General features: G+C 60.6%; 52 protein-coding genes, 2 tRNA genes and 1 riboswitch (1 of these 55 running past the window's edge). Of the genes, 30 read left to right on the forward strand and 24 right to left on the reverse strand.

The window, feature by feature from the left end; translation table 11 throughout:
- Nucleotides 1-86, reverse strand: partial view of a helix-turn-helix transcriptional regulator gene (locus tag CQ012_RS14860; RefSeq protein WP_105656939.1) — the start only. The gene continues 772 nt to the left of window position 1, outside the view; only the first 86 of its 858 coding nucleotides appear in the window; the start codon lies at nt 84-86; its stop codon lies beyond the left edge, outside the window.
- Nucleotides 87-208: 122 nt separating this feature from the next.
- Here CQ012_RS14860 and CQ012_RS14865 point away from each other — a divergent pair, with 122 nt between their 5' ends.
- Nucleotides 209-823, forward strand: a complete 615-nt coding sequence (locus CQ012_RS14865) for an acetate uptake transporter (RefSeq protein ID WP_105656938.1) — start codon at nt 209-211, stop codon at nt 821-823.
- 80 nt (nt 824-903) lie between these two features.
- Here the strand turns inward: CQ012_RS14865 and CQ012_RS14870 are convergent, their stop codons facing one another.
- Nucleotides 904-1,806, reverse strand: a complete 903-nt coding sequence (locus tag CQ012_RS14870; protein ID WP_105656937.1) for a serine protein kinase RIO — start codon at nt 1,804-1,806, stop codon at nt 904-906.
- Nucleotides 1,807-1,946: 140 nt separating this feature from the next.
- Between CQ012_RS14870 and CQ012_RS14875 the strand changes: the two genes are divergently transcribed.
- Nucleotides 1,947-2,663: a tyrosine-protein phosphatase gene (locus CQ012_RS14875; RefSeq protein ID WP_181148808.1), complete on the forward strand. Its 717-nt coding sequence runs from the start codon at nt 1,947-1,949 to the stop codon at nt 2,661-2,663.
- Nucleotides 2,664-2,773: 110 nt separating this feature from the next.
- Nucleotides 2,774-4,897, forward strand: a complete 2,124-nt coding sequence (gene paaZ, locus CQ012_RS14880) for a phenylacetic acid degradation bifunctional protein PaaZ (protein ID WP_105662536.1) — start codon at nt 2,774-2,776, stop codon at nt 4,895-4,897.
- An 84-nt stretch (nt 4,898-4,981) separates the two neighbouring features.
- On the opposite strand, the gene CQ012_RS14885 is transcribed toward paaZ, so the two are convergent.
- The 6 genes from CQ012_RS14885 to CQ012_RS14910 form a co-directional block, all read right to left on the reverse strand.
- Entirely contained in the window at nt 4,982-5,710 is a 729-nt protein-coding gene (locus CQ012_RS14885) for a nicotinamide mononucleotide transporter (protein WP_133833591.1), read from the reverse strand.
- Nucleotides 5,711-5,926: 216 nt separating this feature from the next.
- Nucleotides 5,927-6,544, reverse strand: a complete 618-nt coding sequence (locus tag CQ012_RS14890) for a TetR/AcrR family transcriptional regulator (protein WP_105656933.1) — start codon at nt 6,542-6,544, stop codon at nt 5,927-5,929.
- A 32-nt stretch (nt 6,545-6,576) separates the two neighbouring features.
- Nucleotides 6,577-7,896, reverse strand: coding sequence for a phenylacetate--CoA ligase family protein (locus CQ012_RS14895; RefSeq protein ID WP_105656932.1), 1,320 nt, complete (start codon nt 7,894-7,896; stop codon nt 6,577-6,579).
- A gap of 32 nt (nt 7,897-7,928) precedes the next feature.
- Nucleotides 7,929-8,375, reverse strand: coding sequence for a hotdog fold thioesterase (locus CQ012_RS14900; RefSeq protein WP_105656931.1), 447 nt, complete (start codon nt 8,373-8,375; stop codon nt 7,929-7,931).
- Nucleotides 8,376-8,491: 116 nt separating this feature from the next.
- On the reverse strand, nt 8,492-9,505 hold the full coding sequence (locus CQ012_RS14905) for a GNAT family N-acetyltransferase (RefSeq protein WP_166650715.1): 1,014 nt from the start codon (nt 9,503-9,505) through the stop codon (nt 8,492-8,494).
- Between the two features lie 20 nt (nt 9,506-9,525).
- On the reverse strand, nt 9,526-11,679 hold the full coding sequence (locus CQ012_RS14910) for a S9 family peptidase (RefSeq protein ID WP_105662537.1): 2,154 nt from the start codon (nt 11,677-11,679) through the stop codon (nt 9,526-9,528).
- A 202-nt stretch (nt 11,680-11,881) separates the two neighbouring features.
- Between CQ012_RS14910 and CQ012_RS14915 the strand changes: the two genes are divergently transcribed.
- The 9 genes from CQ012_RS14915 to CQ012_RS14955 all read left to right on the forward strand — a co-directional run bounded on the left by CQ012_RS14915 (nt 11,882) and on the right by CQ012_RS14955 (nt 19,518).
- A complete protein-coding gene (locus CQ012_RS14915) occupies nt 11,882-13,348 on the forward strand; it encodes an amino acid ABC transporter substrate-binding protein/permease (RefSeq protein WP_105656928.1) in 1,467 nt (488 codons plus the stop codon).
- A complete protein-coding gene (locus CQ012_RS14920) occupies nt 13,345-14,100 on the forward strand; it encodes an amino acid ABC transporter ATP-binding protein (RefSeq protein ID WP_105656927.1) in 756 nt (251 codons plus the stop codon). The genes CQ012_RS14915 and CQ012_RS14920 overlap by 4 nt, the downstream gene beginning before the upstream one ends.
- Nucleotides 14,101-14,295: 195 nt before the next feature.
- Complete coding sequence (locus CQ012_RS14925; RefSeq protein WP_105656926.1) at nt 14,296-14,745, forward strand: DoxX family protein; 450 nt, start codon at nt 14,296-14,298, stop codon at nt 14,743-14,745.
- Nucleotides 14,746-14,886: 141 nt separating this feature from the next.
- Nucleotides 14,887-15,873, forward strand: coding sequence for a 1,2-phenylacetyl-CoA epoxidase subunit PaaA (gene paaA / locus CQ012_RS14930; RefSeq protein ID WP_105656925.1), 987 nt, complete (start codon nt 14,887-14,889; stop codon nt 15,871-15,873).
- A gap of 1 nt (nt 15,874) precedes the next feature.
- On the forward strand, nt 15,875-16,165 hold the full coding sequence (gene paaB, locus CQ012_RS14935; protein ID WP_105656924.1) for a 1,2-phenylacetyl-CoA epoxidase subunit PaaB: 291 nt from the start codon (nt 15,875-15,877) through the stop codon (nt 16,163-16,165).
- Entirely contained in the window at nt 16,162-17,022 is an 861-nt protein-coding gene (gene paaC, locus CQ012_RS14940) for a 1,2-phenylacetyl-CoA epoxidase subunit PaaC (protein WP_105656923.1), read from the forward strand. Before paaB ends, paaC begins: the two co-directional genes overlap by 4 nt.
- 37 nt (nt 17,023-17,059) lie before the next feature.
- Nucleotides 17,060-17,557 (forward strand): 1,2-phenylacetyl-CoA epoxidase subunit PaaD, encoded by a 498-nt coding sequence (gene paaD / locus CQ012_RS14945; RefSeq protein WP_105657077.1) that lies wholly within the window; start codon nt 17,060-17,062, stop codon nt 17,555-17,557.
- Nucleotides 17,554-18,714, forward strand: coding sequence for a 1,2-phenylacetyl-CoA epoxidase subunit PaaE (gene paaE / locus CQ012_RS14950; protein ID WP_105656922.1), 1,161 nt, complete (start codon nt 17,554-17,556; stop codon nt 18,712-18,714). The genes paaD and paaE overlap by 4 nt, the downstream gene beginning before the upstream one ends.
- Nucleotides 18,715-18,732: 18 nt before the next feature.
- A complete protein-coding gene (locus CQ012_RS14955) occupies nt 18,733-19,518 on the forward strand; it encodes an enoyl-CoA hydratase/isomerase family protein (protein WP_105656921.1) in 786 nt (261 codons plus the stop codon).
- 76 nt (nt 19,519-19,594) lie between these two features.
- Here CQ012_RS14955 and CQ012_RS14960 read toward each other — a convergent pair whose 3' ends face one another.
- Nucleotides 19,595-20,047 carry an Lrp/AsnC family transcriptional regulator gene (locus CQ012_RS14960; RefSeq protein ID WP_105656920.1) on the reverse strand — a complete coding sequence of 151 codons (453 nt, stop codon included), beginning with the start codon at nt 20,045-20,047 and terminating at the stop codon, nt 19,595-19,597.
- A 226-nt stretch (nt 20,048-20,273) separates the two neighbouring features.
- Here CQ012_RS14960 and pdhA point away from each other — a divergent pair, with 226 nt between their 5' ends.
- The 4 genes from pdhA to CQ012_RS14980 all read left to right on the forward strand — a co-directional run bounded on the left by pdhA (nt 20,274) and on the right by CQ012_RS14980 (nt 25,173).
- The gene (gene pdhA / locus CQ012_RS14965) at nt 20,274-21,437 is read left to right on the forward strand and encodes a pyruvate dehydrogenase (acetyl-transferring) E1 component subunit alpha (RefSeq protein WP_105656919.1); all 1,164 of its coding nucleotides are present in this window, start codon (nt 20,274-20,276) and stop codon (nt 21,435-21,437) included.
- 1 nt (nt 21,438) lies between these two features.
- A complete protein-coding gene (locus tag CQ012_RS14970) occupies nt 21,439-22,521 on the forward strand; it encodes an alpha-ketoacid dehydrogenase subunit beta (protein WP_105656918.1) in 1,083 nt (360 codons plus the stop codon).
- On the forward strand, nt 22,522-23,913 hold the full coding sequence (locus CQ012_RS14975; RefSeq protein ID WP_105656917.1) for a dihydrolipoamide acetyltransferase family protein: 1,392 nt from the start codon (nt 22,522-22,524) through the stop codon (nt 23,911-23,913).
- Between the two features lie 234 nt (nt 23,914-24,147).
- Nucleotides 24,148-25,173 (forward strand): PH domain-containing protein, encoded by a 1,026-nt coding sequence (locus CQ012_RS14980; RefSeq protein ID WP_105656916.1) that lies wholly within the window; start codon nt 24,148-24,150, stop codon nt 25,171-25,173.
- Nucleotides 25,174-25,198: 25 nt separating this feature from the next.
- Here CQ012_RS14980 and CQ012_RS14985 read toward each other — a convergent pair whose 3' ends face one another.
- Nucleotides 25,199-26,062, reverse strand: coding sequence for a phosphatase PAP2 family protein (locus CQ012_RS14985; protein WP_105656915.1), 864 nt, complete (start codon nt 26,060-26,062; stop codon nt 25,199-25,201).
- Nucleotides 26,063-26,142: 80 nt separating this feature from the next.
- On the opposite strand from CQ012_RS14985, the gene CQ012_RS14990 reads away from it, so the two are divergent.
- The 3 genes from CQ012_RS14990 to menD all read left to right on the forward strand — a co-directional run bounded on the left by CQ012_RS14990 (nt 26,143) and on the right by menD (nt 31,234).
- Nucleotides 26,143-27,138, forward strand: coding sequence for an o-succinylbenzoate synthase (locus tag CQ012_RS14990; protein ID WP_105656914.1), 996 nt, complete (start codon nt 26,143-26,145; stop codon nt 27,136-27,138).
- 125 nt (nt 27,139-27,263) lie between these two features.
- Entirely contained in the window at nt 27,264-29,387 is a 2,124-nt protein-coding gene (locus tag CQ012_RS14995; protein WP_105656913.1) for a PhoX family protein, read from the forward strand.
- A gap of 155 nt (nt 29,388-29,542) precedes the next feature.
- Entirely contained in the window at nt 29,543-31,234 is a 1,692-nt protein-coding gene (gene menD / locus CQ012_RS15000; protein ID WP_105662538.1) for a 2-succinyl-5-enolpyruvyl-6-hydroxy-3-cyclohexene-1-carboxylic-acid synthase, read from the forward strand.
- Nucleotides 31,235-31,304: 70 nt separating this feature from the next.
- Here menD and CQ012_RS15005 read toward each other — a convergent pair whose 3' ends face one another.
- The 4 genes from CQ012_RS15005 to CQ012_RS15020 form a co-directional block, all read right to left on the reverse strand.
- A complete protein-coding gene (locus tag CQ012_RS15005; protein WP_105656911.1) occupies nt 31,305-32,087 on the reverse strand; it encodes an amino acid ABC transporter ATP-binding protein in 783 nt (260 codons plus the stop codon).
- 13 nt (nt 32,088-32,100) lie between these two features.
- Nucleotides 32,101-32,892 carry an amino acid ABC transporter permease gene (locus CQ012_RS15010; protein ID WP_105656910.1) on the reverse strand — a complete coding sequence of 264 codons (792 nt, stop codon included), beginning with the start codon at nt 32,890-32,892 and terminating at the stop codon, nt 32,101-32,103.
- A gap of 98 nt (nt 32,893-32,990) precedes the next feature.
- On the reverse strand, nt 32,991-33,779 hold the full coding sequence (locus CQ012_RS15015; RefSeq protein ID WP_105656909.1) for an ABC transporter substrate-binding protein: 789 nt from the start codon (nt 33,777-33,779) through the stop codon (nt 32,991-32,993).
- A 166-nt stretch (nt 33,780-33,945) separates the two neighbouring features.
- On the reverse strand, nt 33,946-35,283 hold the full coding sequence (locus CQ012_RS15020) for an isochorismate synthase (protein WP_105656908.1): 1,338 nt from the start codon (nt 35,281-35,283) through the stop codon (nt 33,946-33,948).
- Nucleotides 35,284-35,573: 290 nt separating this feature from the next.
- Here CQ012_RS15020 and CQ012_RS15025 point away from each other — a divergent pair, with 290 nt between their 5' ends.
- Nucleotides 35,574-36,671, forward strand: coding sequence for a polyprenyl synthetase family protein (locus tag CQ012_RS15025; RefSeq protein WP_105656907.1), 1,098 nt, complete (start codon nt 35,574-35,576; stop codon nt 36,669-36,671).
- Nucleotides 36,672-36,754: 83 nt separating this feature from the next.
- On the opposite strand, the gene CQ012_RS17675 is transcribed toward CQ012_RS15025, so the two are convergent.
- From CQ012_RS17675 to CQ012_RS15040, 4 genes are all read right to left on the reverse strand, one after another.
- Nucleotides 36,755-36,925 (reverse strand): hypothetical protein, encoded by a 171-nt coding sequence (locus CQ012_RS17675; RefSeq protein WP_166650716.1) that lies wholly within the window; start codon nt 36,923-36,925, stop codon nt 36,755-36,757.
- Between the two features lie 183 nt (nt 36,926-37,108).
- Nucleotides 37,109-37,621: an HIT family protein gene (locus tag CQ012_RS15030; protein WP_105656906.1), complete on the reverse strand. Its 513-nt coding sequence runs from the start codon at nt 37,619-37,621 to the stop codon at nt 37,109-37,111.
- Nucleotides 37,621-38,055: a hypothetical protein gene (locus CQ012_RS15035; protein WP_105656905.1), complete on the reverse strand. Its 435-nt coding sequence runs from the start codon at nt 38,053-38,055 to the stop codon at nt 37,621-37,623. The genes CQ012_RS15030 and CQ012_RS15035 overlap by 1 nt, the downstream gene beginning before the upstream one ends.
- A gap of 18 nt (nt 38,056-38,073) precedes the next feature.
- A complete protein-coding gene (locus CQ012_RS15040; RefSeq protein ID WP_105656904.1) occupies nt 38,074-39,477 on the reverse strand; it encodes a PucR family transcriptional regulator in 1,404 nt (467 codons plus the stop codon).
- Between the two features lie 114 nt (nt 39,478-39,591).
- Here CQ012_RS15040 and CQ012_RS15045 point away from each other — a divergent pair, with 114 nt between their 5' ends.
- From CQ012_RS15045 to gabT, 3 genes are all read left to right on the forward strand, one after another.
- Nucleotides 39,592-41,199 carry a sodium-dependent transporter gene (locus CQ012_RS15045; protein ID WP_105656903.1) on the forward strand — a complete coding sequence of 536 codons (1,608 nt, stop codon included), beginning with the start codon at nt 39,592-39,594 and terminating at the stop codon, nt 41,197-41,199.
- 2 nt (nt 41,200-41,201) lie between these two features.
- Nucleotides 41,202-41,345 carry a methionine/alanine import family NSS transporter small subunit gene (locus CQ012_RS15050; protein ID WP_105656902.1) on the forward strand — a complete coding sequence of 48 codons (144 nt, stop codon included), beginning with the start codon at nt 41,202-41,204 and terminating at the stop codon, nt 41,343-41,345.
- A gap of 206 nt (nt 41,346-41,551) precedes the next feature.
- A complete protein-coding gene (gene gabT / locus CQ012_RS15055) occupies nt 41,552-42,895 on the forward strand; it encodes a 4-aminobutyrate--2-oxoglutarate transaminase (RefSeq protein WP_105662539.1) in 1,344 nt (447 codons plus the stop codon).
- Nucleotides 42,896-42,989: 94 nt separating this feature from the next.
- Here gabT and rarD read toward each other — a convergent pair whose 3' ends face one another.
- Nucleotides 42,990-43,928 (reverse strand): EamA family transporter RarD, encoded by a 939-nt coding sequence (gene rarD, locus CQ012_RS15060; protein ID WP_105656900.1) that lies wholly within the window; start codon nt 43,926-43,928, stop codon nt 42,990-42,992.
- 238 nt (nt 43,929-44,166) lie between these two features.
- Here rarD and htpX point away from each other — a divergent pair, with 238 nt between their 5' ends.
- Together htpX and CQ012_RS15070 are read left to right on the forward strand one after the other, a co-directional pair.
- Nucleotides 44,167-45,045, forward strand: coding sequence for a zinc metalloprotease HtpX (htpX, locus tag CQ012_RS15065; RefSeq protein ID WP_105656899.1), 879 nt, complete (start codon nt 44,167-44,169; stop codon nt 45,043-45,045).
- 222 nt (nt 45,046-45,267) lie between these two features.
- Entirely contained in the window at nt 45,268-45,819 is a 552-nt protein-coding gene (locus CQ012_RS15070; protein WP_105656898.1) for a hypothetical protein, read from the forward strand.
- A 147-nt stretch (nt 45,820-45,966) separates the two neighbouring features.
- On the opposite strand, the gene CQ012_RS15075 is transcribed toward CQ012_RS15070, so the two are convergent.
- Nucleotides 45,967-46,455 carry a YajQ family cyclic di-GMP-binding protein gene (locus tag CQ012_RS15075; protein ID WP_105656897.1) on the reverse strand — a complete coding sequence of 163 codons (489 nt, stop codon included), beginning with the start codon at nt 46,453-46,455 and terminating at the stop codon, nt 45,967-45,969.
- A 182-nt stretch (nt 46,456-46,637) separates the two neighbouring features.
- Here CQ012_RS15075 and CQ012_RS15080 point away from each other — a divergent pair.
- A tRNA-Tyr gene (locus CQ012_RS15080) sits at nt 46,638-46,719 on the forward strand.
- Nucleotides 46,720-46,860: 141 nt separating this feature from the next.
- Nucleotides 46,861-47,235, forward strand: a complete 375-nt coding sequence (gene trxA, locus CQ012_RS15085; RefSeq protein ID WP_105656896.1) for a thioredoxin — start codon at nt 46,861-46,863, stop codon at nt 47,233-47,235.
- 24 nt (nt 47,236-47,259) lie between these two features.
- Here trxA and CQ012_RS15090 read toward each other — a convergent pair whose 3' ends face one another.
- On the reverse strand, nt 47,260-48,222 hold the full coding sequence (locus tag CQ012_RS15090) for a DNA-3-methyladenine glycosylase family protein (RefSeq protein WP_105656895.1): 963 nt from the start codon (nt 48,220-48,222) through the stop codon (nt 47,260-47,262).
- 139 nt (nt 48,223-48,361) lie between these two features.
- Here CQ012_RS15090 and CQ012_RS15095 point away from each other — a divergent pair, with 139 nt between their 5' ends.
- Nucleotides 48,362-49,726 carry a pyridoxal-phosphate dependent enzyme gene (locus tag CQ012_RS15095; RefSeq protein WP_105657076.1) on the forward strand — a complete coding sequence of 455 codons (1,365 nt, stop codon included), beginning with the start codon at nt 48,362-48,364 and terminating at the stop codon, nt 49,724-49,726.
- Nucleotides 49,727-49,753: 27 nt separating this feature from the next.
- Complete coding sequence (locus CQ012_RS15100; protein WP_105656894.1) at nt 49,754-50,911, forward strand: cystathionine gamma-synthase; 1,158 nt, start codon at nt 49,754-49,756, stop codon at nt 50,909-50,911.
- Between the two features lie 88 nt (nt 50,912-50,999).
- Here the strand turns inward: CQ012_RS15100 and CQ012_RS15105 are convergent, their stop codons facing one another.
- Complete coding sequence (locus tag CQ012_RS15105; RefSeq protein ID WP_146112241.1) at nt 51,000-51,416, reverse strand: hypothetical protein; 417 nt, start codon at nt 51,414-51,416, stop codon at nt 51,000-51,002.
- A 308-nt stretch (nt 51,417-51,724) separates the two neighbouring features.
- Between CQ012_RS15105 and CQ012_RS15110 the strand changes: the two genes are divergently transcribed.
- Nucleotides 51,725-53,644 carry a DEAD/DEAH box helicase gene (locus tag CQ012_RS15110; RefSeq protein WP_105662540.1) on the forward strand — a complete coding sequence of 640 codons (1,920 nt, stop codon included), beginning with the start codon at nt 51,725-51,727 and terminating at the stop codon, nt 53,642-53,644.
- Nucleotides 53,645-53,736: 92 nt separating this feature from the next.
- Here CQ012_RS15110 and thiC read toward each other — a convergent pair whose 3' ends face one another.
- Together thiC and CQ012_RS15120 are read right to left on the reverse strand one after the other, a co-directional pair.
- Complete coding sequence (gene thiC, locus CQ012_RS15115) at nt 53,737-55,479, reverse strand: phosphomethylpyrimidine synthase ThiC (RefSeq protein WP_105656891.1); 1,743 nt, start codon at nt 55,477-55,479, stop codon at nt 53,737-53,739.
- A riboswitch (TPP riboswitch) is annotated at nt 55,476-55,583 on the reverse strand. (Overlaps the previous gene by 4 nt.)
- 273 nt (nt 55,584-55,856) lie before the next feature.
- Nucleotides 55,857-55,928 (reverse strand) — tRNA-Thr (locus CQ012_RS15120).
- Nucleotides 55,929-55,932: the final 4 nt, after the last annotated feature.

Raw genomic sequence — 55,932 nt, forward strand, 5'->3', positions numbered from 1 at the left:
AAGGCAACTGGCAGGCCGGTGCGTGCCGCCAAAGTATTGAGCGTGCGGTCCAAAAGGGCTATTTCGTGCGAAGAATCAGTGGTCACCGGCTACCTCCTTTAGATGGTAGTGATCCGACTCACCATCAATTTAGGATACCTGCTAAAGGCAAGTGATCGGCATCACTTGCCTGGATTGAACTGACCGCTGACACGATGGAGTATCCGCCATGACCGCACTGCTGACCCGAGAAGACCCCGTTGGAATCGCCTCACCAGCCGCACCGGCCAAGCCGGGCCTGGCTGACCCCGCGGCACTGGGATTGGGCGCCTTTGCGCTGACAACCTTTGCGCTGAGCCTGTCCAACGCCGGGATCATTCCAGAAGCTGGCGCCGCCGTCCTGGCGATTGCCCTATTCTACGGTGGCTTGGTCCAGCTGATTGCTGGCGTCATCGAATTCGCGAAGGGCAATGTCTTCGGCGCCACCGCGTTCACTTCCTATGGCGCATTCTGGATGGCCTTCTGGTGGCTGGAAACCAACCCGGAGGTAGCGCAGGCGGCGGGCCCGGCGGGCCTCGGTGCATTCCTTCTGGGGTGGACCATTTTCACCGCCTACATGGCGGTCGCCGCCCTGCGTACCAATGGCGTGCTGGTTGCCGTGTTCACCATGCTGACCGCGGCCTTCATCTGCCTGACTATCGGCGCCTTCACCGGCAGCACGCTGATACACGAACTCGGAGGCTGGTTGGGCCTGGTTACCGCATTCCTGGCCTGGTGCGGCTCCTTTGCCATTGTCGCGAACGCCACCTGGGGACGCCAGGTCCTGCCTACCTGGGCGAAGTAGGCGGCGGAAAGCTGGTCGCAGGCGCGCGCCCGCGGCGAATCATCGGGATTCGTCGCGGGCGCGCCCAGTTCTGGCTGTCCTCAGAAGAGGTAGCTCATCAGCGAGGAGAACAATTCATCGGGGTCATTGGGCAAGCCCTTGGAAGTGAACCAATCGCAAAGATTCACGCAATCACGGTGCAGGAAGTCCAAGCCGTTCGGGTTGCCGGCCAGATCTACGCACTGCGGAACATCGATTACTACCAGCCTTTCGCCGGAGACAAGAATGTTGTACGCGGAGAGGTCTCCGTGGGCGATGCCGAGCCCGGCAAATTTCTCCAATGCTCCGGTGAGCTGGTCCCATAGCGATGGAAGGCGCGGGTCAAAGCGCGAGAGCTGCTGCAGGCGAGGCGCTGCCGCATGCTGATCGTCTGGATCGGCAATGAACTCCATGAGGATTTCGGTGCCATCTATTTGCACAGGGTAGGGAACAGGTATGCCCGCCTCGTAGCAACGGAGCAAATAGCTCCATTCGGCATTGGCCCACTGTAGAGCGGCGATCTGCTTGCCGTACGTGGAGTTGTTGCGGATAGCGCGGTTATCACGCGAACGCCGTGCGGAGCGCCCGTCGCTATAGGACTGCGAGCGGCTGAACTGCATTTGCTCGCGCGAACGATAGCGCTTTGCTGCCAGAAGGCTGCTGCGATCTTCGGTGGCACGTTCCAGCAGGAAGACATCGCCTTCCTTGCCCGTTTTCAAGATGCCCAGCTCGGTGTCGATGGCTGCGGCCTCTTCGATGAGCCAGTGCGGATACGGTTTGGGTCCGCGCAAGCCCTTCTCGATAAATGGCCATGTCGAATAACGTTGGCCGTTTGCCGGATCACCGGTCTCGGAGTCGTTCCAGACCGGCTTGTGCTTGCTGAATTTCAGTTGTTGATCGGCATCCGTGGAGGCAGCGGCGATCAGTGGCGAATTTGCGGCCTCGAGGCCAGCGGGAAAATGCATCGGAAGTAGTCCTTGGGAGAAGGGGGAAATGGCTTGTTCAGGCGGTAAGCAATCATTGTTACCCCTCCTTCAATAGACTGATTGACATTTGCCAATGACTAGAACAATACAACAGCCGGGCAATGTGTTGCAATAGGCTTATGAGCCACAGCCTTACCTACCGCAAGCAAGCCGGGGACCTGGACTGGAGCGGAGCCGTTAATGCGCGCCACATCTGCGGAGCCTTCTACCGTATGGGCAGGCATGAGTGGCTGACGGCTGAGGGTTGGCAGCAAATGCACGCTGCTGGCGTCAATAGAGTCATCGACCTGCGCAACCCGGATGAAATCCGCCGTCGCGAGCATGACCCAGCGGTGCCCGCGGCAAGCCTCGCAGGGATCGAGCTGGTGAACCTGCCGCTGGAATCGCCAGGCAATGAACGTTTCGAGTCGGTGGCGGTGCCGTACATGAATCACACCGGGATGTACCAGCTGGTCTGCGAGGAATTCGGCGACCACCTGCGGGCGGTGTTCGAGAGACTCGCGACCGCGGATCAGGGCACGGTGGTCCACTGCTCGGCTGGACGCGACCGATCGGGATTGATAGCCACAATGCTGCTTCAGCTGGCTGGCTTGGATGGCCAGATCCTGCTCCATGATGAACTCGCGGTCAGGGGGATCAATGAGTGGCATCGCATTTCCCCTCGCAAGCACCCGTACGAGAGCTACCGCAGTGAAGGGCAACTGCGGGAAATTATTCATGGCCGAGCTGGCGAACTGGAGAATTTCCTCAGGTGGCTCGGGTCCACGCGGAGGCATTTGCTGGACCAGGGAATGAGCGAGAACGCCGTGGAGCGCCTGCGCCAGCTGGCACGCTAGGAGCCAGGAGAGCGCTGGCGAAGCAGCGAGGCGCGCAAGTGTCCTCGATCACCCCTTCCTGCTATGGTTAACGGTAATACTGACCGACCGTTCAGGAAGGAATTGCGTCAATGACGACAGAACAGATCACCGTAGTACCCAGCTACATCGCGGGGAACTGGCATAGCCCAGCGGCACAAGGCGGAACCGAGGTCCGCGACGCCAATACCGGCGAAGTGCTGGTCACCGTCACCAAGGACAACTTGGATGTTGCTGGCGCCGTGGCATACGGCCGACAGACCGGCCAGCGCGAACTAGCCAAGCTCTCCTTGCATGAGCGGGCGCTCAAGCTCAAGGAACTAGCGCTGTACCTCAATGAGCGGCGCAAGGACCTGTACGAGGTTTCCTTCAAGACCGGTGCCACCAAAATCGACTCGATGGTGGACATCGACGGTGGCATTGGCGTGCTGTTCACCTTCTCTTCCAAGGGCCGGCGCGAACTGCCTAATTCCAACGTGATCCTCGATGGCCCCACCGAGCCGCTGAGCAAGGACGGTTCCTTCATTGGCACCCACATCTACACCGCGATGGCCGGCGTAGTCGTCCAGGTCAATGCCTTCAACTTCCCTGTCTGGGGGATGCTTGAGAAGTTCGCACCGGCCTTCATCGCCGGTGTGCCGACAATCGTCAAGCCGGCAACCCCCACCGGGTACCTCACCGAAGCGGCTGTGCGCATGATGCTGGACTCGGGCATCCTTCCAGAGGGTTCCCTGCAGCTGCTTTCCGGTTCTGCTCGCGACATCATGGACCACCTGGACTACCGCGATATGTTCGCCTTCACCGGATCGGCATCCACCGCAAGCAAGCTCAAGTCGCACCGCAACGTTATCGACGGAGGCGTGCGCTTCGCGGCTGAAACCGATTCCCTGAATGCAGCCATCCTCGGCCCCGACGCTGTGGAAGGCACCCCGGAATTCGACGCTTTCGTCAAGGTTGTCGTCAATGAAATGACGTCGAAGGCCGGCCAGAAATGCACCGCCATCCGTCGCAACATCGTGCCTGCAGCACAGGTGGATGCGGTCATTTCGGCCGTTGGCAAGCGCATCGATGAACGGGTGGTCATCGGCGATCCTCGAGTTGAGGGCGTCACCATGGGTGCCCTGGCTTCGCTGGAACAGCTGGCCGATGTGCGCGGGGCCGTCGAGGACATGATCGCTGCCGGCGGCGAGCTGGCCTACGGCCGCCTGGATGCCCCTGCGGTACGTGTCGCTCCCGAAAAGGACGCCGTGGCAGAAGGCGGAGCCTTCATGTCCCCAGTGGTCCTTCGCTGGAACGACGCGCGCAACCCGATGGTGCACTCGCGCGAAGCCTTCGGCCCTGTCAGTTCCGTCATCGGCTACAGCAGCGTTGACGAGGCCGTGGAACTGGCTGCCATGGGCGCCGGCTCGCTGGTCGCAACCGTGTGCACCAATGACGCCGAAGCCATGCGCGCCCTGTCGTTGGGCATTGCCGCGCACCACGGGCGCGTGCACATCCTGAACCGCGAAACCGCACGATCCACCACCGGCCACGGCTCTCCGGTTCCGCATCTGGTCCATGGCGGTCCAGGCCGGGCCGGAGGCGGCGAAGAACTGGGCGGCATCCGTTCGGTCAAGCACCACATGCAGCGCACCGCGGTGCAGGGCTCACCCAACATGATCACCGCGCTGAGCGGCGTCTGGCACACCGGTGCCCAGCAGTCCCTCGCTGGCAGCCAGCAGTTTGGCGGTAAGCCGCAGAACGTCCACCCGTTCCGCAAGTCGCTGGCTGAGCTGAAGATCGGTGACGGTTTCGTCTCGGATCTGCGTGAAGTCAGCTTGGAGAAGATCACCGAATTCGCTCACGAAACCGGCGATACCTTCTATGCGCACACCGATCAGGCCGCCGCCGAAGCCAACCCGTTCTTCCCGGGAATCGTGGCCCACGGCTACTTGCTGGTTTCCTGGGCCGCGGGACTGTTCGTGGAGCCCGCTCCGGGACCCGTCTTGGCTAACTACGGCCTTGAATCACTGCGATTCATCACCCCTGTAGCTGCCGGCGACTCGATTCGCGTCACCCTGACGGCCAAGAAAATCACCCCGCGCGTCACCGACGAATACGGCGAGGTTGCTTGGGATGCGGTGCTGCACAACCAGAACGATGAACTGGTCGCCACCTACGACGTGCTGACCTTGGTTGAAAAGACCGACTCGACCTATGCCAACTGGAACGGCTAAGTCCGGCTGACCCCTTCGCGGGAAACAAGAAATGGCGTTGGGCCACGATGAGGAAATCGTGGTCCAACGCCATTTTCGCGAAGCCTAGGAAGCGCCGTTGCTTCCGTGCTGCTTGTTCAGCTTCGCCAAGGTAGCTTCCTTGGCGGCATCCAGTGCCAGCTCGGCCTCGGAGAGCTCTGCAATGCCTTGACCGGCCTGGCCGGCGGCTGGCAGGTTGCGCCAGAGGAAGAAGCCGTACAGTGCCGCCAAGGCGATGAAGACGAACAGGCCCAGCATGCCCAGCATTGGGGAGATCAGGAAGTAGACGACCAGATCGGCAACGGCGGCCACGGCCAGCACCAGCCAGCCAGCTCGCACACCGCGGGCAACCATGACGAACGATGCGAAGATGGCCGCATCAGCGAAGTACAGCACCCAGATTTCCGGGGTTGCACTCATGAAGCCGCCATTGAAGAGGAACGGGCCGAAGCGCAAGGCGACCAGCAGGATCAGGCCCACGAGCAGGCCGAGCGCGGACCACACTGTCACCGCGGTGCTCGTGACCATGCGGGTGAACTTTCCCTTGAGCTCGTAGCGGGAGAAGCGCCAGAGGCCGAAGATTGCAATCAGCAGCAGCGGAACGGCGTCGATCAGGCCCAGCAGGTCGAACTGCATCGAAGAAATGACCGGGCCTACGAAGACACCCAGGATCAGGGTCCACCAACCCAGGTCGTTGCGGTGCGCCAGCAGTGCGGCGGAGACGAAGACGAGCAGCATGCTCGCAGCCGAGAGCAAAATCTGGACAAAGGAACTACTGCTGTCGGCGGTAGCCATGAAAAGGGTTTCTAAGATGGAATCCACAGCGCTCTTCACTTGGTTGATCGAGAATGACAGGTGCTAAAGCACCCCTTCGATGCTAACGGTGATTTCTGTGAGGACGGCAAGATTACAAGGTTGGCTGCGCCACATTGCAGCGGACGCCCAGCCCGGTTAGCGACATCGGCTCCCGACTGGAAGGCGGGAGCCGATATGGGGAGCCCGGACTTGGAATCAGGCGCCGCCGGTATGCAGGCCGTTGAAGAGCAGCGAAACAGCCTGGTCCTCCAACTCGGGTCCGTCGATCGGCCCGTCAGCGCGGTACCAGTCCACCACTGAGTTGATCAAGCCGAAAAGCAGCCTGGCGGTGGCCCGAGGTTCCAAGTCGGCACGCAACTTGCCATCCGACTGCGCGGCAGTCACCAATTCTGCCAGCTGGCGGTCCATTGCGCGGCGGCGTTCCAGCGCCTGGCGTTCCAGATCAGTGTTGCCACGCAGACGCAACAACAAGGTCACGTAGGAACGCTTGGCCAGCAGGATCCTGAAGGTTGCGCGCAGGAAGAATTCCAGACGCTCATCCGCGGTGCCCTCATGCGAGCGGACCTCGGCGATCACCGCCTCCAGGGGAATCAGCGCCTCATCCAACGCTAGGCGCAGCAGGTCCTCTTTCGACGGGACATGGTGGTAAATCGCGGATTTGCTGATACCCAGTCGGTCGGCGAGCTTGCCCATGGAGGTCGCGTCGTAGCCGTATTCGTTGAATGCCTCGACAGCAATGCGCAAAACGGTTTCTTGATCGTAACCAGGGCGGCCACGCTTGGCCGGACGGTTGGCAGTATCGGTAGTTTCCATGATTAGTTGATTATCCCATGTCCCGGCGGAGGCTAGTTAGCGCGCATGTCGTAGATGCGCTTGAGCTTGCCCATGGAGCGTTCCAGGGATTCCGGTTCGACAACGTCGATGGCGCAGGAAGAACCGACATGGATCTTGATCAGCTTGGCCAGTTCCTTGGCGCCGTTGGTGGCATCTTCGATGGACGCCTCGCCGCGGCGCTCCACCTTCACCGCCAGCTGGTCCATGCGATCCGGACGGGTCAGGATCAGCTGGAAGTGCGGCGACAGGGTCGGCACCTTCAGGATCAATTCCTCGATCTGGCTTGGGAACAGGTTCACGCCGCGCAGGATGATCATGTCATCGCTGCGTCCGGTGATGCGGCCCATGCGGCGGTGGCCCGGTCGGCTGGTGCCAGGCATCAGGCGGGTCAAATCGTGGGTGCGATAGCGGATGATCGGCAGGGCCTGCTTGGTCAGCGAGGTGAAGACCAATTCACCGTGCTCGCCATCGGGCAGCACCTTGGTTTCGTCGAAGGCATCAATGATTTCCGGGCGGAAGTGGTCTTCCCAGATGTGGCTGCCATCCTTGCGTTCTCCGGATTCGCCGGCCACCCCGGGGCCCATGACCTCGGAGAGGCCGTAGATGTCGCAGGCGGTGATGTTGAACATCTCTTCCAGCTCGTGGCGCATCTCTTCGGTCCATGGTTCGGCACCGAGGACGGCCACCTTCAGCGAGGTGGACCGCGGATCAAGGCCCTTGCGCTGCATGGCATCGCCAATGGTCAACAGGTAGGTCGGCGTGCACAGGATCGCATCAGGCTCGAAGTCCTGGATCAGCGAGATCTGCTTGTCGGTCTGGCCTCCGGACATGGGGATGACCGTCGCTCCGAGGTGCTCGGCGGCGGCATGCGCACCCAGGCCGCCGGTGAACAGGCCGTAGCCGTAGGCGTTGTGGACCTTCCAGCCTGGCTTGACTCCGGCCAGGCGCAGGCAGCGGGCGCCGAGCTTGGCCCAGTCCTCCAGGTCCTTCTTGGTGTAGCCAACCACGGTGGGCTGGCCAGTGGTACCCGAGGAGGCATGGATGCGGGCGACTGCATGCTGCGGGACGGCGAACATGCCGAAAGGGTAGTTCTTGCGCAGATCTTCCTTGTCGGTGAAGGGGAACTTGGCGAGGTCGCTCAGTTCCTTCAGGTCATCAGGGTGCACGCCAGCGGCATCGTACTTTGCCTTGTAGTACGGCACGTTGTTGTAGGCATGGTGCAGAGTTTCCTTCAAGCGGGTCAGCTGGATCGCTTCGATCTGCTCACGGCTCATGGTTTCTTCTGGATCAAGCGGATTCGGAAGGCTGTCGCGGTCGGTGTTCTGGGACATGCTGAAACTTTCGTGTCGAGTGGGCAGGGTGCTTAGCGGTTCTTCGGTTTCGGGACGGTGCGCGATCGTCCGCGGAACTCTGCGACGGTTTCAATTGAGCCGTCGGCCGCTGGCTGGGTCACCTTGATGTCGTAGATCCCGCTGCGGCCTTGCTGCGAGACACGGTTGCCGGTGGCAGTCAGCACTCGTCCGGGAATGGCTGGCTTGAGGAAGTTGACGTCGGCGCCGGAGGCTACCGTGATGGTCTCGTCGGAGCCTGCCTGCGGATTGCAGCTCAGTGCGAACGCAGTGTCGGCCAGAGCGAAGATCATTCCGCCGTGGCCAATGCCGAAGCCGTTGAGCATTTCCTGCCGGAGCGCCATGGTGATGACTGCGTGGCCGTCGGAGACCTCGACGACTTCGATTCCCATCCACTGGGTGGCGTAGTCATTGCGGAGAATGGCGTGCGGGACCGAATTCTCTAGCTGTGTTTCGCTCATCATCTTCCTTCGCCGAATTATTTACCGAACGATCATTAGGTAATAACATTATGTGAGCTAAGTCAAGTTATGCGGCCCTATCGGCGGTACTGTTTCAGCGATGAAGCGCAGCGGATTCAGGCGGTGAAAATTCGTTGATGGACGTCAAGGATGAAAGGTTCCTTGATCCGGTTGTAGTCCATGACCAGGCCGTTCTCGCCGTCGCTTGCAGCCAGTGCGCGGGCGGCTTCCCGCTTTACCGCGGCGTATGCCAAACGGTCGGCTTCATGGTGTTTCAGATGCTCGCGGAAAAGCACGAGCCGCAGATACTCGGGGCTTCCTGCACTGAAGACATGGATATTGGCCTCGGGGAGCCGCGAACCGGCAGCGGGCTTGAGCATGCGGTGGCCATACCAGCCAGGTTCACGGTGCCAAAGAAGCATGCCGCTGGATTCCAGCGCCGGAACGTAGGACGCTTCCTGATCCGCGTCGGGGACCAGCAAGACGATGTCGATGATCGGCTTGGCGGGCAGGTCCGGAACGGATGTCGAGCCGGTGTGTTCAATGGCCAACGCGGTGGCCCCCAGGACACTGGCGATTCGATGGTGCAGGCGGTGGAAGTCCCTGGCCCATTGCTTCGATGGCTCGGCAATCTCTATGAGGCCGCGCATCAGCTCTCCACCCACGGCCTCGTATTCCGGATCTTCATCTGGCTGGCCGGTGAGCAGCGGGTAGAAGGGCAAGGTGCACAGGTACCGCCGGGCATCCGGCCAGCGCGGGTCGGCAGAAGACTGCGAAACAACGCAACCCAGCGAGCGGTAAAAACCCACCGCATCCTCTGCAGTGGTGGCCCAAACGTTCTTCTCATGGCAGTCGCGCAGCTCAGCGAGCAGCCTCGAGCCCAGCCCCCGGCCCTGGTGGGATGTTTCCACGGCCAGGTATTCAACGCACACCGCGTATTTGCCGCTGTGCCGGTAGGCGGCCAGTGCCGCAATATCGCCCGCGGCAGTGGCGATGGCAAGCACCTCAAGGCCTTCGCATTCATCGAGCAGCGCTTCGAGCGCCTGCTCGTTGGCAGGTTCGGCGGCCAGCACCAGCAAGCGGCGAATCGCAGGGTCGTTGCGGTAGTCGCTGATCTTGATGTGGTGCATGGCCGCCGTTCCTTTGCTACTTAGATTTCGTCGGTGCATCCCAGGGCGTCCAAGGCGAAGGCGTAGTCCCACGCGCGGGCCTTCCAGGACTCGTAACGTCCCGAAGCGCCGCCGTGACCGCCATCCATTTCGGTCTTCAGCACAATCGGGGCCTGTCCGGTACCGACTTCCCGCAGCTTGGCCACCCATTTGGCTGGCTCCACATACAGTACACGGGTGTCATTGAGCGAGGTGACCGCAGCGATCTTCGGGTAATCCTGTGCTGTGACGTTTTCGTAGGGAGTGTAGGACTTCATGTAGTCGTAGACCTCCTTGCTCTCGATCGGGTTGCCCCATTCTTCCCATTCCAGTGCCGAGAGCGGAAGCTCTGGATCCAGGATGGAGGTCAAGGCATCGACGAACGGCACCTGGGCGATGATCGCGGTATACAGCTGCGGAGCCATATTCGCGACAGCGCCCATCAGCAGTCCGCCGGCCGAACCGCCCAGGGCGGCGATGCGCTGCGGATCGGCCCACCCGGAATCGAGCAGGTACTGTGTGGAATCAATGAAGTCGGTGAAGGTGTTCTTCTTGTGCAGCTTCTTGCCTTGCAGGTACCAGTTGCGGCCCAGCTCGCCGCCGCCGCGCACGTGGGCAATGACAAAGACCACTCCGCGATCCAGCACGCTCAAGCGAGGGATGCCGAAACCAGGATCCATGGAGGCCTCGTAGGAACCGTAGCCGTAGATCAGCACCGGCTGGGGAACCGAGGTATCCAGGTCGGCACGGCGCATGATGGTCAAGGGGATCTTGGCGCCATCGGCCGCGGTGGCCCACTCGCGGGTGGACAGGTACTTGGCAGGATCGAAGTTGTTCACCGGGGTCTGCTTGCGCAGCACCAGCGACTGGTTCTGGAGCCACAGGTCGTATACGCGGGCCGGGGTGAAGTCTGCGGTGTAGCCGATGCGGATCAACGGAGCATCCAGCTCGGCAAAGGTCGCCGAGGCAGTGAACAGCTCATCATCGAAATCCGGTTCAATGGCCGGCTGCTGGGCTTTGGTGCCCAATCCGTCCAAGGCGATCAGCTGCATGCGCTCGCAGGTATCTCGGCGCACCGAGAGCACCACGTGCGAACCGGTCAGCGCGGTGCCTTCGATCTTGACCGTGTCCTCGTGGGCCACCACGGTCTGCCAGTGCGCCGGGTCGGCGTTTTCGCCCAGCTGGTCCAGGGATGCCAGCGACACCATGTTGTTCGGTGCCTGGTGATCGTGGGTGATCAAGGCCTGGCCGGCGCCCGGCATCAGGTCGATTCCGTGCAGCAGGCGCAAGGAGCGCGGCACCAGCAAGGTCACGGCAGCCGAAGGCTCGGCCAGATCCAGCATGCTGGTTTCAGCGTATTCGGAGTTGCCGCTGGAGATCATCAGGGTGTTGCGGTCCGGGCTCAGATCGAAGCCGAGCCACATGCCAGGATCATTTTCCTCGAAAATGATCTTGTCCTGCGTTGGGAGGGTCCCCAGCAGGTGAGCGCGAATCTGGTGTGGCCGCCAGGTTTCGTCAACCACCGTGTAGAAGACAGTTGAAGAATCGGGGGAGAAGGCCAGGCCGTAGAACACTCCTTCAATGGTGTCGCTCAGCAGCAGGCCGGTGTCCAGGTCCTTGATGAAAAGGGTGAATCGCTCATCGCCCGCATTATCGACACAGTAGGCAAGCAAGTTGCCTGCTTCATTCAACGCCATGCCGCCGAGCGAGAAGAACGGCTGCCCTTCGGCTAAGGCGTTGCCATCAAGCAGCACCTCTTCGGCAGGCAATGCAGTTTCCGCGTCGATGACCGGGGGAGTCCAGTCGGCAACAAGGTCCCCGGTGTCCGATGCCTTGACGCGGCACTGGATGGTGTAGGGCTTGCCTTCGGCCGAACGGGTGAAGTACCACCAGCCGCGGCGTCGCACTGGAACCGACAAGTCGGTTTCAACGGTGCGTGCCTTGATCTCGCTGAACAAGGCATCGCGCAGCGGCTGCTGGCTAGCGGTAATGGTGTCGGTGTACTCGTTTTCTGCGGTCAGATGCGCGATGACATCCGGGTTGGCTTTCTCCCGCAGCCACTCGTAGTTGTCGATGAAGTCATCGCCGTGGAAGCTGCGGGTGGTGGGCAGCTTTGCGGCACGCGGTGCATTGGCGGTCAACGATTCTGGAGTCATACCCCTATTCAATCCCACTGCCGTGCTATGCGGGTGCAGCTATGCTCAGCGCGGACAGAACAGCGGTTTCAAACCGATAACGATGCAAGTGCAGGCGAGTCGCGGGGTACCGGCTAGGCTTTATAAGTCCTAGGCTTGCAGGCAGAACGTATCATCTGCACCTTGGGCCATTCGCCCTTCAGTACGAGAAAGCGATACATCAGTGGAAAAGAAAAGAACAGCTGCCCCCACAGGGCGCCTGGCCCGATGGATAGCCGCGGCTGCCATCGGTTTGATGGCCCTGGTCGTCGGGGCACCCTCGGCCGTGGCCCAAGGCAGTGAAAGCGTCGAGGGCCAGACCTACGTCATCGGCACGGATACGACTTTCGCGCCCTTCGAGTTCCGCCAGAACGGCGAACTGACCGGTATCGACATGGATCTTCTGCGCGCCATTGCCGAAGACCAGGGTTTTGAAGTCGAGATCAGGTCCCTGGGCTTCAATGCGGCTTTGGCCGCCCTTTCCTCCAACCAGGTGGATGGCGTGATCGCCGGCATGTCGATTACCGACGAGCGCAAGGAGATCTACGACTTCTCCGAGCCGTACTTCGAGTCCGGCGTGCAGATGGCTGTCGCTGCCGGCAATGACGAGATCACCGGTTACGAGGACTTGGAAGGCAAGACCGTTGTCGCCAAGACCGGCGCCGAGGGCGAAAGCTATGCAAAGTCCATCGCCGAGGAATACGGCTTCGAGGTCAAGTCCTTGGACCAATCGGCCACCATGTACGAATCGGTCAAGGCCGGTTCTGCAGTTGCCGTCTTCGACGACTACCCGGTGCTAGCCTACGGCATTGCCCAGGGCAATGGCCTGAAGACCGTCACCGACAAGGTCCCGGGCGGTTCCTATGGCTTCGCCGTGAACAAGGGCGAGAACACCGCGCTGCTGGCAGCGTTCAACGACGGCTTGGCCGAGCTGAAGGCCAACGGCGAGTACCAGCAGATCCTGGACTCCTACCTTGCCGACCCGACCGCAGCGGCGCCAAGCAACTTCTTCGACCTGCTGGTCAAGTCCATTCCCGCATTGATGACCGGTCTGTGGCACACCCTGCTGGTGACCGCGATTTCCTTCGCCATTGCCATGGCATTGGGCCTGGTCTTCGGCTTCATGAAGATCTCCGGGAACATCGTGCTGCGCGGCATCGCCACGACCTTCGTGAACATCTTCCGCGGCACCCCGTTGCTGCTCTGGGCCTTCATGTTCTACTTCGGCCTGCCGCAGCTGACCGGCTGGGAGATCAGCGTCTGGACCGCAGGCGTGCTGACGCTGTCGCTGAACGCCGGTGCCTATGTCGCCGAAATCGTTCGCGGCGGTATCCAGTCGGTGGATCCAGGGCAACTTGAAGCATCCCGTTCGCTGGGCCTGGGCTATGGCAAGTCGATGCAGAAGGTCGTGATCCCGCAGGCTTTCAAGATGATGACCCCGTCGCTGATCAACCAGTTGATCATCAGCCTGAAGGACTCCTCGTTGCTGCTGGCTATCGGCTTCACCGAGCTGCTCTACCAGGGCCAGCAGATCTACGCGGCGAACTTCCGTGTCACTGAGACCCTGCTGATCGTGGGCATTATCTACTTCATTGCCATTATGGCGCTGACCAAATTGGCAAATTATGCCGATCGGAGGTTCAACAAGTGAGCACCGTAACTGAGCAAAGCTCCAACGTGAAGATCCAGGTCAAGGACTTGCACAAGTCCTTTGGCTCCAACAATGTCCTCAAGGGCATCGACATGGATGTCCGCGAAGGCGAAGTGGTGTGCGTGATCGGCCCTTCGGGGTCCGGCAAGTCCACCTTGCTGCGTTGCCTGAACAAGCTTGAGGACATTACCTCGGGCAAGGTGGTTGTCGATGGCTTTGATGTCACCGACCCCAAGGTGGACATCAATGAGGTGCGCCGCCATGTAGGCATGGTGTTCCAGCACTTCAACCTGTTCCCGCATATGAGCGTGGCAGAGAACATCATGCTGGCGCCGGTCGAGCTCAAGAAGATGAGCAAGGCGGAAGGCCGGGAGCGCGCACTTGAGCTGCTGGAACGCGTGGGCTTGCGCGAGAAGGCCAACGCCCGTCCGGCCTCGCTCTCTGGCGGCCAGAAGCAGCGTGTGGCCATCGCCCGCGCGCTTGCCATGGCCCCGGGCATCATGCTCTTCGATGAGGCTACCAGCGCTCTTGACCCGGAGATGGTCGGAGAAGTGCTGCAGGTTATCAAGGAGCTGGCCGACACCGGAATGACCATGGTTCTGGTGACCCACGAGATGGGCTTTGCACGCGAAGTCGCTGACCGCGTGGTCTTCATGGCTGATGGTGTTGTCTGCGAGCAGGGTGCGCCCGAACAGCTGTTCGGCAACCCGCAGCAGGCGCGTACCCAGGACTTCTTGTCCAAGGTTCTCTGAGCCGTACCGCCAAGCCAGCGGAAAACCGTGCTGTCCACGACCAGATGAAACTGGTTGCGGGCAGCACGGTTTTTTCGTGACGAAGCTTACGGGACAAAAACCTTCATATGCTTGAAGGTTCAACTTATTCCCTTGTAGAGTTGGAGCAGTAGCCACACGGGATCTTCCCGTGCCCCAATCCCTAGGAGTTAAAATATGTCCGCTCTGGAAAACAACCCGGGTCTGCAGACCGCTGCGCGTACCCTGCTTCGCTTGGCCTTCGGCTTCCTCTTCCTGGCTCATGGCTGGCAGAAATACTTCCAGTTCACCATCGAGGGCACCACTGCGGCCTTTGGCCAGATGGGCGTTCCTGCTGCCGGTTTGATTGCTCCAGTGGCGGCAACCCTGGAGATCGCCGGCGGCGCCGCGATCATCCTTGGCCTGCTGACCCGCGTCTTCGCTGGCCTGCTGGGCCTGCAGATGATTGCCGCCCTGTTCATGGTTCATGCCTCAGGTGGCGTGTTCGTGGAAAATGGCGGCTTCGAGCTTGTCCTGGCACTGGCTGCCGGCGCGCTGGCACTGCTCTTGACGGGCCCAGGCCGCATCTCGCTTGATGCGCTGATATTCAAGGGCAAGAAGTCGGAAAAGGCGCTGGCTAACGCCTAATCCCCAGCTTCAAGGAAACCCCGGGAATTCTTTCCCGGGGTTTTGTTGTGCCTGGAGTGGGTTGGTGTTGACGTGATCGAACGCACTCTGACATACTGAACGAACGGTCAGTATGTAATTTGTTTTCGATGAGGTGAACCCATGGCCCCGACCACACCGCAGGAGCCGGGACTGAGTGCCGTCCCGAGCTACGAAGAAGAGCAGTCCCAAGCGCGTTTCGACGCCTTGATCGATCAGGACTCCCGCGTCGAGCCACGCGACTGGATGCCTGAGAAGTACCGCAAGACCCTCAGCCGCCAGATCTCCCAGCACGCGCACTCCGAAATCATCGGCATGCAGCCTGAGGCCAACTGGATCACCCGTGCTCCCTCGCTGAAGCGCAAGTCAATTCTGATGGCCAAGGTGCAGGATGAAGCCGGGCACGGGCTCTACCTCTACTCGGCTGCCGAGACCCTGGGCACCACCCGCGACGAGTACAACGAGCAGCTGCTCTCCGGCAAGGCCAAGTACTCCTCGATCTTCAACTACCCTGCACGCACCTGGGCGGATATGGGTGCTATCGGCTGGCTGGTCGATGGTGCGGCCATCGCCAACCAGGTTCCGCTGTGCCGCGCCTCCTACGGCCCCTACGGCCGTGCGATGGTGCGCGTGTGCAAGGAAGAATCCTTCCATCAGCGCCAGGGCTTCGAAATCCTGCTCTCGCTCTCCCGCGGCACCGAGGCGCAGAAGAAGATGGCCCAGGACGCCATCAACCGCTTCTACGAACCCTCGCTGATGATGTTCGGTCCGCCAGATGACCAGTCGCCGAACTCCCAGCAGTCCATGGCCTGGAAGATCAAGCGTTTCTCCAATGACGAACTGCGCCAGCGCTTCGTTGGCATGATTGCCGAGCAGGTCAAGGTCCTTGGCCTGACCCTGCCGGATCCCCAGTTGCACTTCGATGAAGAGAAGAAGCAGTGGATCCACAAGGATTTGAACTGGGATGAATTCATGGCAGTGATCAAGGGCAATGGCCCGGCCAACGCGCAGCGGCTGGAACGCCGCCGTGAAGCGCACCGCGAAGGTGCCTGGGTCCGAGAAGCCGCCGCAGCATACGCAGCAAAACAAGCACGAAGTGAGGTCGCCTAGCATGAGCCAACAGAGCAATTGGCCCCTGTGGGAAGTATTCGTCCGTTCGTCCCGAGGACTCTCGCACGTCCACGCCGGATCCCTGCATGCACCGGATCAGCAGATGGCACTGCGCAACGCCCGCGATCTGTACACCCGCCGCAATGAAGGCGTCTCGCTATGGGTCGTAAAATCCTCGGACATCATCAGCTCCGACCCCGGTGAAAAGGATTCCTTTTTCGAATCCCCGCAGGGCAAAGACTACCGCCACGCGACCTATTACAAGGCCAGTGAGGGAGTGAAGCACCTGTGAAGCACGAAGAACTCGACGAAGCGCTCGATAGCTTCGGCGACGCGCTGGCCTCGGCCACCCGCGTCACCCCGGGCAATGCCCTGCGTCCGGAGGACATCGCCGTGGACGGCGTCAAGCCAAGCGAAGAGGTTGCGCGCTACGCGCTGACCCTGGGCGACGATGCCCTGATCCTGGCGCAGCGCATGTCGCACTGGATTTCCCGCGCTCCGGAACTGGAAGAAGATGTTGCCCTGGGCAATATCGCCCTGGATATCCTGGGCCACGCCCGCTCGTTCCTGACCTACGCCGGACTGGCCTGGGACAAGACCGAAGACGAATTGGCCTACTGGCGCGAGGAAGAAGAATTCACTTCGCTGTGGATTGTCGAACAGCCTAACGGCCACTTCGGCGTGACCATCATCCGCCAGCTGATCGTTTCGATCTTCCAGAACCTGCTCTACAAGCAGCTGGCGCAGTCAAAGGACGAAACCCTGGCCGCCATCTCGGCCAAGGCAGTCAAGGAAGTCGACTACCACCGCGACCACGCCATCCAGTGGACCATCCGCCTGGGCATGGGGACCGAGGAATCAGCGTCCAAGATGCGCCATGCCCTGGAAATCCTCTGGCCGTACGTCGATGAGATGTTCCGCGATGAGGAAGTCCACCAGGACCTTGCGGGCATCGCCGTGCTGCCCTCCACCCTGCGCGGTGCATGGGATGAAGAAATCACTGCGGTACTGGCCGACGCCGGACTGGAGATTCCTGCTACCGGACAGGCCATGGCCTACGGACGCCGCGGCGAGCATTCGGAGCACCTGGGCTACCTGCTGGCAGAGATGCAAGTTCTCGCCCGCAAGCATCCCGGTGCCAGCTGGTAACTACGCAACATTTTTGCCCGAAAAGGGGGAAGCAGTCTTGAGCAAGACGATCGCTGGCGCCAAGGACCTGTTCGCTATCGCCTCCCAGGTGACCGACCCGGAAATTCCGGTGCTATCCATCGCGGACCTGGGAATCCTGCGCGAGGTGGAGATGGCCGAGGACGGAACCGTGCAGGTAGTCATCACCCCGACCTATTCAGGTTGCCCGGCGATGGATGCCATCAATGGCGACCTGTACACCGCTTTCGCAGACGCCGGATATGAAAAGGTTGACGTCAAGCTGGTACTGAGCCCGGCGTGGTCAACGGACTGGATGACCGCGGAAGGCAAGGCCAAGCTCGAAGAGTACGGGATTGCCCCACCGACCGGCCAGGGCCACGCAGGCCGCGTCACCCTGGGCATGAGCGTGAAATGCCCGCGGTGCCACTCGCTGAACACCCGGGAGTTGGCCCGCTTCGCCTCGACTTCCTGCAAGGCGCTCTACACCTGCAAAGACTGCTTGGAACCCTTCGACTACTTCAAGGTGCTCTCATGACCGAAAAAACCACTCCCACCCGACGCCGGGCATCCTTCCATCGGCTCACCGTCTCGAACGTGCGCCGGTTGACCAAGGACTCAATTGAAGTCAGCTTCGCCATCCCTGGCGACTTGAGCGAGGAATACGACTACGTCGCAGGCCAGTACGTGGCGTTGCGCAAGGAAATCCCCAACGCCGAAGGCGAGCTGGTCGAACTGCGCCGTTCGTACTCGATCTGCGCCGCCCCGACGGGCGACGAGATCAAGGTGGCGATCAAGCGCGACCTGGGCGGCCTGTTCTCCACCTGGGCCAACGAGTCCCTGGCCGCAGGGGACCAGATCGATGTGATGAGCCCTGCCGGCGCTTTCATCTCCAAGCACAAGCTCACCCAGATCAATAACCCGTCGACCATCGACACCAAAGCGCAGGACCGTTTCGTGGCCGTCGCCGCCGGCTCGGGCATTACCCCGGTGCTGGCCATTGCCCGCACGATCCTCGAAGCCAATGAGCACACCCGCTTCGACCTGATCTACGCGAACAAGGCCGCCATGGACGTCATGTTCCTGGAGGAACTGGCCGACCTGAAGGACCGCTACACATCCCGGCTGGCACTGCACCACGTGCTCAGCCGCGAACAGCGCATTTCGCCGTTGCTTTCGGGCCGCATCGACGCCGAGAAGCTCACCACGCTGCTGACCAGCGTGGTCCAGGCACCGAATGTTGACGAGTGGTTCCTTTGCGGCCCATTCGAGCTCGTCCAGTTGGTCCGCGACCAGCTGGCCAGCTTGGACGTTCCCGCCGAGAAGGTCCGTTTCGAGCTATTCACCACCGGCGAGCCGACGAAGCCGCAAGGGCATATCGGCCGTCCCGTGGTGGCGGACGAGAATGAGGAAAGCTACGAGATCAGCTTCAACCTCGACGGCCTGAAGGGCGAGGTCAAGTCGCCGGTGCGGGCCAACGAAACCGTGCTGAACGCTGCCTTGCGCGTGCGTCCGGATGTGCCGTTCGCTTGCGCTGGCGGCGTGTGCGGCACCTGCCGTGCCAAGGTCACCTGCGGTACGGTCACCATGGCCGAGAACTACGCGCTGGAACCCGACGAAGTCGAAGCCGGCTACGTACTGACCTGCCAGTCGCACCCAACCAGCGAAAAGCTGAGCGTCGACTTCGACGCCTAGAAAGGCCAGGACGGATCCATGATCGAACTGACGATTGAAGATTCCATCGCGCGGGTGGTGCTCAACGCTCCACAGAAGATGAACTCGCTGGATGAAGCTGCCTTGGCGCAGCTCTCGGAAGCCTATGACAAAGCGGCCGCCGCAGTGGCTGCGGGCACCGTGCGCGCGCTGGTACTGACCGGCGAGGGACGCGGATTCTGCGCAGGTCGCGACATCTCCGGGGTAGATCCCGCGGACGATGACGTGATCGGCTATCTTGACGGCAAGGTCCAGCCGCTGCTGGAAAAGATGTCCAGCTTCCCTGCGCCAACCTTCGCGCTGGTGCAGGGTGCCTGCCTGGGCGTGGGATTGGGGCTGGCGATCGCTACCGACGTAGTCTACGTGGCAGAGAATGCCAAGATCGGCTCGCCGTTCGCGAACCTCGGTGCCACCTTGGACTCGGGCGGGCACTGGCTGTTCACCGAGCGTCTCGGGGCACACCGCACGCTGGATCTGATTTACACCGCCGAACTGATCTCCGGTGCTGAAGCGGTGCGTTCGGGATTGTTCTCGCGTGCGTTCGCGCCCGGGGAACTGGTGGAGCGCAGCGAAGAAATCATTGCCAAGGTAGCCCAGGGTGCAACTCAGGCATTCGTCGCTTCCAAGCAGCTGGTCAAGGAAATTCGTGACCAGCGTGCGGGACTGTGGGAATCGATGCGTACCGAGAACCGGGCGCAGGCAGCCCTGTGCGACACCGCTGACTACGCCGAAGGTTTCAAGTCCTTCCAGGAGAAGCGCAAGCCGGTGTTCACCGGCCAGAAGTAGTTTCCCAGCAGACACGAGAAGAGCACCTGGAAATGGTATCCAGGTGCTCTTCTCGTGTCTTCCGGTGAATCACTGCCTATCGGGTATCGGTGTCTTCGAAGATCAGCAGGGTCTGCGTATCCAGGACCGTTGGCAAAGACTGCAATTGCTCGAAGACCACGCGGCGCAGATCCAGATTGTCCTTGGCTCGCACCAGCAGGATCACATCGAAATTGCCTCCGACCAAGCCCACATGATGCACCTCGGGAATGGACGCCAAGTGATCGCGCAGTTCGCGCCAGGAATGCTGGCGGAGTTTCAAAGTCACGTAGGCGCTGGCCTTGAGCCCTGCCTTCACCGGATCAATCACCGCCGTATAACGAGTGATCACCCCGGTATCTTGGAGCTTTGCGATACGGGAATAGGCGTGGGCACGCGATACATGCACCTTTTGTGCCACGGTGGTGACCGACTGGCGCCCGTCGCTGGTTAGCTCAGCGAGGATCGCATGGTCGACATCATCGAGTTTTAACTCCGCTTCCGCGGCCATTGGTACTCCTTGTTGACGTGTCGGACGTCTCTGTTCCAAACACAATCTATCGAAACTTTTCGTCTACGAGTATAAGGATACCAATCGCAACTTTCCACGATTCCACGCCGGACTGGATACAGAATGCCACGCATACCCATAATTGATTGCAAATGATGTTTAGGTGAAGTGAGTCACAAGCAGTTGTGCTCATGGACCGAGCCAGAACCACGAAAGGTGGGAGAACATGAGCACTGAAGCGCATGCAGATCGCATCTCTGATGTCAGCAAGAAATTCGGGATTACCCCCGAAGACTACATGCTGCCAGCACGCCACATGATCAACCTGTTGAACCCGGACGGAACCCTGCGCCCAGAGGACCAGCAGGGCACTGAACCTGGCCACGAGTACCCGCTGCCAAGCCCGGCGCGGCTGCTGGAAGCCTATGCGGCGCTGGTCACCGGCCGCCGCGTCAACGACCAGAACTCCGCACTGGTCCGCCAGGGCCGCATGGCTGTCTACCCCTCCAGCCACGGGCAGGAAGCCTGCCAAATCGCAGCAGCCCTGTGCCTGGGCGAGAACGACTGGCTTTTCCCAACCTACCGCGACACGGTAGCGGTGCTGACCAAGGGCGTAGCCCCGATGGAAGTCATGACCAGCTTCCGCGGCGAATGGCACTGCGGCTATGACCCGAAGGCGTATAACTGCGCACCGATGTCCACCCCGCTCACGACCCAGCTGCTGCACGCAGTGGGTGTCGCCCACGCTGCCAAGCTGCGCGGCGAAGACACCGTAGTGGTGGCCATGTGCGGCGATGGCGCCACCAGCGAGGGCGACTTCCACGAAGCGCTGAACTTCGCCGCGGTCTTCAACCTTCCGGTGATCTTCTTCGTGCAGAACAACAAGTACGCCATCTCGGTTCCGCTCTCGCAGCAAAGTGCCGCCCCGTCCCTGGCCCACAAGGCTGTTGGCTACGGCATGGCCGGCGAGCGCGTGGATGGCAACGACCTGATGGCCTTGATGGCAATCATGACCCGTGCGGTGCGCATGGCCCGCGAAGGCAATGGCCCGCTGCTGATCGAGGCCCACACCTACCGCATGCAGGCGCACACCAACGCAGATGACGACAAGCGCTACCGCGAGGACTCCGAAGTCCAGGAATGGATCGCCAAGGATCCGGTGACCCGCATGAAGGCGTATTTGGATGATGCCGGGCTCTTGACCGATAGCACCGTCGCCAAGATCACCGCCGACGCCGAGTCGGTCGCCAAGACCTTGCGTGATGGCATGAACCAGGAAGCCAACACCGATCCACGTGAGCTGTTCGAGCACGTGTACTCGGCCAAGACCCCGCAGCTGGCTGAACAGCAAGCCATGCTCGTCGACGAACTAGACCGTGAGGAGGCCTAGGATGACTGCCACTACTTCGCGCTTGAACCCGAACGTCAGCGCTGCCACCGCACGAGCCGCAGCCAAGGCCGCCAATGAGCACCAGCCGGTGACCTTCGGCAAGGCGCTGAATACCGCCCTGGCTGATTCGCTGGTTGCCGACAACTCGGTAGTGATCTTCGGCGAGGATGTGGGAACCCTTGGCGGCGTTTTCCGCATCACCGACGGGCTGACCGCACGCTTTGGTTCCGAACGCTGCTTTGACACCCCGCTGGCCGAATCCGGCATTGTCGGCATGGCCGTGGGCATGGCCATCAACGGCATGCGCCCGGTTATCGAGATGCAGTTCGATGCATTCGCCTACCCGGCGTTCGAGCAGATCGCTTCGCATGTCGCCAAGATGCGCAACCGAACCCAGGGCAAGCTGAACCTGCCGATGGTCATCCGCATTCCGTACGCCGGCGGCGTGGGCGGCGTGGAGCACCACTGCGATTCCTCGGAAGCCTACTACGCCCACACACCAGGGCTGAAGGTCTTCACGCCCTCGTGCGTAGAGGATGCCTACCTGATGCTGCGCGAAGCCATCGATTCGGATGATCCGGTGGTCTTCTTCGAGCCGAAGAAGCTGTACTGGTCCAAGGAGCAGGTGGACTTGGCGCAGCTGGCCGAGCAGTACGAGGCCAAGAAGAGCGCTAGGACCGAGGGCCAGGCGCGCATCGCCCGTCCGGGCAGCGATGCCACGCTGATTACCTATGGTCCAAGCGTTTCCACCGCATTGGAAGCTGCCAAGTTGGCAGCCGAGGAAGGCATCAGCCTGGAAGTTCTCGACATCCGGAGCATTGTGCCCTTCGATGACGAGACCGTCTGCGCATCGGTGCGCAAGACCGGACGCGCTATCGTGGTTGCAGAAGCCCAAGGCTTCGCCTCGGTAGCCAGTGAAATCGTGGCCCGGGTGCAGGAACGCTGCTTCCACTCGTTGGCCGCTCCAGTGCTTCGCGTGACCGGATTCGACATTCCATACCCGGCCCCAACGCTGGAAAAGTTCCATCTTCCAAGCGCCGAACGCATTCTCGACGCGGTTGACCAGCTTCAGTGGGAGGCGTAAATGAGCATCAAGACTTTTCTCTTGCCAGACCTTGGCGAAGGCCTGACCGAAGCCGAGCTGGTGCGCTGGATGGTTGCCGCCGGTGACGTTGTCGCAGTTGACCAGCCCATAGCGGAGGTGGAAACCGCGAAGTCGCTGGTGGAGATCCCTTGCCCGTTTGAAGGCGTAGTCTCGACCCTGCATGGGGACGCCGGCCAGATGATGCTGGTGGATGAGCCTTTCATCTCCGTGAACACCGGCGGCGAAGAAGCTGAAGTGCCTGAAGCCGAACGTGCGCAGTCCTACCGCGAGGAAGAGCGTGCTGGCACCCAGGTACCTGCCGAAGAATCAGCAGAAGCCGATGAGGGTAGCGGCAACGTGCTCATTGGCTACGGCACTTCCTCTGCCCAGCGCAAGACCAGCCGTCGGCGCAAGCCGCGCGGCGGGGTAGCCGCGCCAGCGGCACAGGCACCGGCCGAAGCGGCCCGCGTGATCAACCCGCTGGTACGCAAACTGGCGCGGGATAACGCCTTGGATATCACAACGGTTCGAGGCTCTGGTCCAGAAGGGCTGATTCTGCGCACCGACGTGGAAGCTGCCTTGTCGGCTGATGCGGCGGCCGCTGCGCCGGCAGCACCGGCCCCGGCTTCCGCAGCCGCGGTGCCCGCTGCACCAGCCCAGGCTGGCGGGGCGGATTCGAAGACCGGCCTGCCGGTCGCATCTTCCCAGGTGCTCTCGGGCGTGCGCAAGACCATCGCCACCGCGATGAGCACTTCGCGCCGCGAGATCCCCGAGGCTACCGTGTGGGTGGATGTCGATGTCACCAAGCTGCTGAAGCTGCGATCGAAGATCAAGGAAGCCGAAGGCCAAGCTCCAAGCGTCATGGCACTGATCTCCCGTTTCGCGGTGGCCGGCTTGCGGCGCTTCCCTGAACTGAACAGCCGCATTGAGGCTGAAGCTGACGGGGGCTTGCGCCATACCCTCTTCGAGGGCGTGAACCTCGGGTTCGCAGCCCAGACCGATCGCGGCCTGGTTGTGCCAAATGTGCGCAACGCCCACAAGCTGAACGCCAAGGAACTGTCAGCCGAGTTCGCTCGACTGGCTACGGTGGCCCGCGAGGGCAAGGCCGGTGTCGCCGACCTGTCCGGCAGCACCTTCACCATCAATAACTACGGCGTGTTCAATGTTGATGGCTCCGCGGCCATCATCAACTACCCGGAAGCGGCCATTCTGGGGCTGGGGCGCATCATCGAGAAGCCGTGGGTGGTCAATGGCAAGATCAAGGTCCGTTCCATCTGCGAGATGACACTGAGCTTTGACCACCGGGTCTGCGATGGCGGAACCGCTGCCGGCTTCATGCGCTATGTTGCTGACGCGATGACGGATCCAAAGACTGCGCTGGCTTCGCTCTAGCGCCTACTGTGCGCAGTGCTCGCTCTCAAGAGTGATCTTGATGCCCGTCGAACCTCACGAGGATTGACGGGCATCACCTTTTTTGCTGATATTTCATCTATGTTCGATCATTTATCAGCATGTCAAATATAGGTTGCTAGAATTGAACCAATTATTATTTCTATGATGGAAATATGTTGGGTTGCTTCCTAGCCGCTAATGACGCGGGCTAGGCAGCAGGAACAGGGGATTGAGATGTCAACAGCGGGGACCGGAATCAAGAACCGGCCATTCATCTACCTGCTGCTCCTGCTACCGACGGCCATTGTGCTGGGCGCCTACGCCCTGCTCGCCGGCAAACTGCCGGAAATGACCGCCACTCACTGGAGTTCGACCTATCCGGACGAGTTTACCCGCACCGCGGTGTTTGTTCCCGTCTGCATCGGGCTATGCATTCTTGGTGCCATCACCGGAGTGATTTCCTTGGCGCTGCGCCGCAAACCGGCACTGCTCATGGTGCTGCTCTTCGCCGGCGGGTTGCTCTCCTGGAGTGCAGCTGGCGTATTCGTCGGCTCGGCGGTGCCTACAGCGCTCGCCGAGACACCTGAAACCGCAGTGCTGGGCGGCATGATGGTTGTGCTGATTGCCTGCTCGCTGCTGGGCATTGCGCCACTGTGGGTCAGCGGCATCTACCAGCAATACACCAGGCAATCCGTTGAGGCCCGCCAGGCACGAAGTGATGCAGCGCAGGGCATCCAGCGGCCTGTTGCGGCGGGGACACCAGCCATGGCCCGGCAAGAATTCAATCAAACGATGGCAGCACCGTGGTGGATGTGGCTGCTATGCCTGGTGGTGTTCGCGGCGCTTTTCATTGCTGTTGCGTTGCCGCTGCTGACCGGTGACAGCCAAGATGGCGACTGGGTGGGCTTCATCGTTGCCATGACCCTGTCGGCCGTGGCGTGCGTATCGATTCTGGGTTTGATCTGGATTCGGGTATCGATCAGCGGCGATCGCTTCCGGGTATCATCAGCGGTCTTGGGGTTCCCGATGCGAACCATCAAAATCGACGAAATTGAATCTGCGACCAGCGAAAAGATCGTTCCCATGATGTGGGGAGGCTGGGGCTGGCGAATCATTCCAGGCGGTTCGGCCATCGTGATGAAAGAACACGAAGGCCTCGTTTTCGAACTCAAGAACAAGAAGCGTTTCGCCGTGACCATCCCGGAATCGCAGCAAGCCGCAGACCTGCTCAATGCCCGTATGGCCTGCGGGAAACAGTAGCGAATAACGTTTCTGGGCCTGCGCCCTACTTATTGAAGGTGCGCATGGGCCCGATAACCACCGAGCGCAGCACCAAGCCGGATACCAGCGAAGCAGCCACGACATGGATGATCCCCAATGCCGCGTAGACCAATTGCAGGAACTCCGGGATCTTCTGGATATGCGGGTGCGGCAGGAGGAACGAGAGCCCGATTACCGCAGCCCAGACAACCAGGCTGCCGGCCCCAACTTTCCTCGACCAGGTGCCCTTTGGCAGTTCATGGCTCAGCGGCTGGATGCGCTGGAGCACTACCGAGGCCAAGACCATCCAGAATCCGGCCACCACGAAACCAGCTGCAATGTCACTTGGACGGTGCCAACCGCAGATCAAAGTGGCCACCCCGGTCACCGTCGCGAACAACCACGCGATCGGCTGGACTACCGGACGCAGTTTCGGTGGTGAAACCAGGTACATCAGTCCCATTGCGGCGGCAGCGGCGGTGGTGTGTCCTGAGGGAAAAGAATTTCCTGTGGTGCCGAAGTTGAAATCCGGGCGGGACAAGATCTCGTGCTTGAGCAATTGCGTGCTGCCCGCTGCGGCTGCGGCCGCGATGACCGCCACGATGGCCCGCAGGAAGCGCCGGTCGCGAATCACGCGATACAGCAGGAAAACTGCCGCAATGATGCCGCAGATTGCCGGCAAGAGATTCAGGAATTCACGGATCGGATTAATCAGGTCCGTCCGGGGCCACCATTGCGACCACGCTATGAATCCAGCCTGATCGGCCCATTGCCCCACACGCTGCTGGACGAAAAATACGTATTCGAGGCAGAACAGCGAAATCAGCAACAGCAGAGCCCACCACCACCTGATATGGTGCGGGCGCGCGGATGCGGGATTGCGAGGCATATCTCTAGGGTGTCATATCCGGCACGGGGAACGGCACAGTTCAGGCATGTAACTATGCCCACCCTCGATAGGCTTAGAGCATGAGTGTTGAACTTCCGCCCCTTGAAGATCTGCTGGCAAATTCCCATGTTGTCCGCTTGCCGATGCGTGTGAAATTCCGTGGTGTCACCCAGCGTGAAGCGCTGCTGATCAACGGGCCGGAAGGTTGGGGCGAGTTCTCTGCATTTACCGAATACGGACCGGCCGAAGCCTCACGGTGGCTAGCCGCCGGAATCGAGGCCGCTTACCAGCCGTTCCCGGAACCGTTGCGCACCAGCATTCCGGTCAACGCCACCTTGCCTGCGGTTGCGGTCAAAGATGTCGGAGCGGTTCTCGAACGCTATGACGCGCCGCACACCATCAAGATCAAGGTGGCAGAAAAAGGCCAGGGGATTGAGCAGGACCTGGCGCGTGTAGCTGAGGCCCGTCGGCTCTACCCGCAAGCAGCGCTGCGCGTGGACGCGAACATGGGATGGGATATTGCCCAGGCGATCCCCGCCTTGAAGGCCCTGAGCGAGTACGACCTGCAATACGCGGAGCAACCAGTGCCTGGCATTACCGGGCTGGCAGAAGTCCGCGAGCAACTGCGCAACGCCGGCAACCCCTTGAAGATCGCCGCTGATGAAGCGGTGCGGAAGCACACCGACCCCTTGGAAGTCTCGCGGTTGGGCGCCGCAGATCTGATGGTCATCAAGGCCCAACCGCTGGGCGGCATCGGTGCGGTGCTGGAAATTGCCAAGCAAGCGGAACTGGATGTTGTCGTCTCCAGCGCCCTGGATACTTCGGTAGGGCTGGCCCAAGCCGCCGCCTTAGCCAGCGCGCTGCCAGAACTGCCCTATGCCTGCGGCCTTGCGACCGGCACCTTGTTCGCCGAAGACGTATGTGCCGAGCCGTTGCTGGCCACCGCTGGGTACTTGCCGGTGCGTCGCATTGAGCCGGATCACCAGAAATTGGATGGCTTGCGTCCGCAAGAGGCGCGCGTGCGCTGGTGGCTGCAACGCCTGGAGACCTGTTATGCCGAGCTGACTAGGGGATAACCTCAGGCAAGAATCTATTTCCCCGGCGTTAACCTTTGCGTTGCATTTAGAACACTTCCAAGTGAAAACCTCAGTTCGAGTCATTCCCCTGACAATGAGCCACATACTGAGGAAGTGAGCGGATCATGAATCCAACCCGTACCCTTTTGCCAATGCTGGGCCACACCCGCGGCGGTCGTTCTGCAGCTACTTGCCACTTCAAGTGCGCCGACGCCTGCACCAAGCCGGATTGCAACACTTCGTCCAACGGGTACTTCAAGGACATTGCTGACAAATCGCTCTCCCGCCGCGGCATGCTGGGCCTGGGTGCCGTCGGTGCTTCAGCGCTGGTCATCGGCCCGCAGCTTTTCGGTGCAGCCGACGCTACCGCGGCACCACTGGTGCCAATGAAGCCGGGCAAGGGCGGGCACCTTTCATTCGATGCCATTGAGCCGGTGTCGCGTTCGGTGGATACTGTTTCCGTTCCAGAGGGCTACGACTGGAATGCCATCATCCGCTGGGGCGACCCGCTCTTCAAGAACACCGCGGAATTCGATGCTTCCAAGCAGTCCGCCCGCAAGCAGGCCGAGCAGTTCGGCTACAACTGCGACTACCTGGACATCATTGTCGACAAGTACTCGGGACGCACCGGCGTGCTGGTTGCCAACCACGAATACACCAATGAAGACATGATGTTCGACTCGGCTTGGTTCGAAGCGAACCAGGAAGAAGCCCGCAAGATCGCGATGAACGCGCATGGCTTCTCCGTGGTCGAGGTCAAGCGCAAGAAGAATGACAAGAAGTGGAGCTACGTGCAGGGCGGCGAACGCAACCGCCGCATCACCGCCAGTACTGAATTCCGGGTCGATGGTCCAGCCGCAGGCAGCGACCTGCTCAAGACCGGCGCAGATCCAACCGGTACCAAGGTTCTTGGCACCTTGAACAACTGCGCCGGAGGCACCACCCCATGGGGCACCGTACTCTCCGGTGAAGAAAACTTCGACCAGTATTTCCGCGGCAAGGGCACCGCCGAGGAATCCCGCTACGGCATTGGCACCACCGCGACCGACCGCGGCTGGGAAGAAAGCGACCCGCGCTTCGGCCTGCACAACGAAGGCTACGAAAACGAAGCCAACCGTTTCGGCTGGGTAGTCGAAATCGATCCGCAGGACCCTTCGTCCACCCCGGTCAAGCACACCAGCCTGGGCCGTTTCAAGCACGAGGGCGCCAACGTTCGCATTGCCAAGAACGGCAAGGCTGTTGCCTACTCCGGCGATGACTCGCGCTTCGAGTACCTGTACAAGTTCGTCTCGAAAAACACTTTCTCCAAGCACGATCGCAAGCACAATATGGGCTTGCTCTCCGAAGGCGACCTGTACGTTGCCAAGTTCGCCGGCAACTCTCCAGCTAGCGAGATCGACGGCAGCGGCGCAGTTCCGTCTGATGGTGCTTTCGACGGCATGGGAACCTGGCTGCCACTGGTGAAGAACGGCGAATCCAAGGTGGAGGGCATGGGCATCGACGAGGTGCTGGTCTACACCCGCCAAGCAGCTGACAAGGTCGGCGCCACCAAGCTGGACCGTCCCGAAGATGTTGAGCCAAGCCCGGTATCCGGCAAGGTCTATGTGGCACTGACCAACAACACCGACCGCGGCAAGGACGGCAAGGAAGGCGCAACCGAGGTCAGCCCACGGGTACGCAACCGCGACGGCCACGTCTTGGAAATCACCGAAGCCGGCAACGACGCCACCGCCGCGAAGTTCACCTGGAACATCTTGCTGGTTGCCGGCGATCCAAATGTGAACGGATCGACCTACTTCTCCGGCTACCCAACGGACAAGGTCTCGCCAATTTCCTGCCCGGATAACCTGGCATTCGATTCCAAGGGCAACCTGTGGATCTCCACCGACGGCGCCCCTGGCACCATCGGCTACTCCGATGCACTGCACAAGGTCACCCTGACCGGCAAGGATCGCGGCCGTGTCGAGCAGTTCCTGGCCGTGCCAACCGGCGCAGAGACCTGCGGCCCGCTGATCCATGACAAGGACAACTCGGTCTTCGTCGCGGTGCAGCACCCGGGTGAAGGCGGCAGTTTCGCCAGCCCTACCTCGCTGTTCCCGGACTTCGTGAAGAACGCAGGAGGAGCCGGCAAGGGCGAGTTCTACGGCCCGCGCCCATCGGTCGTCCAGGTCTTCAAGCAAGATGCGAAGCCGGGCAAAGGAAACGGTAAGGGCAAGGGACACGACAAGGGCAAGGGTCACGACAAATAAGTCGGACTAGCCTGCAGTGCAAGGGCGTCGGCAGGATCCTCTCCGGGATCCGGCCGGCGCCCTTTGCCGTTCCAAGTCGGTTGACCGGCACGTCAAGGCATAGACTTGGATCATTGCCTTCAGCTTTGGAATCTAAGGAGTCATGCGGCGTGGGAATGCAGCAACCTGGCGAGCAACGCGCCATCACTACAGCTCGCCATGTGCTCTCCGCCCTGATCAGTGCCGGGATCAGGGATCTGGTGATTTCTCCCGGTTCGCGCAGCGCGCCCTTGGCCTATGCTGCAGCCGAGGCAGAAGCCGCCGGGATCCTGGATATCCATGTGCGCATCGACGAACGCTCCGCGGCCTTCATGGCACTGGGCCTCGCCCAAAGCACCATGCGGCCGGTAGCCCTCGCCGCCACCAGCGGCTCGGCCATCGGGCAGATGCTGCCTGCAGTAATGGAAGCCAACCACACCGCGACACCACTTCTGGTCCTTTCTGCCGACCGTCCCGATGAATTGCACGGCACCGGTGCCAGCCAGAGCACGCGCCAGAAAACTCTCTTTGGCGAGCACGTTCGCCTGGCCGCCAATGTCCCCGCTGGGGCAGATCCGCAACACGAGGTCCAACGCGCATTACTGGCCTTGGCCGGTGACCAGCACACTGCCGCAGGTCCGGTCCAATTGAATCTGCAGTTCCGGGATCCGCTCACCCCTGCACAGGACGAGAGGATCGAGAGCCAAAGCTGGACGGCAGTTGAGCCGGGGCAGTGGAAGGCACACGACCAGCTGGACAGAGCGAGCTTGCCGGTCCAGCAGCTGGAGCCACGCCGGAGTGTTGTCATTGCCGGGCATGGCGCCGGAGAAGAGGCGCAACGTTTCGCCCAGGCTTTGGGGCTGCCATTATTTGCCGAACCATCTTCTAACGCACGCTTCTCGGCCAACGCCATTGGCCACTACCGTCCCCTGATCGCGGCAGGCCTGGACCGCATTGAAAGCGTGGTGCTCTTTGGCCGTCCGACATTGAGCCGCCCGGTGGGCCAGCTCCTGGCCAACCCAGCGATCGAATCGGTGATTTGGCAGCCTGCGCCAGCGGCCTGGTATGAAGCGGGACGGCGCCGCGAGACCCCGGTCAGCTCGTGGAGCGAATTGCAGGAGTTCGCCGGAACCGGTGCAAAGGGGTGGCTGGAAGCGTGGCAGCAGCTTGATGCCCAAGCTTTGGAAGTACGGCAACGCCTAAGCCGCGAATCGCTGATTAACGGGGTAGATGTTGCCGAAGCTATTTGGGATCACGCCCCGGAAGTCCTGCTGCTGGGTTCATCCAACATCGTTCGCGACTTCGACCTGGCGGCCCGACCGGCATCCGAACCAACTATGACCGTGCACGCCAACCGCGGTCTTGCCGGAATCGATGGGACCATTGCCACCGCCCTGGGCCTGGCCCGGGGAAGCAAAAAGCGGACGCTTGCGGTGATGGGAGATATTACCTTCGCCCATGACGCCAGCTCGCTGTCCTGGACCCCCGGCGAAGAGCAGCCAATGGTGGATATCGTGGTCTACAACGACGGGGGAGGAGCAATCTTCTCCACCCTGGAGCATGGTGCCGTGGATGCCTCGGGCCGGTACGCCAATGCGGTGGAACGGCTCTTTGCCACACCGCAGCAGCTGAGCCTGCCTGCGCTCGCCGAAGCCTATGGCTGGCATTACGCCAGGGCCGCAAGCAAGGAAGAGCTCAGCGCCGTCTTGGCTTCAACGCAGCCGGCGAACCTGCGCCTGATTGAAGTGCCTGCGTCGCGGAGCAGCCTGCGCGCCGAGAACCTTGAATTAAATCAACAGGTCGGGCAGCTAGCCTGGCCAGAGCTGTAGGGAAAAAGAAATTCCCCTGCGTCGACCATCGGCAACGAGGGGCAACGCAGGGGAATTTTTGCAGTTGAACTCAGATATCCACGTGCGTGGGATCGAGCACGCGACGCAGGAAGTCCTGGGTACGTGGCTGCTGCGGATTGCCAATGACATCCACGGCCTTGCCTTCTTCCACCACGACGCCACCGTCCATGAAGAACACGCGGTCAGCAACTTCCTTGGCGAAAGCCATCTCGTGGGTAACCACCAGCATGGTCATGCCCGCTTGGGCCAGATTCTTCATAATGGACAGGACCTCGCCCACGGTCTCCGGATCCAATGCACTGGTTGGCTCATCGAAGAGCATCAGCGTTGGTTCCATGGATAGCGCTCGGGCAATGGCCACGCGCTGCTGCTGGCCACCGGAAAGCTGGTCAGGGTAGCGATCGCCGAAGTCGCCCAGGCCTACACGCTCCAGATTGCGCAACGCGACCTTCTGGGCTTCGGCCTTCTTGCGCTTGAGCACCTTGATGGGGGATATCGTGCAGTTCTCCAGCACGGTCAGGTGCGGGAACAGGTTGAACTGCTGGAAGACCATGCCTACCTGCTGGCGCATCTTGTCCAGGTTCACATCGGGATCGGTGACGTTGAAGCCACCGACCATAATGGTTCCTCCGTTTGGCTGCTCCAGCAAATTCACGCAACGAAGCAGGGTGGACTTGCCTGAACCGGATGGGCCGATGAGGCAGACAACCTCGCCCGGAGCAACATTCAAGTCAATGCCCTTGAGCACTTCGTTGCTACCGTAGGACTTGCGCAGTCCGGTGATTTCCACGCCCGAAGCATGGACTGAAAGTTCATTGGTGTCAGTCGACATTTTCAAGTCCTATCTATCGCTTGGTCTTGGCGGCGCGGGATTCAAACTTGCGGGCCACCAAGCTCAGCGGGATGGTGATCACCAAGTAGAACAGGCCGGCGACGACCAGCGGGGTGATGCCGGCATCGATTTGCGAGATGCCGTCACGGCCAAACTTGGTCATTTCGTACTGGGCCATCGACGCACCGAGGATGAATGCCAACGAGGTGTCCTTGGTCAGCAAGATGATTTCGTTGGTCATGGGCGGCAAGACGATCTTGAACGCCTGCGGAATCACGATGGTGACCATGGCACGCCACGCTGGCATGCCCAACGAACGTGCAGCTTCGGTCTGTCCCTTTGGCACCGCCTGCAGGCCTGCACGCAGGGTCTCAGCGATGTAGGCTGCCGAGACCAGGCCCAAGGCGCACATGACATTGACCGGCTGCGGCCACTGGGTTCCGAACGCCTGAGGCAAGCCGAAGCCGAAGGCCAATAGGACCAGGATGGCTGGAATACCGCGGAAGAATTCGATAAATGCAGTGGCGAACCAGCGATATGGCGCGAAGGACGCCATTTTCATCAGGGCCAGAAGCAGACCCAGGATGAGGCCGAAGGCGAAGGAGATGATCGTGTAGAAGATCGTGTTCTTCAGACCGACCAAGATCATGCCAGGGAACATCGGTCCCAATTTGTCGAAGGAGAAGAAGGCATAAATGGCCTTGTTCCAATCAACGGCCAAGACCAGTGCGATGATCGCGATGATGAAGATGGCGATTTGAATGGTCTTGCTCATGCGGGCGCGCTGACGTGTAGTCATTGCCATGCTTGATTACCTCTCATAAAGGAAGCGGAAGCTGGACTGCCAACCTGTGGGTGCAGTCCATGCCCCCGCTTGCCTTGGAATCAGTTGATGCTCGAGAATTACTTCTCGCCGAACCACTTCACAGTCAGTTCTTCCATGGTTCCTGCATCGGCCAGCCGCTTGAGGGTGCCATTGACCAGTTCCAAGGTCTTTGGCTGCTCCTGTGGAACTGCAATGCCCAGCTGCTCGCCGGTCTTGAAGTCGGCCACGACGCTGAAGCCGTCCTTATCCTTGATCGCGTAGCCCAATACCGACTGGTTGCCCAGCAATGCATCCACTTGGCCAGCCAGAAGTGCCTGGGTTTGCAAACCGGCATCCTCGAAGCCAACGATGTTGCTCAAGCCCTGTTCCTTGGCGTACTTCTCGCCGGTGGTGGCCTGCTGGACGCCGACCTTCTTGTCCTTGGCGGATTCAAGATCCTTGATTTCAGAACCGTCAGCCGAAATCAGCACCAGATCGTCATCCATATAAGGGGTGGAGAAGTCCATCTTGGCCGAACGCTCTTCGGTGATCGATACCGAGGAGATCGCGATATCGCACTGGGTGCTGAACAGGCCGGATTCAATGGAGTCGAAGCTGGCGTCGATGACGTTCAGATCCAGTTCTGCATCCTTGGCAATCTCGGCAGCGATATCCATATCGAAGCCGACGTTCTTGCCGTCCTTGACGAATTCGAATGGTTCGTAAGGAATGTCTGAGCAAATGGTGAGTTTGCCTTCGTTGAGCGGGAAGGAACCAGCTTCGGCTTCACCTTCGGAACTGGAACCGGAACCGCAGGCGGTGAGAGCCAGCAGTGCAACGGACGTGACGGCAACAGCGGAGGCGAACTTCTTCTTGAGACTACGCATAGGATCAGAACCTACTTTCGGGTTATGCGAGTGGATCAGTGCGTAGCCACAATCATAACCGGGGCAACACTAGGCTGAGATTCACCTCACACATGTCGCGTCGAGGCTAAGTATTATTTATGCTCAGTGCGATCCTAGCGGCCTTGATCCGCTGTGCAGCCTGCGCCTACTCGGCTCCGAGGGCTTGGCGCATGGGGCGCATCTTTGCCCATGATTCGGCTAGTTCATCCTCGGGCACCGAGCCCGGAACAATGCCGCAACCCGCGTACAGGCGCATCAGCTTTTCGTCTTCCAGGATTCCGCCACGCAGCGCGATGCCGAATTCGCCATCGCCACGGCTGTCAACCCAGCCCACGGGGCCGGCATACGGTCCGCGGTCCATGCCTTCCAGCTCGCGCAAGAGCACGCCAGCCTTCTTGGTCGGCGTGCCGCACACGGCAGCGGTCGGATGGAAAATCTCGGCAACATCCAGTGCGGTAGGCAGAACGCCGGCGGCATCGGCGCGCAGCTGGGCGCGTACGTCGCTGGCCAAATGCCAAACATTGGGAAGCTGCAGAATAAAAGGTTCTTCCGGCGCGCTCATGCCGTGCGAAATGGGATTCAGGGAAGCCGTGAGCGAATCTATGGCCAGCTGGTGCTCGTTGCGCTGCTTCGGATCTTCAAAGAGGTTGCGGTGCGCGAAACCGGGGTCCTCGGCGCCAGTGGCCGCGCGGTCCAGCGTGCCAGCTAATACGCGGGCCTCGGCCAAGCCGTCGGTAACGCGCACCAGCATCTCCGGGGTAGCGCCTACCAGGCCGTCCACTGAATAGGTCCAGCAATTGCCATAGTGCTCGGTCAGCGCATCGACCACGCGGGCAAGATTGATCGGGGTGGAACTATGCGCCAACACATCGCGGGCCAGCACCAGCTTGGAAATTCCGCGTTCCTCGAAACGGCCCAGCGCCTGATCCACGGCATCAAGGTAGGAACCGGCGGTCAGCTGCCCGCTGGTCAGTTCGATGCTGCCCGGTTCGCTCGCTGGCAACGACGCATCGGCCATCGCGGCTTCGGCGCGTGCCAAAGCCTGCTGGTAGGTCAGCCCGTCGAGTTCCTCTGCGCTGCCGGTGATGGTAATCCAGGACTTTTCCTCATCGCGTCCGATCACCAGCTGCGGGATCACCATGCGCGATTCGAAGACGCTGGTGAAGGAGAACGCAAAAGAACCGAAGGACACCAGGCCGCTGCCGGGGCGGGCGATCGGGTCAATGATCTGTGCCTGTTCGATGACCTGTGCAAGCCAGGCGCGGGCACGTGCAAAGCGCTCTTCGCCGTGGGTGTGCAAGCGGGCCGCAGTGCCAAAGCCAACCAGACCGTGGCCGTTGCGGGTCCAGACCAAGCTTCGGTGACGCAATGAGTCGGCAACCAGTGTTTCGGGGGCATCAAGGTATTCAAAGGTGATGCTGGTGAGAACAGGAGCCGACGGCTGATGAGCACTGGCGCTAAGAACGGGCGAATCTGCAGACATGATAAGGCTAAGCCTACCGCGCAATGCCGGGGGAAAAGGCTTGCGGGTGTCCGTGGTCACCCCTGTGAGATCGGCCGGGTCTGGTGAGAAGTGCCGGGGGAACCCGGTAAACTCTAAAACGACCTCCTAGGTCGCTGGTACCAGACCGGTATGCCCGGTCTGGCCATGCCAGCAATGTGCAGTGGAAAGCATCGGCTAGAGTGAAGAGATGTTTGCGTGCATCTTGCAGGCAGATTGCCTTCGCATACCGCGATGGCCAACCCGATGAAAGATAAGTAAGCCGTAGAACAGTGACTGATTCGAAGAGCAACTGGACCGCAGCCGGACACGACGTGTCCGACTCGATTGAGCTGAATCCTGAAACCGCTGCATTAGCTGCGGCCATCAATCTTCCCTCGGGCTTCGCTTTGCTGGCCGAGGACCCGGACTTCGGTCCGGCTATTTCCATCGGCATGGCAAAGGTGGAGAAGCTGCTGCGCGACGCGCTGGCCAACTCCGACCCCTTGATCGACGCATCCAGCCGCCACCTCGTTGAGGCCGGAGGCAAGCGAGTGCGTCCCCTGCTGGTGCTGCTGACTTCCCTGCTGGGCGACGGCGTGAATGACGATGTCATCAAGGCCGCTGCCGTAGTGGAACTCACCCACCTGGCAACCCTGTACCACGATGACGTCATGGACTCTGCTCCAATGCGCCGCGGTGCACCAACAGCTCACGAGGTGTGGGGCAACTCGGTGGCGATTCTCGCCGGCGACCTGATCTTCGCCCGTGCATCGGTCTTCGGATCCGAGCTGGGCCCAGAAGCAGTCATGTGGCAGTCGCGCACCTTCGAGCGCTTGTGCCTCGGACAGCTGCATGAATCCATCGGCCCGCGCGAGGGCGACGATGCCATCGAGCACCACATCCAGGTAATCAGCGACAAGACCGCGTCGCTGCTCTCCACCTCCGGAGCCTTCGGCGCCCGTTTCGGTGGCGCCCCGCAGTACATTGAGGTACTGCGCGAGTATGGCGAAAAAGTTGGCGTTGCCTTCCAGGTCGCCGATGACGTGATCGACTTGGCATCCACGGAAGCCGACTCGGGCAAGACTCCGGGCACCGATTTGCGTGAAGGCGTGCCGACCTTGCCAATTCTGCTGCTGCGCCAGGCAGCAGCCGAGGGCGACGCGCAAGCGCAGCAGGCTATCGAGCTGGTTGATGCGGATCTGGCCACCGATGAAGCACTGGCGGCCGCTGTGGAAGCTGTTACCGCGCACCAGGCAATCCATGATGCATGGAAGGCCGCACGCCAGTGGGCCGATGACGCGATTTCCGTCTTGGCTCCACTGCCCGAGGGCACCGTGAAGCAGGCGCTGATTTCCTTCGCGGATGCGGTTGTTACCCGCGAAGCCTAGGCAAGCTCGAACAAGCAAAACCCCGGAAGACTGCATAGGTCTTCCGGGGTTCTGTTTTGCCCACGGCTGCTGCCAGATCCCTGCTAGAGCTGGTCGTTGCAGTTCTGCCCGTCGTCGGTTGACGCTTTACTCCCAGGACGATTCTTGCTGGCGGTAAAGAACCTGACGGCGAGAATGACCAGGCCAATGGCCACGAGGGCCGGGATGATGTAGAAAATAATCAGTTCGTAGGTATTCGGGACCAGGGGATTCATGTTTACATCTTATGGAGATCCCGACAGATGCAGTACCACCTCAATGATGATATTCCTGTAAACCGGGAGCATGGCTCCAGTGCTAGGCAGAAAATGCCTGAGGTCTCCCATAAGTGGCAAGCAGGCCCCGGCAACGAATTCTCGTTCCCGGGGCCCGCGCGCGCCAGCGTCATGCCCTCGTGCTTATCGGACGATGTTCTCCGGGACCAGCGGCTGCGGATGCTCGGGGGAAAAGAGCGCTCGGCGCAGCTGCTGCGCTTTGCTGGCCCGATCCTGGATCGATACCCGGTGGCGCAGCTGCCGATAGAGCTCGTCATCGGCGTAGCGCGGGAAAACGTGCTGATGGTAATGCCAAACATGCTGATTGCCCGCAGGCTCATTGTGCTGCCGCGTGCTCGTGCCCTCGGGATTCCAGGCGAGCTTCATCGCCAGGGCAACGCGCTTGGTCTCCCGCATGATCGCGGCGCCGGTCTGCTCATCCAGATCGTAGAGCGCTTCCAGATGCGCGGTCGGAATGATCATCACGTGCCCGCCGTAATTACCGAACCCATCACAAGCCATGATTGCTGCCACCAGATCTGTCTGGTAGATCAGATCCGTGGGCGCGCACAAGTTGTCCTGGCTGAAAGGCTGGTCGTTGACCAGCTCGCAGAAGGGACACTGGTAGTTGGCTGGTTCATGGGAACGGTGGAGCACTAGTCCTCCAATTCGGCGGCCAGCTCTTCAAACACCCAGGTGTACATGTCCAGGGTGAATTCGCTGAAGGTGCCTTCCTCGCTGGTCCATTTTCCCTTGGCATTGCTGCGGCGGTAGACGATTGGATCCGGAACATCGAGCTGGGATGCCTTGAAGCCCCACACGAACTTCTCTTCCTCATCTTCCAGGAACAGGAGGTAGCCGTCTTCGATTTCCAGTTCTTCAGGGTCGAAGAAGTAGTGGTATGCCTCCATGAAATCCTCATTGTTGCCCAGAGCACGATAGAACTCTTCAAGGACAAATGGAATTGAAACCTCGGACTGCGCCAGCCCTTCGCGCAATTCTTCGGCGCTCAAGCCATCGGCTTCGTTCCACTGGTCTTCCAAGTACTTGGGAACCAGGGAACAGAACTTCTCTAGAAACATGTCTGCCATGTCTTTATCCTATCGAGATTAGCCCAGCTCAAGGGCACTCAACGCGATCCAGAGCTGGACTCGGTCGCTAGTCACATTAGGGTCGTAGCCAGAAAGATCGGAAATCTGCTGGATCCGGTAGCGCACCGTATTGCGGTGCAGGCCCAAGGACTCGGCCACTGCCCCCACCGAGCCATCGCGGTTGAGGTATTCACGCAAGGTCAGCAATAGGTCAGAATCGTGGGAGGCGTCGAATTCCTGCAACGGGCCCAGGGCTTCGATGGCCAAATCCTGCAGCGGAACATCGTGGGCGGCGAGCAAGAGCGAGGTGAGAGAAAGCTTGGTGGGTTCGTTGACCCGCTCTCCGTGGCGCAGGGACTCCAGGGCCTCGAAGTAGCTCCAGCGGATGCCGGTGGTATTCGAGTAGCGCCCGCCGTAGCCCACCCGAGCCGGAAGGCCGGCCGCGAGCAGATACTCATCGAGGTGCTTGATGGACAGCTGCAGCTTGCTGTGCGCGACAATGATCGCCAAGCGGCCATCTATGATGGCTGAGACCTGCGAGGACAGATCTGCGGGCAGTGGCAGAGTTTGCAAACGCTCGACCTGTGATGGAGCCTGCACCAGGATGACCGAGTGCTCACGCTGGGTATTCAAGCCAAGTGCCCCAAGGCGGCCAGCGGCATCGGCGCCAACCAGGGCGCCAGTGGCGAGGTCCTCGAGCACCTGGCCGTTGGCATGGCGCTGCGAGGCGCGCAGGCGGGATTTATTGGCCAGTTCCAGCCCGATCAGCGACTGCGCGTAATCGACTACTGGATGGTGGACATAGGGTTCTGCAATATGCAGGGTGCACTTATCACGCAGGCCCGTGGCCACTGGGCGCTCATTCCAGGAACGTGCAGGGTCATAGTCCCCGCTGATCACTTCGCCGTGCAGGGTCAGCGCTACCTGGGTGCCGAGCATTCGCTCGAGTTCCTCGAGCATGCTGTCCAGATCCGAGGAAAGCAGCGTCTGGGCCAGCATCTGGTGGGATTTCAACAGACTTTCAACACGCTTGAGATGGTCGGAATTCAGTGCTTCGGCGATCAGCCGGGTAATTGCGGCAAAGGGTATCTGATAGGGCACCTCGAAGACAGGAAGCCCTACTTCGCGGGCGGCTTCAACCGTCGCTTGCGGTACTGAAGCGTGTTCCAGGCCTGTGCCGAAACCCAGAGCTACGGCATCGTTGGCCGCAAGGACCTTGACGAACTGCCGCTGTGCGGCCTTGGTCTTCTGGCGCACGCCGGTGGTCAACACAATTTCTCGCCCGGTGAGGAACTGCGACGGGTCAAGCAGCTCGGTCACCGCACCCCAGGTGATGACCATGCCATCGCGATGAGTGTGTTCAGTCAGCGGTCGAAGGTCGAGCTCGTCATGTTCCAGAAGACCGCGTAAACTAATTGCCATATAGCCATTCTAGATGGATCGCGAAAAGTTCCCGATTCAGCAAATTGCTCAAAATATGGACACGCGACCTCGAAAAATGACCACAATGTGAAAATTTTGCAGTAGCTTAGACACATGAGCACTCCATCTTCATCACAGGGCGCTCCACTCGCAACCGAGAAGCGTGAGACTTTCAGCTCCCGAAAGTTGTTCATCCTTTCAGCGATTGGTTCGGCCGTTGGTCTGGGAAACATCTGGCGTTTCCCTTACGTCGCCTACGAAAACGGCGGCGGCGCATTCTTGATCCCATACCTGGTCGCAATTCTCTGCGCCGGTATTCCGTTGCTGTTCCTCGACTACTCCATCGGCCACCGCTACCGCGGCTCTGCTCCGCTGGCGTACCGCCGGGCCAACCGCAAGGCCGAGGTCCTGGGCTGGTGGCAGGTACTGATCTGCTTCATCATCGCCATCTACTACGCGGCCATCATTGCGTGGGCGGCCATGTACTGCTGGTTCTCCATCACCAAGGCTTGGGACAAGAACGCCGACGGCGCCGCCGGGTTCTTCATGAACGACTTCCTCAAGGTCTCGGAAAACGTCAACGTCGGCTTCGACTTCGTCGGCAACATCTTCATCCCGATGTTCTTCGTTTGGCTGGTGACCATCGTGATCATGGTCGCCGGTGTGAACAAGGGTATTTCCCGGGCAAACGCCGTCTTCATGCCGCTGCTTATCGTCATGTTCCTGATTCTGGTAGTCCAGTCGGTCTTCCTGCCGGGAGCTATCGATGGCCTGAACGCATTCTTCACCCCTGACTTCGCGGCACTGTCAAACCCTGCGGTGTGGGCTGCGGCCTTCGGGCACATCTTCTTCTCGCTGTCCGTGGCTTTCGGCATCATGGTGACGTACTCGTCGTACATGAAGCGCAAGAGCGATCTGACCGGTTCGGGCTACGTTGTTGCCTTTGCCAACTCAAGCTTCGAACTGCTTGCAGGTATCGGCGTGTTCGCGGCGCTTGGCTTCATGGCCTACAACGCCGGCAGCTCTGTGGACGAAGTTGCCACCTCCGGCATCGGCCTGGCCTTCATTGCCTTCCCGACCATCGTTTCCGAGGCGCCCCTGGGCGCGCTAATCGGTGTGCTGTTCTTCGGTTCGCTGGTCTTCGCTGGCCTGACATCGCTGATTTCCATCCTTGAAGTTATCGTGGCAGCTTTCCAGGACAAGCTGGGCTGGAAGCGTGTTCCGGCGACCCTGGTCGTGGGAATTCCTGTGGCCCTGGTTTCGCTGGTGCTGTTCCCGACCACCACGGGCCTGTATCTGCTGGACACCATGGACGCTTTCGTGAACCAATTCGGCATCCTGGCCTGTGCTTTGGTCATGGTGATCGTCTTCGGTGCAGGCCTGGGCATGCTGCCTAAGCTGGCCAAGCACCTGAACCGCCACAGTTCCATCAAGCTGGGTACCGGTTGGAAGGTCCTGGTTGGCGGCATCGGCCCAGCAGCTTTGGGCTACATGCTGATCAATGAAATCCAGAGCAAGATGGCTGAGTCCTACAGCGGTTACCCGGTTTGGTTCAACGGTGTCTTCGGTTGGGGCATGGCTGGAGCGCTGATTGTTGGCGCAGTCCTGCTGTCGCTGGTTCCATGGAGCAAGAACTCGAAGATCGATGATCCCGAATTCGACCAGCATCGTGCGAATGTCGAGGCGGAAGAAGTTCCTGAAGCTTCCGGAAAGGAATACTAGCCATGAGCGCTATCGCGATTGTCTTCATGATTATTTCCATGCTCACCATCTGGGGCGGCCTGGCGATCTCGTTGATCAGCCTGAACCGCCACCCTGAAAAGCACGACGACGATGTGATCGAGCCAGCTGGCTCGGCAGGCAACTAGAACCTGCAAGCAGCATCTGGATCGAAGGCCTCTTCGTTTCAAGCCCCGGCTTGGAATGAAGAGGCCTTTTCCTGTGCAGATGCACTATGCGACACGAAATGTGTTGTGCCGATCCGCGTAGTGGCCGGGCAGCCGGGAGAATACTCTCTAGTTATAGAGACAACAGGGCCAGTGAGCTCACGAATAAGTTATGGAAGGACAATCACATGGACGTTACCTACCGCATTGACCAGAAGCGCAAGATCAATGGTCCGTTCCCCGGCCCGAAGTCGCAGGAACTGACCGCACGTCGAGCCAAAGCAGTTGCTGCCGGCGTAGCTTCCAGCCTGCCGGTGTACGCGGCAGAGGTTGATGGCGGCATCATTGTCGATGTCGATGGCAACCAGCTGATTGACCTGGGCTCCGGCATCGCCGTAACGACCATTGGCGCCTCGAATCAGGCAGTAGCCAAAGCCGTCGCCGAACAGGCCGCGCGCTTCACCCACACCTGCTTCATGGTCGCTCCGTACGAGAACTACATCGAGCTAGCCGAGAAGCTGGCTGCCATCACTCCGGGCAACTTCGAGAAGCGTGCAGTCTTCTTCAACTCCGGTGCCGAAGCGGTAGAGAACGCCATCAAGGTAGCCCGCATTGCCACCGGCCGCCAGGCAGTAGTCGCCTTCGACCACGCCTACCATGGCCGCACCAACCTCACCATGGGCTTGACCGCCAAGGCCGCCCCATACAAGCGCGGCTTCGGCCCACTGGCACCGGAGATCTACCGCATGCCAATGAGCTACCCATACCGCGAAGAGAACCCGAACATCTCCGGCAAGGAAGCAGCCGAGCGCGCGATCCTGGCCATGGAAAAGCAGATCGGCGGCGACCAGATCGCTGCGATCATCATCGAGCCGATCCAGGGCGAGGGCGGCTTCATCGTTCCGGCCACCGGCTTCCTGCCGCGCATCGCCGAATGGGCCAAGGAAAACGGCATTGTCTTCGTTGCCGACGAAGTCCAGGCAGGCTTCGCACGCTCCGGTGCCTGGTTCGCCTCGGACATCGAAGGCATTGAGCCTGACATCATCACCCTGGCCAAGGGCATCGCCGGCGGCATGCCGCTGTCTGGCATTATCGGCCGTGCCGAACTGCTGGATTCGGTGCACGGTGGCGGCCTGGGCGGCACCTACGGCGGCAACCCGGTTGCTGTGGCCGCGGCTCTGGAATCCATCAAGTTCATGGAAGAGCAGGACTTGGCGGGCCGCGCCCGCGAGATCGAAGAGAAGTTCTTCACCCGCTTCGGTGCGCTGCAGAAGGACATCAAGGAACTGGGCGACATCCGTGGCCGTGGCGGCATGGTCGCAATGGAATTCGTCAAGGCTGGTGGCAAGGAGCCGGACGCCGAGCTGACCAAGGCCATCGCAGCCGAATGCCTGGCCCAGGGCGTCTTGATCCTCACCTGCGGCACCTACGGCAACGTGGTTCGCCTCTTGCCTCCGCTGGTGATCGGCGACGAGCTGCTCGAAGATGCATTCAACGTATTGGAAGATGCGATCCGCAAGGCTGTCGCCTAAGTAGCTCAAAACTGCTCCTAAACGGCGAATGCCTCGAACCTCCCACGGGAGATTCGAGGCATTCGCCGTATCGGCGGTGAGTGCAACCGGGCGTTCAGACCAACTTTTTCGGTTCCGGCATGGAGCCAATGCGTGGAGTTCGCATCATGTCCACGAGCACGAAGAGCACCGCAACCCATACCAAGGCGAAACCAACCCAGCGTTCGAATGGCATGTGCTCGCCAAAGACCAGCAGGCCTAGGATGAACTGCAAGAGCGGGGCGAGGAATTGCAATGAGCCCAAGGTGCTCAAAGGCAGGCGGCGAGCCGCGCCCCCGAAGAGCAAGAGCGGAACGGCGGTGATGATGCCGCTCGCTGCCAAAAGCGAGAGGCCAGGAACATCAGCCGAGAACAGCGCAGACTTCCCGTCAACGGCCAGCCAAACCAGATAGCCGATGGCCAACGGGGTCAGCCAGACGGTTTCAATGGTCAAGGACCCCAGCGCAGTTCCGCTTTGGCCCACTTTGTTCTTCACCAGGCCATAGAAGCCAAAGGAGAAAGCCAAGCCGAGGGAAATCCAAGGGACCTGTCCCAAGCCGATCGTCAAGACAAGTACAGCAACGGTGGCTATGGCAACAGCGATCCATTGCAGCCGACGCAATTTTTCTTTCAGGACGACGACACCCAGAAGGATTGCCACAATTGGGTTGATGAAGTAGCCCAGCGAGGCTTCCAGCACATGTCCGGTCAAGACCGCCAGTGCATAGAGAGTCCAGTTAGCTGCAATCAGAACACTAGCCAGTCCCAACTGCCAGATGGTCTTGGAATCCTTGAACATCGCAAGGAACTGCTTGACCTGGCGCGTGAACGCCAGCAGCAGCAGGCAGAAAACCAGCGAGAAGATCACGCGAACGCCAACGAATTCGAAGGCCGAGATGTCAGGCAGCAATAGGAAGTAAGCCGGGAGCATGCCCCAAATCAGGTACGCGGCGGTGCCTTGGATCAGTCCGTAGCTATGTTCTGAACGGATCGGTTTAGCGGTACTTACGGACATGCAGGGCGCACACTTTCAGAAACAAAATGGATCAAGGGAGCGGCCCACCGGGAAACAAGTTGTGGAACCGCATCTTAAAACTACAACGTTCCCGCCGTCTGGATATTCCCCAGGGCCGGCGGTGCCTGCCATTGCACGCGGCACTGTGATATTTTCACCGGAACATAAATAGAATTCCAGTCGTTGACTAGACTAGAGAACACCAACTTGGTTTGCTTCATTGAGGGAGTGCATCGCCGTGCATGGACATAACAACGGACTCAAAACCGCCTTTTTGATGGGCGGAATGTTTGCCCTGCTGCTGGCCATTGGCTCGCTGATATCTGCGGGCACCGGCCGTTCAATGTTCATCTGGATATTTGCCTTGATCGGCCTCGGAACTACCGCCTACAGCTATTGGAATAGCGACAAGCTGGCTCTGCGCTCGATGCATGCCTACCCGGTCAGTGAAGCGGAACAGCCGGGGATGTACCGAATCGTGCGTGAGCTGTCGATGAACGCGCAGCAGCCGATGCCGCGACTGTACGTTTCGCCAACCACTTCGCCCAACGCCTTTGCCACCGGCCGCAACCCGCAGAATTCGGCGGTGTGCTGCACCGAAGGCATCCTGCAGTTGCTGAACGAACGCGAATTGCGCGGGGTGCTGGGCCACGAGCTGATGCATGTCTACAACCGGGACATCCTCACTTCTTCGGTCGCCGCCGCGGTTGCGGGCGTTATCACCTCCGTTGCCCAGTTCCTGATGTTCTTCGGCGGCGGCAACAGCAATGACAACCGCGGGGTGAATCCGATCGCCTTGATTGCCCTTTCCCTGCTGGCGCCACTGGCAGCGTCGATCATCCAGATGGCCGTGAGCCGCACCCGCGAATATGATGCAGACGAGGACGGAGCCAAGCTGACCAATGATCCGCTGGCGTTGGCGAGCGCGCTTCGGAAACTGGAATCGGGGATTACGCAGGCTCCGCTGGCTTCCAATGACCAGAAGCTGGTCAACAGTTCGCACTTGATGATCGCCAATCCATTCGGCTCGCGCCTCAAGCGCATGTTCTCCACCCACCCGCCAATGGAGGATCGCATCGCACGGCTTGAAGCGATGGCTGGCGGACGCGGGTACTAAGTGCCAAGCAGCTCCTGGGCTTAAGGCCGCATCTCATATGGAGATGCGGCCTTTAGCTTGTTTCGGGCCTTTCCCGTTGAACTGTTAGTTATCTACCCTCCTACTAAAGGATGAGGCGAAGATCTTTGTCTGTCCTAGTCAAGCAAAGATAGGCTGATCGTAGCGGCACCGAAGAGAAGACTCTCTGCCGTCTGATGATGGAGCAAGGAGCAAGGAGCAAGGATGCGAGACGACGACGCGGCACTTCTGCCCAGGCTTGGGGATGCCATAGCCGGTCAACTGGCCACCGGAACGGTCAAAGGATTGGCTTGCCTGCTTGTGGCCTGGATTTGCTCATCATGGATTGCCCTCGACACTGCTTTCGGCACATTCGCTATCGCGCTGGCGATCTCGTATCTCCTCTCGGAAATCCTCGGCGCCATCATCGTTCGACCGATTGTCCTGAAAGAACGCCGTCCCAACCCCGGGGGAGTGCTGTACGTCGTCCTTCCATTCGTGGTGTCCATCATGGTCAGCTTTGCTGCGTCCTATGCGGTTACCAGCTCATTGCGTGACAGCAGTTTTGTGACAGTGCTCGTTGCCGCATGCAACGCCGCTGAGATCCTCTGGATCAAACCATGGGTGCCGGGCCCTTCGCCGGAAGAAATGGCCGCGAAGTTCCATGAATTCAAAGCCATGACCAAGGACCACTTCGCTGATGATGTTGCTGATATCAAGCGGCGGGCCAGGGAAAGGACTCGTGAACAGTACTACGCGAAGAAGCAAAGTGGCTGAAGAAGCAGAAACGCGACGAGGATGAGCGCTGATCCTTCCCGGGTCCATGCTCCAGTGGTGCGCAGAATAGCAGCGAGGGCTGCTTCCCATGATGAATGGGAAACAGCCCTCGCTGTGTATCACGCGATTTCTAACGCTGGGTCAGTCCTAGCGGAAGTTCACGAACTGCAGATCCGCTTCTTCGAAGTCGCGCAGCAGAGCCATGGTGGCCTGCAGGTCATCGCGGGACTTGGAAGAGACGCGCAGCTCGTCACCCTGAATGGTTGACTTGATGCCCTTAGGCGCCTCATCGCGAATCAGCTTGTTGATCTTCTTGGCGACATCCTGGGCAATGCCCTCCTTGATGCTTGCCTCGATGCGGTATTCCTTGCCGGATGCAAATGGCTCGCCGGCATCCAAAGACTTTAGGGAAATGCCGCGCTTGACCAGCTTGGACTGGAAAACATCCAGTACTGCGTTGACGCGCTCTTCCGAGTTGGCCTTCATCAGGATCTTCTCGCCGCTGAAATCAACTTCAGCGCCAACGCCCTTGAAGTCGTAGCGCTGGGCAATTTCCTTCTGGGCCTGGTTCATCGCGTTGGCGACTTCCTGGCTATCAACCTTGCTTACGACGTCGAATGTGGAATCACTAGCCATGTGAATACTCCTAGTTGAAACGGGTCTGATTCGCTTCATAGCCTACCGGTTTTACCCCCTGGATTTGGGGTGTGATCAGGCTTACAGCAAAAATGCCCCTCTCGATTTCACAACATCGAAAAACTCCTGTAGAGTTATTTCTCGTTCCGACAAGAGCAAATGTTCTTGAAGCGAACGTACTCGGCAGATTACCCGAGTGGCCAAAGGGGGCTGACTGTAAATCAGCTGGCAACGCCTTCACTGGTTCGAATCCAGTATCTGCCACAAAATAACTCCCGGATCCCAGGATCCGGGAGTTTTTTGCATGCGGAAGGAATGCACGGCAACCCGGATCTTTCCTATTCCCGGTTCCGAACAAGATCACCTTTCTACGTATTTCAAATAAGGATCGGCTACCGTATAACCATGGCAACGAAAAATGTGAGCGAAGACGACTTCGCGAAGTTGATTGAAGACAACGACATCGTCCTCGTGGACTTCTGGGCTGACTGGTGCGGGCCGTGCAAGCAGTTTGCACCGGTTTACGACCAGACCTCGGACAAGTTCAGCGACGTCGTTTTTGCCAAGGTGGATACCGAAGCTGAGCAGGGCCTGGCACGTGCAGCTAACGTGACCTCGATTCCTACCATCATGGCGTTCCGCGAACAGGTCCTCGTGTTCTCGCAGGCTGGTGCGTTGAACCAGACCCAGCTCGAAGATCTCGTCACCGCGGTCAAGGGCATTGACATGAGCGAAGTGCACAAGCAGATCGCCGAGGAAGCCGCGCAGGCTGATTCCTAAGAACCATTAGAGGCTTCGGGCTCCTTACCTCCGCCGGTGATCCAGCGGTGCGTAACGGGGCCCGAAGCTTTGTTTTTTCTGCCCCGAAAGCACCAGCAAGCGCACTACGCGTTGACGGTGCGGGGCGTATGGCGCCAATAGCTCCAGCATCTGCCCATCGCTGATTCGGCAACCGGTAAGCACCTGGCCCACGAAATCAGCCAGATGGAAATCTCCCACCGAAATATGGTCACTGGATCCGTGGGAGCGCTGCAGGGTTTCGGCAATTGTCCAGGGACCAATGCCCGGCACCGAACCCAAGGCGGCTTCCAAGGTGCCCGGAGCCTTGGCGGTGGGCCGTGCATGGTCCATTGGCTTCTCTGCCCACCACTGCAAACTGCCGGCAACCTGCAGCAGGCGTGCCATGGTGTTAGCCCGCTGTCCTTCAACGCGCGCCTTTTGCCAGTCCCAGCGCCTCATCGAGGCAAGCTTTTGCGGTCCGGGGAAAATCATCAGGCCCTCGGGAGCCGGACCCGGAGCCCGCTGTCCCAGGTGGCGGATCAGCCAGCGCCAGGCATAATTCGCTTCAATCCCGGTCACGCGTTGTTCCAGGATCGCCCCGGCGGCGTGCTCGAAGATCCTGCCGGTACTGGGCAGAACGAAGTCCGGATGCAACGAGCGGGTGCGCGCGATGATTTCCGGGAACTTTCCTTCTTTGATCCTCGCGTCGAAATCGCTCCAGTCATCGAGCGCCCCTAGAAGGTTCGGAGCTGAGCCGATGGCCCAGTGGGCTCCGGGACCCCATGCTCGAAACGTTGCCGGGGCGGTGGGCGCGGGCTTGCTGATTTGCAGCGTGGCATCTCCGAACGGTGTTCCAAAGGCCAGCCATGCAGCGCTCTGGGACAGGCGGATGGTCGGATCTCCCAGTCCCCGGCGCAGGATTCCCAAAGTCTTGAGCAAGGACACGGGGCGGTGCGGATCGTAATCGGCGCTCAACGGCTTCTCCATGAATCGCATCCTATAGCCTCGTGCCTGCAGTAGCTTGCGGCAGGCTTGCCTAGCACTGATGAAAAGTGCCCGTCCACTGCGTGACGTTTCGCTACGTGCCGGAACGACATGTATGACAACCGCCGGTAAAGTTCTTGACATGAAGTATGCGTCCACAGTCCTAGATCTGATCGGCAATACCCCTTTGGTGAAGCTCAATCGAGTCACCGAGGGGATCAAAGCCACTGTATTGGTGAAGCTTGAATACTTGAATCCGGGTGGTTCCATCAAGGACCGCATCGCATTGAAGATGGTCGAGCGCGCCGAAGAATCCGGCCAGCTCAAGCCCGGCGGAACCATCGTGGAACCAACCAGCGGCAACACCGGTGTCGGCTTGGCCATGGTGGGCCAGCTCAAGGGCTACAACACCATCTTCGTCACCCCGGATAAGGTCGGCGAGGAAAAGCGCGACGTACTGCGCGCCTACGGTGCCAAGGTAGTAGTCACCCCAACCGCGGTGGCCCCGGATTCCCCTCAGTCCTACTACGGCGTATCGGACCGCCTGGTTACCGAGATCGACGGCGCCTACAAGCCCGACCAGTTCTCCAACCCGGCAGCACCTGACAGCCACTTCGAAACCACCGGACCGGAAATCTGGAACGACACCGACGGCAAGCTGACCCATGCGGTCATCAGCGCAGGAACCGGCGGCACCATCACCGGCACCGGACGCTACCTCAAGCAGGTTTCCGCCGGCCGCGCCTCGGGCCCGGTCAAGATCATTGCCGCTGACCCGGATGGCTCGGTCTACTCAGGTGGCACCGGACGCCCATACTTCGTCGAGGGCGTCGGTGAAGATATGTGGCCAGGGAACTACGACCCATCCGTGCCGGATGCCGTGGAACCAGTCACCGACGCTGAGGCTTTTGAAATGACCCGCCGGTTGGCCAAGGAAGAAGGCCTGCTGCTGGGCGGTTCTTCGGGCATGGCAGTGGTCGCCGCGCTGCGTGCAGCCAAGGACCTGGGCGAAGACGACATAGTTGTCGTGATCGCCCCGGATGGCGGCCGCGGCTACCTGGCCAAGATCTTCAACGACCAGTGGATGCTGGACCAGGGCTTCACCACCGATGAATACTCCGCCTTGGACTTCATCGGCGCGGCACTTGCCAAGCAGGGCACCACCACGGTGGCTTTGGATACAACCCTGGCCGAAGCGGCCAAGGCACTGCGCGAGCAGGGCGATGACGCACTGGTCGTGTCCACTTCGCCGCTGCCAGCGCGTATCGGCGAGATCCGCGGTGTCATTGGCGCGGGGGACATTACCGACGCACTGCTGGCTGGCGCAGAACCAACCAGTACGCTGGCAGACCTGGGCGACTTGGCCAAGCCATTCATCGGCACCGCAGACACCCCGGAACATGCACAGGAACTGCTCAAGAGCCACCCGGCCGTACTGCTGACCAAGGGCGGCGAAGTGATCGCCGCGGCTACCGCAGCCGATCTCTTGGCCTACTCCACCCGCTAGAGACAACACCTCAAAGGATTGATATCGATGACTGAAAACCATCAGGGAGCAAACACCCGCTTTGTCCATGCGGGCCAGGAATTCGAACCGGTCACCGGCGCGGTAGTTCCGCCGCTGCACTTCTCCTCGACCTACGCGCAGGACGGCATTGGCGGCCTGCGCAACGGATACGAGTACGGCCGCGGCACCAACCCGACCCGCGACGCGCTGCAGGCGCAGCTGGCCGGCGCAGAATTCGGCACCCACGCCTTCTCCTTCAGCTCCGGCCTGGCCGCCGAGGATTCGCTGATCCGTGCGATCCTGCGTCCGGGCGATCACATTGTGCTGGGCAACGACGCCTACGGTGGAACCTTCCGCCTGATTGACCGCGTGCTGGGCGACTGGGGCATCGGCAACACCCCGGTGAACATGGCTGATGAAGCAGCGCTGGCTGCCGCTATCGAAAAGAACAAGGCCAAGCTGGTGTGGGTTGAGACCCCTTCGAACCCGATGATGACCATCACCGACATCGCCAAGGTCGCTGAAATCGCCCATGCTGCCGGCGCATTGCTGGTCGTGGACAACACCTTCGCCAGCCCATTCCTGCAGCAGCCGCTGACCCTGGGTGCTGACATCGTGGTCCACTCGACCACCAAGTACATCGGCGGCCACTCCGATGTGGTGGGCGGTGCGGTGATCGTCAAGGATGCGCAGCTGGCAGAAAAGATCGGCTTCATCCAGTTCGCTGTGGGCGCCGTCTCGGGCCCGATGGACGCCTTCTTGACCACCCGCGGCCTGAAGACCCTGGGCGTTCGCATGCGCGCCCACTCGGAGAACGCCGCACAGGTTGCCGGGTGGCTGCGTGAGCGCAGCGAAGTCGAGCGCGTGCTCTACCCGGGCTTCGAAGACCACCCGGGCCACGAGATTGCCAAGAAGCAGATGTCCGGCTTCGGCGGCATGGTGTCCGTCCAGTTCACCGGCGGAGAATCAGCGGCCCGCAAGATTGCCGAGAGCACCAAGCTATTCACCCTGGCAGAATCCCTGGGCGGCATTGAATCGCTGATGAACTACCCGTCGGAGATGACCCACGCTTCAGTGAAGGGTACCGAGCTGGCAGTTCCGGTGAACCTGTTGCGCCTGTCCGTTGGCATCGAGGACCCTGCGGATTTGATTGAAGACCTGGATAAGGCCTTCGCCAACCTGTAAGAACCAAGCGCAAAGGACCTGGGTTCCGCTGCCCGCAAAGGGCAACGGAACCCAGGTCCTTGGTGCTTTGAACGAAGTTCCGGATCGGCTACCGGCGGCGCTTGGCCGGTTTGGGATCCACGATCTTGAAATACTTGTTGCTCGCTGGCATCCACATCAAGGCCACGCTGAACATGATGATGGCCGCCAACAGCGAATAGCGGCCGAATCGCAGCAACAGCGGCAGCGCGGTAATCAGGCCCAACCAGGACAGCTGGGCGCGCGCGGCCCGGTCCCCGGTGAATAAGCGGTAACCCAGCACACAGCAGGCAAGGCCGGCAGCGGCGAAAAAGATCATCAGCGCAATGGCTCCGAAATCCAGCGCGGAATCCTGGATATGCTCGTAAGCCAGGAAGCCTCCGAAGCCGAGAAAAAGCACTCCGGCTAGGAGCCATAGCATTTGGGCGATGAACAATCCGCCTGGGGTGGGCTCATCTGGACGTCGCGGAAAAAGTGGTTTCTTCACGTTCTCAACCCTACGTGCTTTGGTGCGGTGCCCGATCTCACACGCTCTCGACACTGACAATAGTGGCCTGTTCAAGCTAGCATTAAGTGTTCGCGAACATCAGGGTATCCCTCTCGCATCCAGCCCAATTTTTGAGGCCGGAGCCTTCTCGTGTTGTATTTTCCGCAAAGTGTGTGCGGGTCTTTATGTCATAGGGGAGCGCTTGATGAGCGTGACTTGTATCTGACTGTGCAGCCTATACGTCGTTTCTTTGGGGACGGCCAAGGCCTATCCCCTAACGAATGAGGTAATTCTTCGTGTCTTCTGACATGCCCGTAAACACCGACGACAACCAGACCCCGGAAGAGCCAACCGTGCTCTTCTCCGAACTTGGCCTGGATGCCCGCGTGCTTGCATCGCTTGCCGACCTTGGCTACGAAAAGCCATCGCCGATCCAGGCAGCGACCATTCCACTGCTTCTCGAAGGCCGCGACGTTGTCGGCCTGGCCCAGACCGGTACCGGCAAGACCGCTGCTTTCGCGCTTCCTGCCCTGTCCCGCATGGCAGAGCTGGCTGACACCAATGGTCCAGCCAAGACCCCGCAGATCCTGGTTCTGGCTCCAACCCGCGAGCTGGCCCTCCAGGTCGCCGAAGCCTTCACTTCCTACGCCAAGTACCTGCCGAACTTCACCGTTCTGCCAGTGTACGGCGGCTCGCCATACGGCCCGCAGCTCAACGGCTTGCGCCGTGGCGCCCAGGTAGTCGTTGGTACCCCAGGTCGCGTTATCGACCACATCAACAAGGGTTCCTTGGACCTGTCGAACCTGCAGTACGTTGTCCTTGATGAGGCCGACGAAATGCTGCGCATGGGCTTCGCCGAAGAGGTCGACAAGATCTTGGAAGCTACCCCGGAGGACAAGCAGGTTGCCCTGTTCTCGGCAACCATGCCACGCACCATCCGCCGCATCGCTTCGGAATACCTGCGCAACCCGCAGGAAGTTGCCGTGAAGTCCAAGCAGTCCACCGGCACCAACATCACACAGCGCTACCTGCAGGTCATGGGCGCCCACAAGCTGGACGCCATGACCCGCATCCTGGAATCCGAGTCGTTCGAAGGCGTTATCACCTTCGTCCGCACCAAGATGGCTACCGAGGACCTGGCCGACAAGCTGAAGGCCCGCGGCTTCACCGCGGCTGCCATCAACGGCGACATCCCTCAGCAGCAGCGTGAGCGCACCGTGGAAAACCTGCGCTCGGGCAAGATCGATATCCTGGTTGCTACCGACGTGGCAGCTCGTGGCTTGGACGTTGAGCGTATTTCGCACGTTATCAACTTCGACATCCCGCATGACACCGAGTCCTACGTGCACCGCATTGGCCGTACCGGCCGTGCCGGCCGCTCGGGCGACGCGATCCTGTTCATGACCCCGCGCGAGAAGTACTTGCTGCGTGCCATCGAGAAGGCTACCCGCCAGCCGGTGACCCAGATGCAGCTGCCTTCGCTGGATTCGGTCAATGACCGTCGTATCCAGAAGTTCACCGATCGCATCGACAAGACCATCAGCGGCCAGGACCTGACCACCTTCCGCGAAATCGTGGAGAAGTTCGCTTCCGAGCACGAAGACCTGGACCAGCTGGAAATTGCAGCTGCACTGGCTCTGATGGCCCAGGGCGGCCGCCCGCTGCTGATGACCGAACCAGTCATGTCCCCTTCGAAGAAGGCACGCATGGATCGCCCAGAGCGCGGCGAGCGTAGCGAACGCGGTGACCGTGGCGATCGCGGTCCACGTGCCCGCAAGACCGCTGCCGAAGGCAACGCCATGTACCGTCTGGCCGTAGGCCGACGCAACCGCGTGCAGCCGGGCTCGATCGTTGGCGCACTGGCCAACGAGGGTGGCTTCGATTCTTCGGAAATCGGCGGCATCGAGATCCGTTCGGACCACACCCTGGTCGAGTTGCCAGCAGAGCTGAGCAAGGACCAGTGGCGTGCACTGTCCAAGACCCGCATCGGCGGCGAAGCCATCGAGCTCGAGCTCGACAATGGCCGCAGCCCGCGCCGTGACGACGAAGGCGACCGCGGTGGCTTCCGTGGCGGCCGTGGTGGTGGCTTCGGCGGCGGACGCAGTGGCGGCCGTGGCGGTTTCGGTGGCGGACGCGGCGGCGGCCGTGGCGGCTTCGGCGGCGGCGGACGCGGCGGCAAGGATCGCTTCAGCGACTCGGGCCGCAGCGGTGGACGTCGCGACTACTAAGCCTGTCGCACGCAGCTGAACAGCATTGAATAACGCCCTTGGGGCAAGCCGAAAGCTTGCCCCAAGGGCGTTTTTCGTGCGCCGCAGGCTATTTACGGAGCAGGAGTTCCCACCGGGATCCCGTCCCCGAGATAGACCGTGCCGCCGCTTTCCAGGAACTGCTTGCTTTTCTGCGCCATCCCGGCCAATGCGGCTTGCGCCTCGGCCGAGCCGTACTCGTCGCGGATATCCTGGGAGATGCGCATGGAGCAGAACTTCGGCCCGCACATGGAGCAGAAGTGGGCGGTCTTGGCCGGCTCGGCCGGCAAGGTCTCATCATGGAATTCCTGTGCGGTGACCGGGTCAAGGGACAACGCGAACTGGTCATTCCAGCGGAATTCGAAGCGCGCCTTGCTCAGCGCATCATCCCGCGCTGTGGCACCCGGGTGGCCCTTGGCCAGATCGGCGGCGTGCGCAGCGATCTTGTAGGTGATCACCCCGGTCTTCACATCATCCCGGTTGGGCAGTCCCAGATGCTCCTTGGGGGTGACGTAGCAGAGCATCGCGGTCCCGTACCGTGCGATCTCCGTGGCGCCAATGGCGCTGGTGATGTGGTCGTAGCCCGGGGCGATGTCGGTGACCAGCGGGCCCAGGGTATAGAACGGCGCCCCGTCGCACAGCTGCTGCTGGCGTTCCACATTCTCGCGCACCAGATGGAACGGGATATGCCCCGGGCCTTCGACCATCACCTGCACATCGTACTTCCAGGCGCGCTTGGTCAGCTCGGCCAGGGTGTCCAGCTCGGCGAACTGGGCGGCGTCGTTCGCATCTGCGATGGAGCCCGGGCGCAGCCCGTCGCCCAGCGAGAAGGCCACGTCGTACTGCGCGAAGATCTCGCACAGCTGATCGAAGTGGGTGTAGAGGAAATTCTCCTGGTGGTGCGCCAAGCACCAGCCGGCCATGATGGACCCGCCACGCGAGACCATCCCGGTGACCCGGTTGGCGGTCAGCGGGATGTAGCGCAGCAGCACCCCGGCGTGGATGGTCATGTAGTCCACGCCCTGCTCGCACTGCTCGATGACGGTGTCGCGGAAGATCTCCCAGGTCAGTTCGTTGGCTTCGCCGTTGACCTTCTCCAACGCCTGGTAGATCGGCACGGTGCCGATGGGGACCGGGGAGTTGCGGATGATCCACTCGCGGGTGGTGTGGATGTCATCTCCGGTGGACAGGTCCATTACCGTGTCCGCGCCCCATTTGGCCGCCCACTGGAGCTTGGAGACTTCTTCTGCGATGGAGCTGGTCACCGCCGAGTTGCCGATATTCGCATTGATCTTGACCAGGAACGCCTTGCCGATGATCATCGGCTCGGATTCCGGGTGGTTGATGTTCGCCGGGATGATGGCTCGCCCGGCCGCGAGCTCGCTGCGCACCAGCTCGACATCGCATTCCTCGCGCAGGGCCACATAGCGCATTTCCGGGGTGATGATCCCGGCACGCGCATAGTGCATCTGCGTCACGCGGGCTCCGCCAACGGCCCGCAGTGGCGGGGCTGAGCGTCCGGCCCATTCCGCGCTGGCCGTGCCGCGGCGGACCGCTGAGCGTCCGTCGTCGTGCAGGTTGCGTTCGCGGCCTGCATAGGTTTCCACGTCCCCGCGTTCCAGGATCCACCGCTCGCGGAAGGGTTGCAGGCCTTGGGTGGGCTCGCTTCCCGGTCCGCTGGTGCGATATACCGCCAGCGGCTCGTTGGGCTGTCCATTGGGGGAGTCTGCCAATTGGATCTGCGTGACGGGAACAGAAATTCCCGCAGATTCACGGTAGGCAAGGGTGTGGGCAGGGTGCTGTTCAATTTGTTCCACTGGGGAAACTCACTTCCTTCGCCGGCATTACCCGGACAGGTTCAACGGTCGCGGACGGCGATAGCCCGATCTCAGCCCTTGCCAGGGCACCCGTGTGGTCGCGAACAACTTAGCACGCTTGCGAGGAGTAAACGCAAACCCAGTGGTCAGGGCCTGACATCAAGGAAGTGGGAAGGGCCGGCTGTGGCGGGCCAGGATGCTTTTCATTGGCCGGAGACTCTTGCCGGGGGCACCTGGAATCCGGGGCGCAAGGCGCGGCCGATAGCCGGTGCTGCAGCTTGGGGTGCGCCTTGGGCCATGCTCGCAGTGGCTACACGGCATCTGCGGGATAAACGAAAAGAGAGGCAATCTGGAACCAGATTGCCTCTCTTATTTCGAGCCCCCTGCCGGAATCGATCCGGCGACCTCGTTCTTACCAAGAACGCGCTCTACCACTGAGCTAAGGGGGCAACA

The organism is Arthrobacter sp. MYb214, from assembly GCF_002979865.1.
Classification (GTDB): Bacteria; Actinomycetota; Actinomycetes; order Actinomycetales; family Micrococcaceae; genus Glutamicibacter.

Bases quoted from the DNA above. Each gene is read 5' to 3' on its own strand.
- CQ012_RS14905 (WP_166650715.1), bottom strand. From the start codon at position 9,505: ATGCACCACATCAAGATCAGCGACTACCGCAACGACCCTGCGATTCGC.
- CQ012_RS14960 (WP_105656920.1), bottom strand. From the start codon at position 20,047: ATGGCCGCGGAAGCGGAGTTAAAACTCGATGATGTCGACCATGCGATC.
- trxA (WP_105656896.1), top strand. From the start codon at position 46,861: ATGGCAACGAAAAATGTGAGCGAAGACGACTTCGCGAAGTTGATTGAA.
- CQ012_RS17675 (WP_166650716.1), bottom strand. From the start codon at position 36,925: ATGAATCCCCTGGTCCCGAATACCTACGAACTGATTATTTTCTACATC.
- CQ012_RS15045 (WP_105656903.1), top strand. From the start codon at position 39,592: ATGAGCACTCCATCTTCATCACAGGGCGCTCCACTCGCAACCGAGAAG.
- paaE (WP_105656922.1), top strand. From the start codon at position 17,554: ATGACCGAAAAAACCACTCCCACCCGACGCCGGGCATCCTTCCATCGG.
- CQ012_RS15005 (WP_105656911.1), bottom strand. From the start codon at position 32,087: ATGTCGACTGACACCAATGAACTTTCAGTCCATGCTTCGGGCGTGGAA.
- gabT (WP_105662539.1), top strand. From the start codon at position 41,552: ATGGACGTTACCTACCGCATTGACCAGAAGCGCAAGATCAATGGTCCG.
- CQ012_RS15095 (WP_105657076.1), top strand. From the start codon at position 48,362: ATGAAGTATGCGTCCACAGTCCTAGATCTGATCGGCAATACCCCTTTG.
- pdhA (WP_105656919.1), top strand. From the start codon at position 20,274: ATGAGCACTGAAGCGCATGCAGATCGCATCTCTGATGTCAGCAAGAAA.
- CQ012_RS15040 (WP_105656904.1), bottom strand. From the start codon at position 39,477: ATGGCAATTAGTTTACGCGGTCTTCTGGAACATGACGAGCTCGACCTT.
- CQ012_RS15090 (WP_105656895.1), bottom strand. From the start codon at position 48,222: ATGGAGAAGCCGTTGAGCGCCGATTACGATCCGCACCGCCCCGTGTCC.
- CQ012_RS14895 (WP_105656932.1), bottom strand. From the start codon at position 7,896: ATGTCCCAGAACACCGACCGCGACAGCCTTCCGAATCCGCTTGATCCA.
- CQ012_RS14970 (WP_105656918.1), top strand. From the start codon at position 21,439: ATGACTGCCACTACTTCGCGCTTGAACCCGAACGTCAGCGCTGCCACC.
- CQ012_RS14995 (WP_105656913.1), top strand. From the start codon at position 27,264: ATGAATCCAACCCGTACCCTTTTGCCAATGCTGGGCCACACCCGCGGC.
- CQ012_RS14885 (WP_133833591.1), bottom strand. From the start codon at position 5,710: ATGGCTACCGCCGACAGCAGTAGTTCCTTTGTCCAGATTTTGCTCTCG.
- CQ012_RS14955 (WP_105656921.1), top strand. From the start codon at position 18,733: ATGATCGAACTGACGATTGAAGATTCCATCGCGCGGGTGGTGCTCAAC.
- CQ012_RS15010 (WP_105656910.1), bottom strand. From the start codon at position 32,892: ATGGCAATGACTACACGTCAGCGCGCCCGCATGAGCAAGACCATTCAA.
- CQ012_RS15015 (WP_105656909.1), bottom strand. From the start codon at position 33,779: ATGCGTAGTCTCAAGAAGAAGTTCGCCTCCGCTGTTGCCGTCACGTCC.
- paaB (WP_105656924.1), top strand. From the start codon at position 15,875: ATGAGCCAACAGAGCAATTGGCCCCTGTGGGAAGTATTCGTCCGTTCG.
- CQ012_RS15075 (WP_105656897.1), bottom strand. From the start codon at position 46,455: ATGGCTAGTGATTCCACATTCGACGTCGTAAGCAAGGTTGATAGCCAG.
- CQ012_RS14910 (WP_105662537.1), bottom strand. From the start codon at position 11,679: ATGACTCCAGAATCGTTGACCGCCAATGCACCGCGTGCCGCAAAGCTG.
- CQ012_RS14980 (WP_105656916.1), top strand. From the start codon at position 24,148: ATGTCAACAGCGGGGACCGGAATCAAGAACCGGCCATTCATCTACCTG.
- rarD (WP_105656900.1), bottom strand. From the start codon at position 43,928: ATGTCCGTAAGTACCGCTAAACCGATCCGTTCAGAACATAGCTACGGA.
- CQ012_RS14925 (WP_105656926.1), top strand. From the start codon at position 14,296: ATGTCCGCTCTGGAAAACAACCCGGGTCTGCAGACCGCTGCGCGTACC.
- CQ012_RS15110 (WP_105662540.1), top strand. From the start codon at position 51,725: ATGCCCGTAAACACCGACGACAACCAGACCCCGGAAGAGCCAACCGTG.
- CQ012_RS15100 (WP_105656894.1), top strand. From the start codon at position 49,754: ATGACTGAAAACCATCAGGGAGCAAACACCCGCTTTGTCCATGCGGGC.
- CQ012_RS14985 (WP_105656915.1), bottom strand. From the start codon at position 26,062: ATGCCTCGCAATCCCGCATCCGCGCGCCCGCACCATATCAGGTGGTGG.
- CQ012_RS14865 (WP_105656938.1), top strand. From the start codon at position 209: ATGACCGCACTGCTGACCCGAGAAGACCCCGTTGGAATCGCCTCACCA.
- CQ012_RS14875 (WP_181148808.1), top strand. From the start codon at position 1,947: ATGAGCCACAGCCTTACCTACCGCAAGCAAGCCGGGGACCTGGACTGG.
- CQ012_RS14900 (WP_105656931.1), bottom strand. From the start codon at position 8,375: ATGAGCGAAACACAGCTAGAGAATTCGGTCCCGCACGCCATTCTCCGC.
- CQ012_RS15020 (WP_105656908.1), bottom strand. From the start codon at position 35,283: ATGTCTGCAGATTCGCCCGTTCTTAGCGCCAGTGCTCATCAGCCGTCG.
- CQ012_RS14890 (WP_105656933.1), bottom strand. From the start codon at position 6,544: ATGGAAACTACCGATACTGCCAACCGTCCGGCCAAGCGTGGCCGCCCT.
- CQ012_RS15035 (WP_105656905.1), bottom strand. From the start codon at position 38,055: ATGGCAGACATGTTTCTAGAGAAGTTCTGTTCCCTGGTTCCCAAGTAC.
- CQ012_RS14975 (WP_105656917.1), top strand. From the start codon at position 22,522: ATGAGCATCAAGACTTTTCTCTTGCCAGACCTTGGCGAAGGCCTGACC.
- menD (WP_105662538.1), top strand. From the start codon at position 29,543: ATGCAGCAACCTGGCGAGCAACGCGCCATCACTACAGCTCGCCATGTG.
- CQ012_RS14990 (WP_105656914.1), top strand. From the start codon at position 26,143: ATGAGTGTTGAACTTCCGCCCCTTGAAGATCTGCTGGCAAATTCCCAT.
- CQ012_RS15070 (WP_105656898.1), top strand. From the start codon at position 45,268: ATGCGAGACGACGACGCGGCACTTCTGCCCAGGCTTGGGGATGCCATA.
- paaZ (WP_105662536.1), top strand. From the start codon at position 2,774: ATGACGACAGAACAGATCACCGTAGTACCCAGCTACATCGCGGGGAAC.
- CQ012_RS14870 (WP_105656937.1), bottom strand. From the start codon at position 1,806: ATGCATTTTCCCGCTGGCCTCGAGGCCGCAAATTCGCCACTGATCGCC.
- paaA (WP_105656925.1), top strand. From the start codon at position 14,887: ATGGCCCCGACCACACCGCAGGAGCCGGGACTGAGTGCCGTCCCGAGC.
- CQ012_RS15050 (WP_105656902.1), top strand. From the start codon at position 41,202: ATGAGCGCTATCGCGATTGTCTTCATGATTATTTCCATGCTCACCATC.